Raw genomic sequence first — 57082 nt, forward strand, 5'->3', positions numbered from 1 at the left:
CGACCTGCAGCAGGTCATCACGCGCCACATCAACGCCGCCGCGCGCAAGCAGCGCGACGACATCGCGCGGGCCAACGTCGACCTCCAGAAGCAGCTGGAGGCGAAGGGCCTGGTCTTCAACGCGGTCGACAACTCGGCCTTCCAGAAGGCGCTGTCGACCGGCGGCTTCTACGCGCAGGCCAAGGAGAAGTTCGGCCCCGAGGCCTGGGCGCTGCTGCAGCAGTTCGCCGGCCAGATCGGCTGAGGCGCACGACATGAGCGCCGTCATCACCCCCGCTGCGGGACTGGACGTTCCGGCCCTGCCGGCCTCGGCGCTGCGCCGGGGCGCGGCCGGGCTGGACAGGATCCTCGGCTCGACCCTCGAGGCGGGCGCCGGCCTGCTGATCGTGGCCGAGATCGCCATCCTGTTCGCGGGCGTGGTGGCGCGCTACTTCCTGGACACGCCGCTGGTCTGGTCGGACGAGGCCGCCTCGCTGCTGTTCCTGTGGCTGGCCTGCCTGGGCGCGGTGGTGGCCTTCCGGCGCGGCGAGCACATGCGCATGACCGCGCTGGTGGCCAGTCTGCCACCGTCGTCGCGGGCCTTCCTCGACACGGTGGCGACGGTCGCCTCCATCACCTTCCTGGCGCTCAACGTCTGGCCGGCCTGGGAGCATGCGGTCGACGAGGCGATCGTGACGACGCCGGCACTCGACATCTCGGCGGCCTGGCGCGTGTCCGCCCTGCCGGTCGGCCTGGCGCTGATGGCGCTGATGGCGCTGCTGCGGCTGGTCACCACCGCCCGCACGGCCCACGTCGCCGGTGCGGTCGCGACGACCGTCCTGGCCTGCGGCCTGCTGGTCGCCGCGCGGCCGCTGTTCCAGGACCTGGGGCAGCTCAACCTGGTGATCTTCTTCGTCGGCATCACCGCGGTGACGGTGCTGATCGGCGTGCCGATCGCGGTCAGCTTCGGCCTGGCCACCTTCGGCTTCCTGTCGCTGACGACGAACCTGCCGGTCGGCGTCATCGTCGGCCGCATGGACGAGGGCATGTCGCACATCGTGCTGCTGTCGGTGCCGCTGTTCGTCTTCCTGGGCCTGCTCATCGAGATGACCGGCATGGCCCGCGCGATGGTCGCCTTCCTGGCCGCCCTGCTGGGCCATGTGCGTGGCGGCCTGCAGTACGTGATGCTGGGCGCGATGTACCTGGTCTCAGGCATCTCGGGCTCCAAGGTCGCCGACATGGCGGCGGTCGCGCCGGTGCTGTTCCCGGAGATGCGCCAGCGTGGCGCCCGCGACGGTGACCTGGTCGCGCTGCTGTCGGCCAGCGGCGCGCAGACCGAGACCATCCCGCCCAGCCTGGTGCTGATCACGATCGGCTCGGTCACCGGCGTGTCGATCGCCGCGCTGTTCACCGGTGGCATGCTGCCCGGCCTGGTGATGGGCGTGGCGCTGTGCGCGGTGATCGGCTGGCGCTACCGCGGCGAGGACCTGTCGCACGTGCGCCGGGCCAGCCTGCCAGTGATCGGCCAGGCGCTGCTGGTGGCGCTGCCGGCCATCGCGCTGCCCTTCATCATCCGCGCGGCGGTGGTCAACGGCGTGGCCACGGCCACCGAGGTGTCGACGCTGGGCATCGCCTACGCGCTGCTGGCCGGCCTGCTGATCTACCGCCAGAAGGACTGGTCGCGCATCGGCCCGATGCTGGTCGAGACGGCGGCGCTGTCGGGCGCCATCCTCTTCATCATCGGCACCGCCACCGGCATGGCCTGGTCGCTGACGCAGTCGGGCTTCTCGCGCGGGCTGGCGCAGGCGATGGCCTCGCTGCCGGGCGGCCCGGGCATGTTCCTGGCCGTGTCCATCGTCGCCTTCGTGATCCTGGGCAGCGTGCTGGAGGGCATCCCCGCCATCGTGCTGTTCGGCCCGCTGCTGTTCCCGATCGCCCGCCAGGTCGGCGTGCACGAGGTGCACTACGCGATGGTGGTGGTGCTGGCCATGGGCGTGGGCCTGTTCGCGCCGCCCTTCGGCGTGGGCTACTACGCCGCCTGCGCGATCGGCCGGGTCGACCCGAAGGACGGCATGCGGCCGATCGTCGGCTACGTGCTGGCGCTGCTGGCCGGCCTGGCGCTGGTCGCGGCCGTGCCGTGGATCTCGACCGGCTTCCTCTGACCGCAGCGATCTGCCTGAACCCCTGACCCACCCGATCCACCTGACCCGCCCCGGCGGCCCCCCGCGATGACCAACCCCCAGATCTCCGAACGCAGCGCCGCCGCGCTGGTGGCGCGCTTCCTGAAGGCGCGTGGCGTGGACCGCGTGTTCGCGCTCTGCGGCGGCCACATCATGCCGATGTGGATGCGCCTGGACGCCGAAGGCATCCGCATCGTCGACGTGCGCGACGAGCGTGCCGCCGTCTACATGGCCCATGCCCATGCCGAGCTGACCGGCGGGCTGGGCGTGGCGATGGTGACGGCCGGCCCCGGCGTGACCAACGCGATGACCGGCATCGCCAATGCCTACGTCGCCCGTGCGCCGGTGCTGGTGCTCAGCGGCACGCCGCCGCGCGCGCAGGAAAACCGCGGCGCGTTGCAGGACATGGTCCACACCGACTTCGTGCGGCCGCTGACCCGCTACGCCCGCACCGTGCGCGAGCCTGAACTGGTGCTGCAGGAGCTGGACGAGGCGGTCGCCCGCGCCCTCGGCGAGGCCGGCGGCGAGCCCGGCCCGGCCTACCTGGACTTCCCGGTCGACACGCTGCGCGCCGATGTGCCGGCCGCCGTGCAGCTGCCCGAGCTGCTGGCGCCCAAGCCGCGCCATCGCCTGCGCCCGGAGCCGGAAGCGATCGACGCGGCGGTCGAGCTGCTGTGGTCGGCGAAGCGGCCGCTGGTCATCTCCGGCCGGGGTGCCAAGGGTGCCGGCCCGCAGCTGACCCGCCTGCTGGACGCGCTGGGTGCGCTCTACCTCGACACCGGCGAGAGCCGCGGCCTGGTGGCCGAGGACCATCCCGGCGTCGTCGCGGCGATGCGCGGCTCGGTCATGGCCGAGGCCGACGTGATCCTGACCGTTGGCCGCCGGCTCGACTTCCAGCTCGCCTACGGCTCGCCGGCGGTGTTCGGTGCGGCCCGCTTCGTGCGCATTGCCGACTGCGCGGCCGAGCTGCGCGACAACCGACGGGGCGCGGCCGAGATCCTGGCCACGCCGGCCGAGGCGCTGGCCGCGCTGGTCGAACGGGCGGGCGATCGACCGCCGGCGGTCGACCGCGACTGGGCCCGCAGCGTGCGCGAGAAGCACCAGGCGCGGGCTGACAAGCTGGTCGCCTCGATGCGCCAGGCGCCGGACGGCCCGGACGGCCTGATGCACCCGAACCGCCTGATCGCCGCGCTGCGCGAGGCCCTGCCGGCCGATGCCATCGTGGTGGCCGACGGCGGCGACTTCCTGAGCTTCGCGCGGGTCGGCCTGCCGGCCTCGACCTACCTCGATCCGGGCTCGCTCGGCTGCATCGGCGTGGGCACGCCCTTCGGCGTGGCGGCCAGCCTGGCCTGCCCGGGCCGCACCGTGGTGGTCGCCACCGGCGACGGCGCCTTCGGCTTCAACGCGATGGAGATCGACACCGCCGCACGCCACCACGCGCCGCTGCTGATCGTGGTGGCCAACAACGGCAGCTGGGCCATCGAGGTGCGCGACCAGCAGGAGACCCACGGCAAGGTGGTCGGCACGCGGCTGCAGTTCGCCGACCATGCCGGCATGGCGCGCGCCTTCGGCCTGCATGCCGAGCGCGTCATGCAGGCGGCCGACCTGGGCCCGGCGATCGCCCGGGCGCTGGCGGCCGTGGCCGACGGGCAGGCTGCGCTGCTTGACGTCTTGGTGACACCCGATGCAGCCTCTTCCGATGCAAAGTCGGGGCTGGCCTGGGTGCCCGACCTGCAGGCGCTGGGCGCCTGGGACGAGGCCGAGCGGGCCTGGCGGCGCGGCTGACCCGCCCACGACCGACGACACACCGGAACACCACACCATGGACGCCATGCTGACCCCCGAACTGAGCGCGCTGCAGGCGCGCATCCGCACCTTCATCGCCGACCAGGTCATCCCGCTGGAGGGCGATCCGCGCGGCGGCGCCCACGGGCCGGACGAGTCGCTGCGCCGGGAGCTGATCGAGCGGGCCCGCCGCGCCGAGCTGCTGTCGCCGCATGCGGCGCGCCGCTACGGCGGCCTGGGCCTGAGCCACGTCGGCCGGGCGGTCGCCTTCGAGGAGGCCGGCTACTCGATGCTGGGCCCGGTCGCGCTGAATGTCTTCGCGCCCGACGAGGGCAACATGCACCTGCTGGAGGAGGTCGCCACGCCGGCCCAGAAGGAACAGTGGCTGCGGCCGATGGCCGAGGGCCACATCCGCTCCTGCTTCTGCATGACCGAGCCGGCGCCGGGCGCGGGCTCGGACCCGTCGATGCTGGCGACGACCGCCGTGCCGTACCAGGACGCCAGCGGCGAGGGCTACGTCATCAACGGCCTGAAGTGGTTCATCACCGGGGCCGACGGCGCCCGCCTGGCCATCATCATGGCCATGGTCCCGCAGGTCGGCGCGACCATGTTCCTGGCCGACATGGCCACGCCGGGCATCACGCTCGAACGCAACATGGACACGCTCGACCGCTGCTTCCCGGGCGGCCACGGCGTGGTCCGCTTCAGCGGCCTGCGGGTGCCGGCCTCGGCCATCCTCGGCGAGCTGGGCCAGGGCTTCCGCTATGCCCAGGTGCGACTGTCGCCGGCCCGCCTGACGCACTGCATGCGCTGGCTGGGCGCGGCCCGCCGGGCCCACGACATCGCGGTGGCCTATGCCCGCACCCGCATGGCCTTCGGCAAGCCGATCGGCCAGCACGAGGGCGTCGGCTTCCAGCTGGCCGACAACGAGATGGACCTGCACGTCGCGCGCCTGACCATCCACCACTGCGCCCAGGTGCTGGACGCCGGCCACCTCGGCCTGCACGAGTCCAGCCGCGCCAAGGTGATCGTCTCCGAGGCGGTCTGGCGGGTGGCCGACCGCTGCGTCCAGGTGCTGGGCGGGCAGGGCGTCACCGGCGAGACGGTGGTCGCCCGCATCTTTGCCGACATGCGCGCCTTCCGCATCTACGACGGCCCGAGCGAGGTGCACCGCTGGAGCCTGGCCAAGCACATCATCAAGGGCCATCGCCCGGCCGGGACGGCGGCATGACGGTGGATCGACTCTCGCTGGCCGGCCGCGTCGCGCTGGTGACCGGCGCGTCCAGCGGCCTGGGCCGGCACTTCGCCGGCGTGCTGTCGCAGGCCGGCGCGACGGTGGTGCTGGCCGCCCGCCGGCTCGACAGGCTCGACGAGGCGGTGGCGCAGATCCGCGACCGGGGCCAGGCGGCCCAGGCCGTCGCGCTGGACGTCACCGACGCGGCCAGCGTCAAGGCCGCCTTCGACACGCTGGCCGAGCGCGGCCTGTGCGCCGACGTGCTCGTCAACAACGCCGGCGTGGCGGTCTCGCGCCCGCTGCTGGCGCAGACCGAGGCCGACTGGGACGGCGTCGTCGACACCAACCTCAAGGGCGCCTGGCTGGTCGCGCAGGAAGCGGCGCGGCGGCTGGTGGCGGCCGGCAAGCCCGGCAGCATCGTCAACGTCGCCTCGATCACCGGCGAGCGGGTGGCCGGCGGCGTCGCGCCCTACTGCGCCTCCAAGGCCGGCCTGATCCAGCTGACCAAGGCGATGGCGCTGGAGCTGGCGCGCGTGGGCATCCGCGTCAACGCGCTGGCGCCGGGCTATGTCTCGACCGAGCTGAACCAGGACTTCCTCGCATCGGGTGCCGGCGAACGGCTGCGCGCGCGCATCCCGCAGCAGCGCTTCGGCCGCGTCGAGGACCTCGACGGCCCGCTGCTGCTGCTGGCCAGCGAGGCCGGCGCCTACGTCACCGGCAGCGTGCTGGCGGTCGACGGCGGGCATCTCGTCAGCAGCCTGTGAATCCACCGATCCGAGCGACATGAGCAGCCCCATCGCCCCTCCCGATCCCGTCCTGCTGGCCGACTGGCTGCGCGCCCACGTGCGGCCCTTCCACGGCTCGGTGCAGGTCCAGCCGCTGACCGGCGGCCAGTCCAACCCGACCTACCGCGTGCAGGCCGGCGAGCACCAGTGGGTGCTGCGCCGCAAGCCGCCCGGCGTGCTGCTGACCTCGGCCCATGCGATCGAGCGCGAGCACCGTGTCATGTCCGCGCTGGCCGGCAGTGCCGTGCCGGTGCCTGCCATGCATGTGCTGTGCGAGGACGCGGCGGTGATCGGCTCGCCCTTCTACGTCATGGACTACGTCGAGGGCCGCGTCTTCGCCAGCCCTGACCTGCCCGGCCTCGCGCCGGCCGAACGTGGGGCGATCTTCGACGAGATGAACCGCGTCGTCGCCGCGCTGCATGGCGTGGACGTGCAGGCCGTCGGCCTGGCCGACTACGGCCGGCCGCAGAACTACCTGGCCCGCCAGCTCGACCGCTGGACCCGCCAATACCGCGCCAGCGAGACCGAGCGCCACGAGCCGATGGAGCACCTGATCGATTGGCTGCAGGCCCATCGGCCGGACGACGAGGAGGTCTCGCTGGTGCATGGCGACTTCCGCATCGACAACCTCATCTTCCACCCCACCGAGCCGCGCGTGCTGGCCGTGCTGGACTGGGAGCTGTCGACGCTGGGCCATCCGCTGGTCGACTTCGCCTACCACCTGATGACCTGGCGGGTCACGCCCGAGGAGTTCCGCGGCCTCAAGGGCCATGACCTCGCGGCGCTGGGCATCCCGGACGAGGCGGCCTATGTGGCGGCCTATGCGCGCCGCAGCGGCCGGGCCAGCCTGCCCCACCTGGACTACCACCTGGCCTTCAACATGTTCCGCATGGCCGCGATCCTGCAGGGCATCCTGGCCCGGGCGCTGCAGGGCAGCGCGGCCAGCGCGGACGCCGAGCGCACCGGCCGGCAGGCGCGTCCGATGGCCGAGGCCGGCTGGCGACTGGTGCAGCAGCTGGCGGCGAGCTGAATGCGCGGTCTCGCCCGGCCACGCAGAATCCGCGCCGCATGCTGAAGATCCTCGACGTCACCTTTCCCTTCTTCGCCCTTGTGCTGGTCGGCTGGTTCGCCGCCCGGCGCCGCTGGATGCCGCTGGAGGCCATCCCGGGGCTGAACCTGTTCGTCCTCTACTTCGCGCTGCCCTGCATGCTGCTGCGCTTCGCGGCGGCCACGCCGATCGCCCGCATGGTCGATCCCGGCGTGCTCGGCACCTGGCTGGTCTGCGCGCTGGCGATGGTCGCGCTGGCGCTGCTGGCCGCACGCGGGCTGTCTGGACGGCCGCGCATGGGCTGGGACAACGCCGCCTTCGGCGCGCTGGTGGCGGCCTTCCCGAACTCGGGCTTCATGGGCGTGCCGCTGCTGGTCGACCTGCTGGGCCAGCGGGCGGCGGCGCCGGCGATCGTCGCGCTGTCGATGGACATGATCGTCACCTCGTCGCTGTGCATCGCGCTGTCGCGGCTGGACGCGGCGGGCAGCCACGGTGCCGGCCGGGCGGCGATGAACGCGCTCAAGGGCGTGCTGGTCAACCCGCTGCCCTGGGCCATCGGCGCGGGCTGCGCGGTCTCGGCCAGCGGCGGCAGCCTGCCGCACCTGGTCATGAAGCCGGTCACGATGCTGGCCGACGCCGCCTCGCCGGCCGCGCTGTTCACGCTCGGTGCGGTGCTGGCGCGATCACAGGCACATTCGCAGGCACGTTCACAGGCGCGGGCCGAGGCCGCCGAAGCCGTCGCTCGCCCCGCCGACGCCGCTGCGGCGCCAGCCCACCATCCGCTCGGCGACGTGCCCTGGGTGGTCGCGTTGAAGCTGGTCGTCCACCCGCTGCTGGTCTGGCTGGCCTGCCAGGCCGCGATCGCGCTGGGCGTGCCGCTGGACGCCGACGCGGTGCTGGTCCTGACCCTGCTGGCCGCGCTGCCGAGCGCGAGCAACGTGCCCATGCTGGCCGAACGCTTCCAGGCCGACGCCGGCCGCATCGCCCAGATCGTGCTGCTGACGACGGCGCTGGCCTTCGTGACCTTCACCGCCCTGGTGGCGCTGCTGGTGGGGTGAGCCGCACCGGACCGGTTTGCGCCTGCCCCGATCGGGCGCCCGCCGGCCACGTCTCGTGCGATCCTTCGTCCCGCTGGACCCAGGAGACCGACATGAGCACCGCTGAACACGCCCCCGTCAAGAACCCCGTGCTGGCCGGGTTCCGCCGCCAGGCCGATGCGCTGGTTGCGCAGATGAGCGTCGAGGAACAGGCCCTGCTGCTGTCGGGCGACGGCTGGTGGCAGACCCATGGCATCGAGCGCCTCGGCCTCGCGCCGATGGTCGTGTCCGACGGGCCGCACGGGCTGCGCAAGGTCAACGGACCCGGCCTGGACGGCAGCGTGCCGGCGACCTGCTTCCCGACCGCGCCCGGCCTGGCCGCGACCTGGAACACCGCGCTGGCCCGCGAGGTCGGCGCCGCGCTGGGCCTGGAGGCGCAGGCCAGCGGCGTCCACATCGTGCTCGGCCCGGGCATCAACATGAAGCGCTCGCCGCTGGGCGGGCGCAACTTCGAATACTTCTCCGAAGACCCGGTGCTGGCCGGCCGCATGGCCGCCGCCTACATCGACGGCGTGCAGGGCCAGGGCGTGGGCACCTCGCTGAAGCACTTCGCGGTCAACAACCAGGAATTCGAGCGCATGTCGACCAGCTCGGACGTCGACGAGCGCACGCTGCACGAGATCTACCTGCAGGCCTTCGAGATCGCCATCGCCCAGGTGCCGCCGGAAGCGCAGCCGTGGTCGGTGATGAGTTCCTACAACCTGATCAACGGCGTGCAGGCCAGCGAGCACCGCGAGCTGCTGACCGGCATCCTGCGCGAGCGCTGGGGCTACGAGGGCTTCGTCGTGTCGGACTGGGGCGGCATCCGTGACCGCGTGGCCGGTGTCATCGCCGGCAACCACCTGGAGATGCCCGGCAGCGGCGCGCACAACCGCCAGAAGATCATCGACGCGGTCCATGCCGGCGCGCTCGACCGCGCCGTGCTGGCGCGCGTCACGGCCGAGCTGGTCGCGGTCATCCTGATGGCCCATGCCCGCCACCGGCCCGGCAGCACCTTCGACGCCGAGGCCCACCACGCGCTCTCGCGCCGCGTCGGTGCCGAAGGCATCGTGCTGCTGAAGAACGAGGGCAACGTGTTGCCGCTGGCGGCGGGCACGCGCGTCGCGGTGATCGGCGACTTCGCCCAGGCGCCGCGCTACCAGGGCGCCGGCAGCTCGCAGGTCAACCCGACGCGGGTGGCCCGTCCGCACGACGAGCTGGTGGCGCTGCTGGGCGCGGAGCAGGTCCGCCATGCCCGCGGCTGCGACGAGGAGGGCGTGACCACCGACGCGCTGGTGGCCGAGGCGGTGGCGGTGGCGCAGGCCTGCGACGTCGTGCTGGTCTTCGCCGGTCTGCCCGACAGCTACGAGTCCGAGGGCTTCGACCGTCGCCACATCGACCTGCCACCGGGCCAGGACCGGCTGATCGAGGCGCTGGCCGCTGCGCACCCGAAGGTGGTCGTCGTGCTGATGAACGGCTCGGCCGTGGCCATGCCCTGGGTCGACAGCGTGCCGGCCATCGTCGAAGGGTGGCTGGGCGGACAGGCCGGTGGCGGTGCCATCGCCGACGTGCTGACCGGCCGCGTCAACCCGTCCGGCAAGCTCAGCGAGACCTTCCCGGTCAGCCTGCAGCAGACGGCCGCCTGGCCGAACTTCCCCGGCCGCGACGGCCAGGCCTGGTATGGCGAGGGCCTGTTCATCGGCTATCGCCACCACGACAAGCGCGGCCTGCAGCCGCTGTTTCCCTTCGGCCACGGCCTGAGCTACACGCGCTACGACTACACCGCGATCCGCACGGATGCGTCGACCTTCGACGTCGACGCGGACTTGGATGGGGGTGGCCGGCTGGTGGTCGAGGCGACGCTGGAGAACACCGGCGAGCGCGCCGGCCAGGAGGTCGTGCAGCTCTACGTGCGCGAGCGTGCGCCGCATGTCGTGCGGCCCGAGCGCGAGCTGCGCGCCTTCGCCAAGGTCAGCCTGGCACCCGGCGCGTCGACCACCGTGCGCTTCGAGCTGGGCCGGCGCGACTTCGCCCACTACGACATCGGCCTGCACGACTGGGCCGTGACGCCGGGCACCTACGACATCCAGGTCGGTGGCTCATCGCGTGAGCTTCCGCTCTGCGCGACGGTCGAGGTGCAGGCCAGCCGGGCCCGTCGTCAGCCGCTGACCCGGCAGTCGATGGTGCAGGACTTCCTCGGCCGCCCCGGCGGCCAGGCCGCCTACGACGAGCTGCTGCGCGCGCTCGGCATGGGCGGGCTGGTCGACCCGGTCGATGAGGCCGCGCTCGCGAAGCTGACCCCCGAGCAGCTCGCCGCCAAGCGCAAGGGCGACCGCGGCGCGCTGGCCTTCGCCAACGAGATGCCGCTCTACAAGCTCCCCGCCATGTCCGGCGGGCGCTGCAGCGATGCGCGCATTGACGCGCTGGTGAGGGTGTTCGGAGGGTGAGGCGGCCCCGGTTCCCGTCGCCATCGGGCGACGCCGGCCTACGGTAGGTCGGATACCCCGTGTCCGACCTACCGGGCCCGCTCGGCCGCCTCGATCGTGTTGACCAGCAGCATCGTGATGGTCATCGGCCCGACGCCGCCGGGCACCGGGGTGATCCAGCCGGCGACGTCCTTGACGCCGTCGAAGTCGACGTCGCCGCAGAGCTTGCCCTCGTCGTTGCGGTTCATGCCGACGTCGATGACGACGGCGCCGGGCTTGACCCTGTCGGCGGTCAGCACGTTGCGCTTGCCGACGGCGGCGACCACGATGTCGGCCTGGCGGGTGTGGTGGGCCAGGTCGGTCGTGCCGCTGTGGCAGACCGTCACGGTGGCGTTGGCCGCCAGCAGCATCATGGCCATGGGCTTGCCGACGATGTTGCTGCGGCCGATGACGACCGCGTGCTGGCCGCGCAGGTCCTTCAGGCCGATGGATTCGAGCATCTTCATGCAGCCGTAGGGCGTGCAGGCCTTGAAGCCCGGTTCACCGACCATCAGCGCGCCGGCGCTGGCGACGTGGAAGCCGTCGACGTCCTTGAGCGGCGAGATCGCCTCGATCACGGCGTGGTCGTCAATGTGCTTCGGCAGCGGCAGCTGGACCAGGATGCCGTGGATGGCCGGGTCGGCGTTGAGCGCCTCGATGCGCGCGAGCAGTTCGGCCTGGGTCATCGAGGCGTCGTGTTTCTCCAGCACCGAATGCAGGCCGCTGTCGGCGCAGGCCTTGACCTTGTTGCGCACGTAGACGGCGCTGGCCGGGTTGTCGCCCACGAGGATGACGGCCAGACCGGGCCGGATGCCGCGCGCGGTCAGGGCGGCGGCGCGTTGCGCGACGTCGGCGCGGAGCTGGCGGGAAAGGGCGTTGCCGTCGATCAGCTGGGCGGTCACGGCGGCCTCCTTCAATTGAAGACGATCGTGCTGTGGCCGTTGAGCAGCACGCGCCGCTCGGTGTGCCACTTGACGGCGCGGGCCAGCACCTGGCTCTCGGTGTCGCGGCCGATGGCGGTCAGGTCCTCCGGGCTCATCGCGTGATCCACCCGGGCGACGTCCTGCTCGATGATCGGACCCTCGTCGAGGTCGGCGGTCACGTAGTGCGCGGTCGCGCCGATCAGCTTCACGCCCCGGTCGTGGGCCTGGTAGTAGGGCCGCGCGCCCTTGAAGCTGGGCAGGAAGCTGTGGTGGATGTTGATGGCGCGGCCCGACAGGCGCCGGCACATCGGGTCGGACAGCACCTGCATGTAGCGCGCCAGCACGACCAGTTCGGCGCCCTCGCGCTCGATGATCTCGAGCTGCCTCGCCTCGGCCTCGGGCTTGGTCGCCGCCGTCACCGGGATGTGGTGGAAGGGCACGTCATGGCTGGCCGCCAGGCGGTAGAAGTCGCGGTGGTTGGAGACGATGGCCTTGGGCGCGATCGGCAGCAGGCCGGACTTCCAGCGGAACAGCAGGTCGTTGAGGCAATGGCCGTGCTGGCTGACCAGGATGACGGTCGGCACCGGCTCCTGGTGCGGGTGCAGGCCGATGGTCATGGACCATTCGCCGGCCAGCGTGCGCAGCTCGGTGGCCAGGGCCTCCTGGACCGCGCTGGCGCAGCTGAACTGCACGCGCATGAAGAACATCGCGGTGCGGGCGTCCTGGTGCTGGGCGGCTTCCTCGATGTTGGCCTCGTGGCGCAGCAGCGCGCCGGAGACGGCATGCACGATGCCGGGCTTGTCGGGACAGGACAGGGTCAGGATGAAGGCGGAGCGCATGGGCGGGTTCCTGTTCAGATCTCGATGTGGACGATGTCGTCCTCGATCTTGGTGGCGTAGGTCTTGAGGGCGACGCAGACCGGCGCGCCGAGCGGACGGCCGTCGCGGATGTCGAAGCGGCCGTTGTGCTTCGGGCATTCGATGACGTGGCCCGACACCAGGCCGTCGCACAGGTGCACCTTCTCGTGCGTGCACAGGCCGTCGCTGGCATAGGCACGGTCCTCGACGCGGTAGATCGCGAAGGTCCGGCCGGCGTGGTCATGGCGGGTGACGTCCTCGTCGTCGATGGCGTCGAAGGACACGGTGGGGATCCAGGTGGACATGGGCTTTCCTTGAAGGGGGAATCGGGGTTCGGGGGATCAGGTGAGCCGCCGGGGCTCGGGGTGCAGCGAGCGGGCCAGCGCCTCGCACAGGGCCAGCGCGTTCAGCAGCCGGCGCGAGTCGGTGCCCAGGCGCATCACGATGCCGCCGTGGGCCCGCAGCTCGTGGCGGTTCATGCGACCGCGCACGAGGCTCAGCACGCGCGGTCCGTAGGGCAGGGGATCACGCGGGCGGGTCTCGGGCGTCAGGTCCTGCCAGACGGCGACCTGGACCAGCCAGTCGCCCGGCTGGGCCGCCGCCTCGGGGTGGGGGCCGAGCACCTGCAGGCCACCGCGCAGGTGGGTGGCGAGGGTCTCGTCGGTCGGTCCGGCCGCGACGACGTGGATGCGCCGGGCGCCCCGCAGCGCCTGCACCGCGAGCCGGAACTCGGGTCGCACGACCAGGCCCTTGAGGCTGCCCAGGCCGAGCGCGCTGGCCTCGATGTCGGCCAGCGCGCGGGCGCTGTCCGGGTGCAGCCAGTCGTCGGGCGTGGCGACCGGATCGGGCGTCTCGCGCCCGGCCCGCTCGACCATCGCGTACTTCAGTTCCTGGAAGCCGCGCAGCCCGAAGCGCTGGGCCAGCCGCACGACCGAGGCGGGGATGGTTCCGCAGGCCCGCGCGACGTCCTGGATGCGGTGGTGGTGCAGCGTGGCCGCGTGGTCGATGCAGTAGCGCGCGACGTGGCCGAGCTTGGGGCTCAGGTTCGGCAGCTCGCTCTGCATCTCCAGCAGCAGCCGCGAGGCGGCCGTGTCGCGGCTGGCGACAGGCCCGGGGCCGGACCCGGTGCCGGCCGGGCTGGCGTGGACAGCGTGTAGCGCATGCATGCAGGTCTTCCTTTCAAGGACGTTCCGGATCACATGAACGACAGGCACGACAGGCCGGCGTCGGCCCTGCGGCTAAAGTGGCTGGCATAGCCCCGAACAGCGAATCGACCAGCGATGTCCCGAGACCCGTCGAGCACCCGAAAGATCACCGCCAGCGATGTCGCCGAGCGCGTCGGCGTGTCCAAGTGGACCGTCTCGCGCGCCTTCACCGACGGCGCTTCGATCGCGCCCGACGTGCGCGAACGCGTGCTGCAGGCCGCCGCCGAGATGGGCTACTCGCCCAACCTGCTGGCGCGCAGCCTGACGACCCGCAGCTCGCGTCTGGTCGCGCTGGTGGTCGACGAACTCGGCAACCCGAACCAGCTCTTCCTGATCAACGAGGCGACCCGGCAGCTGCAGGCCCGCGGCTTCAGCTCGCTGCTGCTCAACCTCAGCCCCGAATACGGTCCGGCGGCGGCCCTGCGGCTGGCCGACCAGTTCCAGGTCGACGGCATCATGTTCATGGGCACCTCGCTGAACCAGGAGCTGATCGAGCTGGCGCAGAAGATCCGCCGCGTGCCGCTGGTGGTCGTCAGCCGCAACTCGTCGCTGTCCAACATTCCCTTCGTCACCACCGATGGCTATGCCGCCGGTGCCGAGATCGCCGACCTGTTCCTGTCGCAAGGCCTGCGCCGCATCGGCCACATGACCGGCCCGGCCTCGGAGCGCACCGAGCTGCGCCGGCTCGACGGCTTCCGCGACCGGCTGGAGGCCTGTGGCGTGCCGCTGGCCTGCGTGCTGCATGCCGATCACTACCGCCGCGACCAGGCCATGCAGGCCCTGCTGAAGTACCTCGGCGCGACCCCGCGCGAACAGCGCATCGAGGCGCTGTTCTGCGAGAGCGACATCCTGGCGATCGGTGCGCTCGACGCGCTGCATTCGACCGGCAACCTGCACCGCCTCGCGGTCGTCGGCTTCGACGACATCGAGATGGCCTCGGCACCGCCCTACCAGCTGACCACCTTCCGCCAGCCGGTCGACCACCTCGTCGCCGAGGCGATCCGCCGCATCCTCGATCCGGACGCGCTGGACGCCGGCTCGCTGCTGGCGCCGGGCACGCTGGTGCTGCGCGGCTCGCATCGCCGGCTCGGCTGAGCCGGCGGGCGAACGGTCAGCCGACGACCGGCCGGCCGTCCTTCAGCCGCACCGTCTGGCCGGTCTTGCACGACAGCGTCGCGGCCTCGGCCACGGCCAGCGCGTTGACGCCATCCTGCAGCGTGACCGGGTAGCCGGTGCCGGCCTTGACCGCATCGATGAAGGCACGCCATTCGGCCTCGTAGGCACGCATGTAGCGCTCCAGGAAGAAGTACTCCGGCTTGGCACTGGTGGCACCGGCGGTGGTCACCTTGTTGACCGTGTTCTCCAGCACGTTGCCGGCCTGCAGCAAGCCAGTCGAGCCCAGCAGTTCGAGGCGCTGGTCGTAGCCGTAGACGGCGCGGCGGCTGTTCTTGATGACGGCGATGCGGCCGTCGGCCCAGCGCAGCGTGATGACGGCGGTGTCGACGTCACCGGCCTCACCGATGGCGGGATCGACGATGCTGGTGCCCACGGCCGAGACCTCCACCGGCGCGCCACCGAAGATCCAGCAGGCCATGTCGAAGTCGTGGATGGCCATGTCGCGGAACAGGCCGCCCGAGACCTGGATGTAGCTGACCGGCGGCGGGGCCGGGTCGAACGACGTGATGGACAGCAGCTCGCCCTTGCCGATCTCGCCGGCCTCGAGGGCGCGCTTGACGGCGGCGAAGTTCGGGTCGAAGCGGCGGTTGAAGCCGATCATCACGGGCTTGCCGGTCTTCGCCACGGCAGCTTGGCAGGCCAGCGCGCGTTCGAGGCTCAGGTCGACCGGCTTCTCGCACAGCACGGCCTTGCCGGCGGCGGCGGCGGCCTCGATCAGGCCAGCGTGGGTGTCGGTCGAGGTGGCGATCAGCACCGCATCGATGGACGGGTCGTGGATGATGTCCAGCGAGCTGCGGGCCTGCGCGCCGTAACCGGCGGCGAGCTTCTCGGCGGCCGCCTGGTTGACGTCCGACACCGCGACCAGCTGGCTGTCCGCGTTGGCGGCGATGCTCTTGGCGTGAACGTTGCCGATGCGGCCTGCGCCGAGCAATCCGACCTTGATCATGTTGGGAACTCCGAAAGTGGGGGCGGGCGACAAGGATGCGCCACGCGGGGTGGAACGGGAAGGGACTGGCTCAGTCCGTGAGCCTGGCAAGGAACTGGTCGAACTCGGCATCTGCGATCGGCACGACGTGCTCGGGCGCCGGGTAGGCGCCGGTGTTCACGTCGGCGACGAACTCCTGGAAGGCGGCGACACGCTCGCGCTGCAGGCGCTCGAACTCGGCGGCGAAGTTGCGGTAGGTCTTGGCATGGCGCGGCTTGTGGCCGCGGGTGTGGCCCAGCACGTCCTCGGTGAAGAGGTACTGCGCATCCGCGCCGGGGCCGGCACCCATGCCCAGCATCAGCACCGAGGTGCGGCGCGAGATCTCGGCCGCGACGCGGTCGGGCACGACCTCCAGCTCGGCGGCGAACACGCCGATGGCTTCGAGCCGCTGCACGTGCTGCCACACCGCCAGCGCGCTCGGGGCGGTCTTGCCGACCGCCTTGAAGCCGCCGGTCCAGGTCGCCTGCGACGGGATCAGCCCGACATGGCCGACCACCGGCACGGCCTCGTCGCACAGGCGTTTCTGGATGTCCAGCGAGGCGGCGCAGTAGACGCAGTCGCCGCCCAGGCCCATGAAGTGGAAGGCCTCGCGCAGGTAGTCCTCGGCGGTGATGAGCTTGCCGTAGGGGCCGTAGGGCAGGCCGACCTGCACGAAGCAGTGGCCGGCGGCGGCGCGCATCTCGGCCGTGAAGAAGCGGCCCTCGATGGACAGCATGTCCACGCCGGCCGCATCGGCCGCGGCGGCCTCCTCGGGCGTCGTGACGTAGAGCATCGAGATCTGGCGCTTGCCCTTGAGGGCGCGCATGTCGGCCACGGTCGGGCGACGGCTGCGGGCGGTGGACGTGGTGAGGCTCATGGGGATGTCCTGTTTCCGGCCGTTCAGACGGTGAAGGCGCTGCGGAAGGCTTCGAGTGCCGCATCCGCGTCGCCGGAGGCAAAGGCCTCCATGCAGACGGCGCCGGTGTAGCCCATGCCCTTGAGGGCGCGGGCGACGCCGGCGTAGTTGACCTCGCCGGTGCCGGGCTCCATGCGGCCGGGCACGTCGGCGACCTGCACCTCGCCGATCCACGGCAGGCAGGCGCGGCACAGCGCGATCAGGTTGCCCTCGCCGATCTGGGCGTGGTAGAGGTCGAGGTTGAGCTTCAGGCCGGGGCGGTTGATCGAGGAGACCAGCGCCAGCGTGTCGCGGGCCAGCGCGAAGGGCACGCCGGGATGGTCGACCGGCAGGTTGAGGTTCTCGATCATGAAGGTCACGCCGTGGGCCTCGGCCAGGTCGGCGATGCGGTTGAGCGTGTCGCGGGCCTTGAGCCACATCGCGCCGGTGACGGTCTCGCAAGGCGTGACCGGCAGGCCGCGATCGCCCAGTCCGGTGCCGTGCAGGTTCAGGCGCGCCACGTTCAGGCGCTGGCCCACGGCGATGGCTTCGGCGGCGGTGGCCAGCAGCTCGTCGGCACCGGCATCGTCGGCCAGGCGGCCGCGCAGGTAGCCGGTCATGGAGGAGAAGCGCGTGCCGGCGGCGGCCGCCGCCTCCAGCATCGCCAGCTCATGGTTCTGCCAGCCCCAGATGCCGACCTGGTAGCCCATCTCGGTCAGGCGGGCGAGGCGCCAGGCCATCGGGCGGTCGTTCCAGAGCATCTCGGCGCAGGCGGCCAGCACAAAGGGGGAGTTCACGTCAGGGGTCCTTCCGGTAGGTCTGGGTGCAGTGTAGAAAGCCGTGCATCCGGTTGCAAGATAATCAGAAAGATTTTTCTCTTATGTCGATCCGACCCACGGGAAAACGCTAGGGCAAACCCGGTGGGCTCGGCCACGAACGGGGTGACTTCCTCGGAGCATGCGACCAAAGAGGCCATCCCATGGACTCGCAATGCCAGTTCTTGCCGGGAAAATACTTAGAAGATTTTTTCCAAGTCGCCGATAAAGTCCATTGCACTCGGTTGCAAGAACCGCCCTTCAAGGACACGACAGACCATGGATGACTCGCACTTCGGCGTGCGCAACAAGCGCGGCGACTGGGCCCCGACCGGCCGGCGCGAGGTGGCGCCCTTCTGGGCCTGGCCGCCGCAGCTGGGCAAGGTGCTGGCCTGGCTGCCGGGCTATGTCTGGCCCTGGAACGCCTTCCACCTCGCCACCGCGCTGCTGTGGTGGTTCTTCGTCGTGCCCGATGCGGCGACGCTCAAGGTGCTGTCCTGGGGCTGGCCGGCCTGGCTGCTGGCGGTCAACTGGGTCGCCTGCCTGGCCTGGTACGGCGCCTTCGAATGGCGGCTCTACCGCCAGCGGGCCCAGGCCGGGCGCTTCAAGTACCACCACAAGTTCCCGTCCGAATCGCCCTCGGACGTGTTCTGGTTCAAGAGCCAGAACATCGACAACTTCCTGCGCAGCTTCCTGATCTCCATCCCGCTGTGGACGCTGGTGCAGGTGATCTTCCTGTGGTGCTGGGCGAACGGCATCGGCGCCTGGCTGACCTGGGACGAGCATCCCGTCTACCTGACGCTGCTGCTGCTGCTGTCGCCGGCCATCCACGAGGTCCACTTCTACGCGATCCACCGGCTGATCCACACGCCGCAGCTCTACAAGTGGATCCACTCGATCCACCACAACTCGGTCAACCCGAGCCCGTGGTCCTCGCTGAGCATGCACCCGGTCGAGGGCTTCCTGTACCACGCGGTCGCGCTGTGGCACCTGGTGATCCCGTCCAACCCGATCGTGGCGATGTTCCAGCTGCATGCGGCCGGCTTCGGCGCCATCAACGGCCACATCGGCTTCGACCGCATCGAGCTGGGCGATGAGCGCTGGATGCACAGCCATGCCTACACGCACTACCTGCACCACAAGTACTTCGAGGTGAACTTCGGCGGCGACGGCCTGGTCCCGCTGGACCTCTGGCTGGGCACCTGGCACGACGGCAGCAAGGACGGCGAACGCCAGATGCAGGCCCGCTACGAACGCAAGCTGGCGCGCATGAACGCCGGCAAGGCCGGTTGAGGCACTCGGGCTGGCTCATCGAACGAGCCACCTGACCTCGCACCGCCCGGATCCGATCCCCACGCGCAGTTTTTCCCCCACGACGGCCGCCAGGCGCGGGCGGCTCCCCACGATCTTTCCGACAGACCTGACAGACCAGGAGACAACCATGACCTTCCTCAGCAAGACCTTCAAGCTGCTGGCCGCGACGGCCGCCATCGCCGCCGCCACCAGCGCCCTGGCCGCCGGCCCCCGCATCTTCGTGATCGGCGGCAAGGCCGACGATCCGTTCTGGTCGCGTGTCAAGAAGGGTGCCGATGACGCCGGCCTGGTCGTCAAGGCCGCCGGTGGCAGCGTGACCTGGCTGGGTCCGCAGACCTACGACAACCTCGGCCCGGACGCCGCCAAGCTGATCCGCACCGCGCTGAGCCAGAAGCCCGATGCCATCGTCGGCCCGGACTGGGTGCCCGAGGCGATGGACGCGGCCTTCAAGGAAGTGGTCGCCGCCGGCGTGCCGCTGATCATCTACAACGCCGGCGGCATGGAGGCGGCCAAGCGCCTGGGCGCGATGAACTACGTCGGCAGCGAGGAATACGTCGCCGGCCAGGGCGGCGGCGAGTACTTCACCAAGAGCGGCGCGAAGAACGTGCTGTGCGTGAACACGCAGCCGGGCTCGACCAACCAGGAATCGCGCTGCAAGGGCGTCGCCGACGGCATGGCCAAGGCCGGCGGCAAGTCGACCCAGCTGCCGCTGCCGGCCTCGTCCTTCGGCAACCCGACGGCGGTCGCCCAGGCGGTCAAGGCGGCCCTGCAGAAGGACAAGACGGTCGACGGCATCATCACCATCAGTGCCGGCGACGCCACCAGCGCCGCCACCGGCATCGCCCAGGCCGGCCTCGTCAAGCAGGTCAAGCTCGGCACCTTCGACATCGACCCGACCAATCTGGCCCGCATCCAGGACGGCACGCAGCTGTTCTGCATCGACCAGCAGCCCTACCTGCAGGGCTACCTGGCCGTGTCCATGCTCAACAGCTTCGTGCAGTACGGCCTGAAGGTGCCCAGCGCGCCGCTGCTGACGGGCCCCGGCATCGTCGACGCGTCCAACGTGGCGGCCACGCTGGCCGGTGCCAAGGCCGGCGCGCGCTGATCCGGCGCCGATCCTGCCCTGATCCCCACGTCGTGCGCCGGTCTGGCCCGGGCCCCATCCCGGGCCGGACCGGCGGGGTCGGTCGTCCCCACGGCGGCTGGCGGCCCCTGCAGTCCTTCCGCCGTGCACCTCAAGCCCGCACCATGAACCCGTCCCTCACCACCGCCCCGCCCGCCGGGGCCGCCACCGACCCGAGCCCGCGCATGCCCACCCTTCAACTCGGCAACCTCCTGCGACGTCCGGAGACCGGCTCGTTCATCGGCCTCGTCTCGGTCTTCGTCTTCTTCGCCATCTTCGGTGGCGAGACCTTCCTGTCGACCAGCGGCGCGGCCAGCTGGCTCAACATCGCGGCCGAGCTGGGCATCATCGCCCTGCCGGTCGGCCTGCTGATGATTGCCGGCCACCTCGACTTGTCGGTCGGCAGCGTGATCCCGGCCAGCTCGATGACGGTGGCCATCGTCTCGGGCCACTACGGCCTGCCGATGCCCGTGGGCATCGCCGCCGCGCTCGGCCTGGGCCTGGCGATCGGCTTCATCAACGGCTACCTGATCGTGCGCACCGACCTGCCGTCCTTCGTCGTCACGCTGGCCACGCTGTTCGCGGTCGCCGGCCTGACGCTGGGCCTGTCGGTGATCGTCGCGGGCAGCACCAGCGTCGCGCTCAAGGCCGACCCGGTCACCAAGGCCATCTTCGGCGACTACATCGACGGCAAGTTCCAGATCGTGCTGCTGTGGTGGATCGCCGCCGCGCTGCTGGTCGGCTTCATCCTCAGCCGCACCAGGTACGGCAACTGGATCCTGGCCCTCGGCGGCGACAAGGTCAGCGCCCGCAATGCCGGCATCCCGACCGACAAGCTCAACATCGCGCTCTACATGGGCAGCGGCTTCTGCTCGGCCTTCGTGGGCATGTGCCAGGCCATCCTCTACAACAGCGCGCAGGTCTCGGCCGGCCAGTCCTTCATCTTCAACTCGATCATCGCGGTGGTCATCGGCGGCGTGATCCTGACCGGCGGCTACGGCTCGGTGCTGGGCATCGTGCTGGGCACCATGACCTTCGCGATCGTGAACCAGGGCATCTACTACACCGGCTTCGACGCCAACTGGGCCAGCCTGATCATCGGCGTCCTGCTGCTGGCCGCCGTGCTGCTCAACAACACCTTCCGGACCAAGGCGCTGTCGCACTCGAAGTCCACCGCCAAGAAGAAGGCCTGACCATGAACGCACCCCTGCTCCAGCTTTCGGGCATCTACAAGTCCTTCGGTCCGGTCGATGTCCTGCACGACATCTCGCTGGAGGTGAAGGCCGGCGAGGTCCTGTGCCTGCTCGGCGACAACGGCGCGGGCAAGTCCACGCTGATCCGCATCCTGTCGGGCGTGCACCAGCCGACCCGCGGCGAGATGCGCATGAACGGCCAGGCCGTCTCGTTCCAGAACCCGCGCGAGGCCAGCGAACACGGCATCTCGACGGTGCACCAGTTCGGCGGCACCTTCCCGCTGATGAGCATCGGCCGCTCCTTCTTCGTCGGTGCCGAGCCGACGAAACGCTGGGGGCCCTTCGAGGTCTTCGACCGCAGGAAGGCCAACGAGATCGCGGTGCGCGAGATGCGCCAGCTGGGCATCACCCGCATCGACGACGGCAACCGGCTGGTCGGCGGGCTGTCCGGCGGCGAGCGCCAGGCGCTGGCGATCGCCCGTGCGGTCCACTTCGGCGCGAGCGTGCTGATCCTCGACGAGCCGACCGCCGCGCTGGGCGTCAAGGAAGCGGCGCATGTGCTGCGCATCATCCTGCAGGCCCGCAAGAAGGGCGTCGCGGTCATCTTCATCACCCACAACGTGGTGCATGCGCTGACCGTGGGCGACCACTTCGCGGTGCTGATCCGCGGGGCCAAGGCGGCCGACTTCCGCAAGGGCGAGAAGAGCCGCGAGGAGATCACCGACCTGATGGCCGGCGGCGAGGCCATGGCCGAGCTGGAGGCCGAGATCGAGGGCTACATGGCCACGCACGACGGCCATCCGCCGCAGGTGGCCTGAGCCACGCCCGCCGCTGGCTCATCGACCGAGCCAGCGCCGGGCGCCTCAGGCGTCGAAGGTCTCCGAGCCGTCCGGCTCGACGTGCGGCGTGCCGTTCATGGCCTGGCGCAGCCGCGAGAGTTCCTCGTAGATGCGCCGGCGCGCCCGGTTCTGGTTGCCCAGCGGGCGGTGCGCTTCCAGTGCATGCCACGGGTGGATCGACAGCCGGTGCGCGAAGGCCAGCTGCGCCGGGCTGTCGAAGACCTGCTGCGGGATGTGCAGCGTGGCCACCGGGACCGGCGGGGACAACCGCTCGCTCCAGCGCACCGAGGCGTTCTCGATCGGCGTGTGGCGGGCATCGACCTGGCGCTGCACGCACAGCTCAAAGGCGGCGTCGCGCGTGCGCAGCGTCGCGGCCAGGGCCTCGCGCAGGTAGTTCGGCGAGGGCCGGCCGGGCAGGCCCGGCACCGCGCGGGGCGGGCCGTCGCCGAGCGGCCGGAACTGGTACTGCATGACCGCCTCCGGCCCGAGCCGGTAGGGCACGCAGCCCCAATAGCCGGTCTCCAGCGGGCTGGTCTGGGTGCGCGACCAGAGCGCCTGCATCAGGCTGTCGAGCAGGTGGCCACGCAGGAAGTACCACAGCGGCGTGCCGCGCCGGATCATGGCCTGCAGCTGCGCGTTGGCGATCACGTCCGGCGTGGTGAAGACCGGCGTGCTGATGCCGGTCAGGTCCTGCGTGTGGCGCTCGTCGTCCATCAGCTTGGGGCCGGGCACGTCCATCACCTTGACGCCCAGGCTGAGCACGCCGACGTCGTCGATGTCCGGCGGGCTGGCCGGCCCCGGGCCGCCGAAGCGCACCCAGGCCGGGTAGCGCCGGGGCGTCGCGAAAAGGCCGTGGCGCAGCGCCTCGGGCAGGCCGTCGTGCACGCGCAGCTCGGCCCGCACGACGCCATGGGTCTTGGTGTTGCCGGCGCGTTCGTACTCGCCGGGGCGGTAGAGGCGGTGCATGTGGTCGCGCATGTCGCGCACGATCGCGTCGACGCAGGCCTCCTCGCCGGGCAAGGGCGTTTCCTCGCCCGGCCGCTCGCGCACGCGCGCCGGCTGCAGGCGGATCAGGGCCTGCACGACGCGGGTCAGCGGCTCGCGCAGCAGGCTGTCCAGCGCCGGCCGCACCAAGGGGTCGACGCGCCGTTCCAGCTGCATCAGCCGGACGAGGCTGCCGTGCAGCGCGCGTTCCAGCGCGCCGGCCGGGGGCGGGCGGTTCATGGTGCCGCCCCGTCGCCGACCGTGGCCAGGTAGCGCAGCGCGCGCCGTCCGGGCAGGAAGAAGTAGCCGCCGCCGCGCACGGTGACGAAGCGCGGCAGGCCCTCCAGGCGCTGGCCCGGGCCACCGGCCTGCGGCAGCGTCATCGTGTCGCTCGGTCGCCCGGCCGCGTCGGGCAGGCGATGGCCCAGCAGCGGGTCGCTCTCGCCGCTCAGGCCGCCGAATTGCGTGCTGGCGATCCAGGCGCCCTGCACGAACTCGAACTGGCGGCTCAGGCTGGCGTTCAGCGCCACGAAGGCCAGGCCCTGCGGCGCGTCGGCCGGGCCGTAGGTCCGGCCACGCCGCAGCAGGCGATGGAAGCGGGTCGACGCGATCCGGTCGCGCTCGCGGGCGGCCGCGTCCAGCCCGAGCGTGCGCAGCAGCCAGGACAGGCCGGTGTTGTCGCCCGGCGGCAGGTCGGCGTTGCGCGGGTTGCTGCGTCGGATGTGCGCGCCGACGGGGCAGCGCAGGCCGTCCGTATCGGCGTCGAAGGTGAAGCCTTCGGGATCCCCTGCGTCCGCATCGACCAGCGGCGTGCCATCGCGGCGGCGGCCGACCAGGCGCTCGGCCAGGCGCTCGCGCGCGGCGGCGTCGCCACCGGCCAGCCGGTCCATGCAGGACCAGAAGCCGGCCACGTCCTGCGCCAGCTGGCGCAGCACCAGGTAGCTGCCGTTGCGGCCGAGGTCGCGCTGGCCGGGCTGGTCCTCGGCATCCGGTAGCAGGCCCTGCGGGTCGCGTGCAGGATCGAGCAGCGGCCGCTCGGTGTAGCCGCCGTATTCGTTCGGGTAGCCGAGCAGGAACTCGCCCAGGCAGGTCAGCGGCGCATAGGCCAGCCGGGTCTGGTCGCGCGGCGGCCGTTCGCGGGCCCAGTCCAGTTCGGGCTGCGACAGGCCGTCGGCGAAGCCGAAGGGCTCGCGGCCGTCGAGCGCCTCGCCGCCCAGCGTCGTGACCGTGTCGAAGGCCGTGCCCCAGCCGGTCGCGGCATCGGCGAGTTCGGCCTGCCAGCCGGCCAGCCGGCCGGGCTGCGCATAGAGCATCAGCAGCAGGTGCGGCAGGCGCTCGCCGCAGCCCCACAGCCAGCCGGCCGACGCGTTCGGGCCGATGTCGCCGAGCCGGCGGGCCTGGCTCTCGTCCTGGCCCAGGCCGAGCAGGAACTCGTCGGAGAAGCCGGCCAGCAGGTCCTCGGGCAGGCCGAGCGCGCGCAGGCCGGGCGCCGTCAGCGCGACCTGCAGGACGCGGGCGGGCAGCGGCTCGGCACGCCGTGCGCTGGCCACCGGCGCGTCCGCCAGCCAGCGCCGCGCGGCGGCCGCGTCGCGCACCCGCAGCAGCACGAAGGCCGATTCGGGATGGTCCTTGTAGGCCCGCCGCAGCAGGCCCTGCACGTCGTCGAGGTCGACCGACGCATGCGTCGTCGACCGGCCGGTGGGGCTGCGCCGGGACCCGGTCATAGCAGCTTCAGCCAGGCCAGGGCCTCGGCCTCGGTGAGGTCGGTGCGGGCCAGGCCGTCGCGGATGCGCTGGTGGCGCGCCAGGTCGACCAGGCTCAGGCCGGGATAGGCCTTGAACCAGACCTGCGTGGGCACCTGGTGGCGGCGCTGGTAGGGCTTGAAGCGGTGCTCCCGGCGCGCGCCGCCCAGCACCAGCCAGCGGGTGCGCGGCCAGCCCACACCATTGCTGAAGACGAGGTTGAGGCCCCAGGCGACCTTGTTGATGAAGTCGTCCATGTAGCCCTGGTGGCTGCCGTCGTAGTTGCTGATGAAGAGCACGCGCGAGCGAGCGTCCAGGCAGACCCAGCGGGCGAAGTGGATGGTCTGCACCCGCGCCAGGTAGCCGCGCGTGTAGAGGTGGCGGCAGCTGTAGTCGATGGCCAGCAGCAGCGCGGCGAGCAGCCAGCCCCGGAAGCGACCGGGCTTGACCGGGCCGATGGCGGTGTACTGGTTGGTGACGTCGCGGTCTTCCAGCGCCTGCAGCGTGCGCAGCAGGCCGGGGTCCGGGCGCGGGCAGATCTCCGGGTCGGCTTGCTCGCGCTGGCGCAGCAGCCAGAGCAGCACCGGCAAGGCCAGCAGCAGCAGCGGCCAGAGCAGCACCCCGAGCAGCAGCCCGATCGCCGGCACCGCCAGCAGGTGCAGCCACCGGCGCAGTTGCCAGGCCAGCGGCGTGGGGGCCTCGGGCGTGAGCCTCAGCTCGCCGGCCTGCACGGCGGCGCGGGCGCGCGCCTGCAAGGCGGCATGCAGGCGCCGTGCGCCGTCCGGGGCGGCGAGTGGCTCGGTCCGTGAGCCTGAGGGCAGACGGGCCGACAGCCAGGCCTGCAAGGCCTGTTCCTCGTGCACCTGCTGCACCGTGCGGCCGAGCGTGTTGACGTAGGCCGCCTGGGCCGGTCGCGCCCGCGCCAGCAGCCAGGCCAGCAGGTCGGCTGGAGCGTCGCCCTGCGGATCGAAGCCGGCGCAGTGGCCGAACAGTTGCCGCAGGCCGTCGCCGGCACGCGCGACCAGGTCGGCCAGGCAGTCGCGCGCCGGGCCGTCGCAGTCGATCATCAGGACCAGCGCGGTCGGCAGCCGGGGGCGCGGTGGCCGCGTGCGTGCATCGGGCAGGGCGTCGAGGTCGGCCTGCAGCGCATCGTCGATCAGCACCAGGCGGGCGAAGTGGATCTGCCCGAAGGCGCCGAAGGGCAGCACCGGATGGGCCGGATCGGCCAGGCCGGGCTCGCGGTTCATGCCGTCGAGCAAGGCCCGCAGCGCGGCCTCGCGGCCGGCGGCCAGCGGCGCGACGACGGTGCAGTGGTCCTGGGGCGTCATGACCGGGCCCGCAGGCTCAGAACTGCAGCGCGAAGTCGATCAGCCGGTCGCGGCCCCAGTAGACCTTGCCGAGGTAGAGGCCCGGCCCGATCAGGCGGATCTCGTCGCGGATGTAGTGCGCCACGATCGAGGTGTCCGAGTAGTCGAGCACGATGCATTCCTTGCCGTCCAGCCAGCTCGGGGCCTTGTAGACCTTGGCCAGGATGGCCTCGACGTGGAAGATCAGGATGCGGTTCTTCAGCACGCCCTTGGCGGAGTCGAACACCTTGCCCTGCCAGGCGAACAGGTTGACGACCTGGGCGATGGTCTCGGTGTAGCGCGTGCCCGGCGCGATGATGGCCGTGCCGGTGGCGACGCCATCGGGGATGTCTCCGGCCGGACTGGCCTCGAACAGCTCGTCCAGTTCCTTCTGGCTCATGTCCAGCAGCCGTGCGACGTCGATGCTCATGTCGTGCTCCTTGGGTGGGTTCCGGTTGCAGGGCCGCCGCCCGGCGGCCGGGGTGGATCGCCTTGTTGCAGCAGCGTCTCGGCGGCCTTCTCGCCGACGAGGTAGACCGCTGCGGCGACGAAGAAGCCGGGGATGCGCGGGAAGACCGAGGCATCGACCACGCGCAGCCGGCGCAGGCCGTGGACGCGGAAGTCGCTGGCCAGCACGCCGCCGTCGGCCACCGGCCCGATCGGGCAGGAGCACGAGGCGTGGTGGCCCCAGGCGGTGTCGCGCACATGGCGGGCCAGGGCCTCGTCGCTGTCGACCGCCAGGCCGGGCGAGGTTTCCTCGGCGATGACGCCGGATGCGCGCAGCGGCTCGGTCAGGCGGCGCACGAAGCGGATCGCCTCGACCATCGCGCGCAGGTCCTCGCCGGCCTGGTCGTCGCCTTCCTCGAAGTAGCGGAAGTCGATGTGCGGCGGCTCCAGCGGGTCGGCCGACCGCAGCGTGACGCGGCCGGCGCGGTTGCGCGTATGGGCCTTCAGCACGGCCCAGGTCAGGCGGTCGGCATGGGCCTCGATGGCACGCGAATAGCCCGGCGCATAGCCCTCGAACAGCGTGGGCAGGGCCATGCAGAAGAGGTCCGGCTCGGGCGCGCGGCGGCTCGATCGCCGCACCACCGCGAGCGCCGCGCCGCTGCCGTCGTAGAGGCTGGAGCGGCGCTCGCGCCAGCGCTGCCAGGGCCGGTCGCCACGCCGGAAGCGCGCGCCGTCGAGCAGTTCCCAGGGCTGGCCCATGCGGTGGGTCAGCGCGATCTCGTAGCGGTCCTGCAGGTTGCGGCCGACGCCGGCCAGGTCGTGCCGGACGGCGATGCCGTGGCGGCGCAGTTCCTCGGCCGGGCCGATGCCCGAGAGCATCAGCAGCTGCGGCGTGTTGAAGGCGCCGCCGCACAGCACGACCTCGCGGCCGGCCTGCACGGTGCGGCGTTCGCCCGGCGTGCGCGCTGGCAGCGCATGGGCGCGGTAGAGGTGGCGGCCCTTGAGGTACTCGACGCCGCAGGCCGCGCCCTCGGCATCGAACAGCACCCGGGTGGCGAGCGCATCGGTCTCGACATGCAGCCGGCCGGGATGCCGTTGCGCGACCTGCAGCAGCCGCTCGCGCGTGCCGGTGCGGCGATGGCCGGCGGTCGACAGCGGCGTGTAGCACAGGCCCTCGAAGCTGCCGCGCCAGAGCTTCGGGCCGCGCGCGTTCGGGTCGCCCGCGCCCCACAGCGCATGGCGCAGGCCGTCGATCGGGTGACGCCAGCCGGCCAGCAGCGTCGCGGCGGTGCGGGCCGCCAGCGCGACCATGCCGGGGTCGCCCAGGGCCTGCAGCGGCACCGAGCGTTCGGTGCGCAGCCAGCCGTTCCAGCCGTGGCCGGTCGGGTCCAGGCCGAGGTGGCGCAGCGCGCGCCAGACCGGCCGGTGGCGGCAGTCCTCCAGCCGCTTCAGGTGGCGCCGCATCGCGCTGGCGCGCCAGCTGCGGTCGCCGGTCAGGCCGGCGATGTGGTCCCAGTCCGAGTCGTGCGGCGGCATGAAGATCATCGCGTTGTGGGCCGTGCAGCCGCCCAGCGCGGCCGCGCGCGGGTAGAGCACGCCGTCGCGCTCGGCGACGAACTTCGGGTCACGCGCCTGGCGCTGCGTGTCGGCGTAGTGGCGGACGTGGAAGTTCCAGCTGATGGCCGGGTTCTCGCTCGCATGGGCATGGAAGCCGGGCACCTCGTAGTCGTCGGGCAGGCGCGCGTCGACGGCGGCAGCGTCGGCATCGGCCGGGTCCGGTCCGGCCTCGATCAGGAAGACCCGCTGGCCGCCCTCGACCAGCCGCGCGGCCAGCGTGCCGCCGCCGGCACCGGAGCCGACCACGACGTAGTCCCAGCTGCGTTGGTGGGCCGGCATCGTCGTGTCCATCGGGCTTTCCGGCCGGGGCGATGTCACAGGGTCTTGAGGAAGGCGATCAGCGCGCGCTTGTCCTCGTCGCCCAGGACTGGCTCGGTGCCCCAGGCGCGCTCGTCGGCGCTCAGGCCCTCGGTGCGGTTGAACTCGGCGGTGCCGAAGTAGTGGCCGCGGTTGACGACGAAGTCCGGGCACTTGCTCAGCGCCAGCAGCGGCTTCTTGAGGTTGGCGAGCCGGCGCGTCAGCTCGGCATCGTCGGCCTCGCGCGGCGCGCCGAGCAGGTCGAGCTTGAGCTTGATGATGGCCTCGGCCGCATCCTTCGCATGCGTGGCGATGACGGCCGGGTCGCTGCTTTCCGAGCGCAGCTTGATGTTGGCCAGCAGGTTGACCGGCACGCCCTTGGGGATCGGCCCGAGCGTCAGTCCGCCCGTCTCGTCGACCCATTGCGGCAGGTGCTCATGCAGCCAGTGGCGGGCCTTGTCCTGCAAGGGCTGCAGCGACTCGGGCAGGTAGCCGAAGGGGATGGTGATCTGGCTGCGCTGCGTGGTGCGGTCGATGGTGCCGGGCACCCGGTCGCCGAGCAGGCTGTCGCGCTCGCGCTTCTCGGGCCACAGCAGCTGCTCGATCGACGCATCGAAGACCTTGACCCGCGCGGCCACCGATGGATCGGTGTCGAAGGGGCCGAGGCTGTTGTTGAGCAGCAGCGGCCCGGTCGACCAGGCGCTGATCAGCGAGGGCACGCGGGTGTAGCCACGCCCGCCGGCCGGCATCGCGTAGGGCGAGGGCTCGGCGGTGTACGGGTCCTGCACGGTGATGGTGCCGACCGAGGGCAGGGCCTTGTAGTCGCTCGACGAGAAGTTGTCCCAGATGTTGCCGCCCAGCGCATTCGTCGCCAGCGGGCTGCAGGCGTTGGTGCGCAGCAGCGTCACGGGGATGCGGGCCTCGGTCGACAGGTAGTTGTCCTTGAGGAAGTCGGGCGCCTGCACCACGCGGCGCATCTGCGCCTTGTAGTCGTCCGACTGGGTCCACTTCCAGTAGCGCCTGAAGCAGTCCAGGTAGCCCGCGCCGGCGCAGGCACGCGGCTCTAGCGCCAGCTCGGCCGGCGGCGTCGGGCCCTTGCTGGAATGGCAGCGCGCGCAGGTCTCGGCGAAGACGGTCCTGCCGCGTTCGAGCCTGGCGGCGTCGGCCGTCAGCAGGGCCGCGCCGCCGGGCGCGTCCTTCAGGCGGTCGGGCTGGGCGGCCTTCAGGAAGAACAGCGCGGTGGCCGGCGTGCCGGCCTCGGTGGCCTGCCAGTAGGACGAGTTCTTCTGCGCGTCGGCGATGCGGATCGGCGTGATGGTCTTGCCGCCCAGCACCGGGTTGAAGTGCAGCAGCCATTCCTCGCTGAACAGGCCGATGTTGAGGTAGACCCGGTTGAGCGCGCCCAGCAGGCCGACCGAGTCGGCCCCGTCCTTGAGCACGTGCGGCGTGCGCGCGATGGCGCCGGCCTTGTCGTAGAACTCGCTCAGCGGGCCGGTCGGGAACAGGTCGTTGAGCTGGCGGTTGTCCAGCTCGCCGCCGGCCAGCTGCTCATGCCACAGCAGCTTGCCCACCGCCAGGCGCGAGGCGAAGTCGTAGACCGCGTTCATGGTGCGCGGGTTGTTGATGCTGTCGGTCGAGACCAGCGAGGTGTCCATCGCGCCCGGCCGGTAGGTGTGGGCCAGCTGGTACATGTAGTTGGCCTGGCCTTCGGGCCTGGCGGCGTTGTGGATGAACAGCCGGTCGACCCACATGTACTGCGCCCCGACCGAGGAGCTCAGGTTGACGTAGGCCGGGTTGTTCGGATCGGCCGGCGGATGGATGGGGCTCGGGCCGACATGGCAGAAGCCGCAGGACATGCCCACGCGGTAGGGCCGCACCAGGTCCTTGCGGTTGTAGTAGGACGGGTCGGTGTAATAGCGCTCGGCATCCCATGCCTGGGCGGCCTTGGCGTCGAAGGCCGGGTTGGGGAAGAGCCGCAGGCCCATGATCCCGGTCGGCTCGCCGTAGAACGAGCCGACCGGCTGGACGCTGCCGTCGCCCAGCGGCTGGCCGCGCGAGCCGATCGCCACGCCGGGGTACTTCTTCTCGTCGGCGAAGGGGTCGGGTGCGCAGTCCTGGCGGCGCCGGTCCAGCCAGAGGCCCCGATGGGCCTTGTCGGCGGCCTGGGCGGGCTCGAAGCAGGGTTCGTTGACGAGGCCCAGGTAGGACCAGCGGTTGCTGCGCGAATAGCCCAGGCTGGGGTGCGAGCTGATGACCTTGAGCAGGTCGAAGGCGCCGTAGGTGTACTGCGTCATCTGCTCCCAGAAGCGGTCGTTGCCGCCGCTCCAGACCAGCCACATGTTGCGGCCGGCCTCTTCCTGCGGCGTCAGCGCGACGCCGTTGTCCATGTCGCGGAAGTAGGGCTCGCTCGCATGCGTGAACGACGCGCCGCTGCGGCCGGCCAGGCGGGCCTCGTCCAGCACGGTACCGGGTTCGGGTGCCCTGGAACAGGCCACCAGCAGCAGCGATCCCGCGCCAGCTGCGACGCTTCGGGCCCACGTTCCTGCACGTCGTGCGGTGCTCGATGCCATGACCTCTCCTTGATCGGGAAGCCGGGCAAGCATGCGCCTGCCGATCGATGCTGGCAAACGTGGAAAAGGGCGAAATCCGCAGTTTTGTCACATCGGGCGCGGATGTCTGGATCGGCATCGTTTGCGCCGTCCAGGCGAGGCCTCGCCGGTGCCGTCCCCGGTGCAGTCTCCGGTCGCGCCGCTCACCAGCCTTCGACGGCCACCGCGTCCGGTGCGGCCGCATCGGCCTCGGGCCGCGGGCGTCGCCGGGCCGTGCCCAGCGCCGACAGCAGCGCGGGTTCTGCCACGCAGGACCGGTCGCGGCCGGCCGCCTTGGCCTGGTAGAGCGCCATGTCGGCCAGGTGGACCAGGTCCTCCGGCAGGTGGGACATGCTGGCGTCGGCGATGCCGAAGCTGGCCGTGTAGGCCGGGACCTGGCCGGCGCGCAGGGCCCGCGCGAGCTGCTCGCGCAGGGTCTCGACCACCTCGACGGCGGCGGCCGCGTTGGCGTAGGCCAGCAGCAGCGTGAACTCCTCGCCGCCCCAGCGGCCGGCCAGGTCGGCCTGGCCCAGCGTGCTGCGCAGCACGTCGGCGAAGACGCGCAGCGCGGCGTCGCCGGTGGCATGGCCGTGTCGGTCGTTGAGCAGCTTGAAGTGGTCCAGGTCGCACATGACGACCGCGTAGGCCTTGCCGCTGGAGGCCAGTTCGCGCAGCCGCTGTTCGGTGCTGCGGCGGTTCGGCAGGCCCGTCAGCGGGTCGGTGGCGGCCTGCAGCTGGGTCTTCTCGAAGGCCCGCACGGTGCCAATGCGCATGCCCAGCTGGCTGCCCAGCATCGTGACCTGCTGGACCTGGTCGGCGCTGAAGGGCAGTCCCGGGCCGGCGGCGGCGTGCAGCACGCCCATGGACCGGCCCATGAAGGACACCGGCACGCAGACGGCCGAGCGGGTCTCGCAGGCGCGACCGCGCAGGTGCTCGCAGGCGTGCAGGTCGGTGCTGCTGTCGAAGGTGACGGCGCTGCCGCGCCGCACCGCGACGCAGTCGTAGGGCGAATGCACCCCGCAGCCGGGTGCGCCGACGTCCGGATGCTCGGCGGCGCGCGCCATCTGGGTCCGGCTGGAGTCGGAGATCAGCAGCTCCATCGGGTGTGCGGCGGAGACCTCGGTCATCGCCCGGCTGGCGACGGCGCAGACCTGGTGCTCGCGGTCGGCCATGTCCAGCGCATCGCTCAGGCGCTGGCCGAAGGCGGCCAGGCGGGCCTCGCGGCGCATGTCGTCGATCATGGCGTTGAGGCTGCTGGCCATGCGGTCGACCGCCGCGCCGAGCGCGCCCAGCTCGTCGTGCCGGCCGGTGCTGGCGCGGCGCGTCAGGTCACCGTCGGCAATCGCCTGGGCGACGCTGCACAGCTCGCCCAGCCGGCGCCGGATCGCCAGCGTGATCAGCGCGACGATGGCGCTGGCCACCGCGATCGTGACCAGGCAGGTCCAGACCAGCGACTGGCGCGCCAGCGTCGCCTCCTGCGCCGCCAGGGCCTGGGCTTCCCGCAAGGCCACGCCGATCTGCTCGCCCTGCTGCTGCAGCTCGTCGACCAGGTGGCGGAACTGCTGGTCGAAGGCCGGCAGGCTGGCCAGGGCGACCTCGCGCTGCTCGACCGCGCGGTGCGTCAGGTCCAGCGCCGCCTGGCCGTAGCTGCGCGCGGCCAGCCGGTTGCGGTGCACGCGCTCGACCAGCGCGGCGGGCAGCTCGTCGAAGGTGGCCAGGCGTTCGAGCGCGTCCTCCAGCTCGCGGGCGTCCTCGGCGACGTGGCGCAGCACGTCGTCCTGGGCCAGCTGCGGCACCTGTCCGACCAGCAGCGAGGCCAGCACGTCCGCACGCAGCGCGTCATGGACCATGTCGGCCTGCTTGTTGAGGTGCAGCGCCTCGGCCAGCCGCACCTGGCGGGCCTGGGCCTCGTCCTGCTGCGAGGAACTGCGCCACGCCAGCATCGCCAGCAGCAGCAGGGCCGCGACCACGGCTGCGTTCAGCGTGACCAGCTTGGCCCGCAGCGACATCGCGCTGGCGTAGGACGTCATGTTCATCACGACATGTTCGTCGCGATGCGCCCGGCATTGATGCAGGTCATGGCTTGCAGATGGGCCGGGCGTGGCATATGGCCGTGGAAAGTTGACCAGGCTCAGATCACCGGCCGCAGCGTCTGCGCCGTCTCCAGCAGCGCCGGCACCAGCCGGGTGACGATCTGCTCGGGCGGCCAGGCGGCGCTCTGCAGCGTCATGCTCAAGGCGCCCTTGCAGGCGCCGTGGCGGTCACGCAGGACCGTGGCGACGCCGGTCAGGCCGACGTCGAGCTGGCCGACCGAGATCCAGTGGTCCTGTCGACGGGCCTGGCGGACCTGCTCGATGAAGGTCTCGGCCGTGACCACGGTGCTGGCCGTGAAGCCGGCGAACTCGTGTTGGGCGACCCACTTCTGCAAGGCCTTGTCCGACAGGGTGGCCAGCAGCACGCGGCTGGTGCTGACCACGTGCGCCGGCACGCGGGCGCCGGCATGGAAGCCGATCGACACCACCCGAGGCGTGTTGCTGCGGGCAACGTAGACGACCACGTGCCCGTCGAGCTCGCTGACGTTGACCGTCTCGCCGGTGGCGGCCGACAGGCGCTGGATGAAGGGCTGGACCAGCCGTGGCAGGCGCGCGCTCTCCAGGTAGCTCTGCCCCAGCCGCAGCACCCGGGGCGTCAGCCAGAAGTGCTTGCCGTCGGTCGCGGCATAGCCGAAGTGGCACAGGCTCAGCAGGTGCCGTCGCACGGCGGTGCGCGGAATGCCGGTGCGCTGGTGGACCTGCGCGGCGGTCATGCGGGCGTGCTCGTCGTCAAAGGACTCGATGACCTGCAAGCCACGGCCCAGTCCGGCGATCAGGTCGGCCGGATCGATCGGGAAGGCGGCCTCGCCGGCCTCGATGGTCTCGACGGCGGCGGCCGGAACGGTTCGACGGGACCCCGGGGTAACCATGATTTGATCCGATCACCGGACAACACTGTCCGATTATCGGACGTGGCGGTGGCCCAGCCGCTATCGGTGCAAGCCCTGGGTTCCTACAGTGCTTCCATGCGCCGCAGCGACCTGCCAGCGGACGCTGCTTGAAGCCGACGAGACCGTCGGCACCGCCCCATCCCCGCATCCGGAGACCTGCCATGAAGACCCTGCGCCGCCTGTTCACCCTCACGCTCCTGGGCACCGGCCTGCTGGCCGCCGGCATCGGCCATGCCGCCGACATCGAGAGCCGCACGATCAAGTTCCCGTCCGCCAGCAACAAGGGCCATCCGCAGGTGGTCGGTGTCGAGAAGTTCGCCGAGCTGGTGGCCCAGAAGAGCGGCAACAAGCTGGCCGTCAAGCCCTTCCCCGGTGGCGCGCTGGGTCCGGACCTGCAGACCGTCTCGGCCATGCAGGGCGGCACCGTCGAGATGACGGTGATGAATGCCAGCCTGCTGGCCGGCAACGTCAAGGAAATGGCGGTCTTCGACTTCCCCTTCCTGTTCAACAACACCCGCGAGGCCGATGCCGTCGCCGACGGCCCGGTCGGCCAGAAGCTGCTGGACAAGCTGCAGGAACGTGGCCTGGTCGGCCTGGCCTACTGGGACCTCGGCTTCCGCCAGGTCCACACGATGAAGCGCGTCATCGCCAAGGCCGACGACTTCAAGGGCGTGAAGATGCGCGTCATCCCGACGCCGATCTACGTCGACTTCATGAAGGCCCTGGGCGCCTCGCCGGTGCCGATGCCCTTCACCGAGACCTACGCGGCGCTGGAGCAGGGTGCCATCGACGGCATGACCAACCCGCTGCTGAACATCCTGGACGGCAAGTTCAACGACGTCTCCAAGCACCTCACGCTGACCAACCACATGTACACGCCGCAGGCGGTCGTGGTGAGCAAGAAGTTCTGGGACAAGCTCTCGCCGGTCGAGCAGAAGATCCTGCGCGACGCCGCCAACGAGACGGCCGTGTTCCAGCGCAAGTTCGCCCGAGACGAGGCGACCAAGGTCCTGGCCGAGCTGCGCAAGGCCGGCATGACCGTGCATGAGCTGCCCCCGGCCGAGATCGCGAAGCTGCGCGAGCGCGCCCAGCCCGTGATCGACAAGTACACCCGCGACCTCGGCCCGATCGTCCAGGAGACCTATGCGGCCGTGGAGAAGGTGCGCGCCGGCAAGTGATCCGGGCCGGCGGCGCCGCGTCGGTGCCGTCGCCTCACAGGTCGAAGTTGGTCGGCATCATCACCACGTCGCGGATGGTCATGCCGCGCGGGCGGGTGAGCATGAAGGTGACGACCTCGCCGACCTCGCGGGCGTCGAGCAGGCTGCCGGAGTCGCGGGCTTCCTGCAGCTTCTCGGCCGGCCAGTCGGCCAGCAGGGCCGTGATGACCGGTCCGGGCGAGATCGAGCCGACGCGGATGCCGTGCTTGAAGACCTGGCGGCGCACGGTCTGCACGAAGCAGTTGATGGCCCACTTCGACGAGGCGTAGACCGGCTCCCAGGGCGTCGGGAAATGCGCCGCCAGCGAGCTGGTGATGATGATGTCGCCGCTGCCGCGCTCGATCATGTGCGGCAGCACGTCGTGAACGTTCTTCATCACGACGTTGATGTTGAGGTTCAGCATCCGGTCGATCGCGGCGTTGTCGTTGTCGACCAGGTCGCCGCCGACGTAGCTGCCCGCGTTGGCATGCAGGATGTCGAGCCGGCCGGCCAGCTCCAGCACACGCGGCAGCAGCGTGGCGCAGTCCTTCGGGTCAAGCAGGTCGATCACCAGCGGGATCACCGCGTCGCCCAGGCGCGCGCGCATCGCCTCCAGTGCGGCGCGGTCGCGGTCGATGCAGACCACGCGGGCGCCCTCGGCCAGCATGGCCTCGGCGCTGGCCAGGCCGATGCCCGATGCCGATCCGGTGATGGCCGCGACCTTGCCGTTCAACTTGCCTGTCATGTGCTTGCTCCTTCTGGGTTGCTCGATGGGATGGGTCTCTCCGCCGGCCGCAGCTTGCGGTGCAGCCCGCGCGGGAACACGCGGGTGAGCGGCTGGCGGGTGCTGGCCATGTTGGATGTCGTCGTGTGCAGAGGGGCGACATCCGACGCGGTCGGGGGATGTCTCGGTGGGCACGAACGATAGTCGGCCACACGGCATCCGCCGATATCCGGCATGAGCCGACCGATACTTTCCTGCACGCCACCGTCGCGGACAAACACCGAGGCGGGAGCCTCGTTGAAGGAAGGGCGGGAGCCTCGTTGAAGGAAGGGCGGGAGCCTCGTTGAAGGAAGCGCGGGCGCCTCGTTGAAGGAAAGGCGGGCGCCGCGCGGCAGGCGGCCGCACCAAGCAAAACGCCGACCCTGGGGTCGGCGTTCTGTTGTCTTCTTCTGGACGCTGCGGCTGTGGAGCCACCGCGACGTCATGTCTGGCGCGCCCGGCTGGGATCGAACCAGCGACCCTTGGCTTCGGAGGCCAATACTCTATCCACTGAGCTACGGGCGCGAAAAACGAGAGTCTAGCAGGCTTGGGGGCGGTGTCTGCACGCAACACCGAGGGCCGGGACCGCCCCCCTATAATTCCGGGGTTTTGCGCACCGTGCAACGGCCGCGCGGCGGATTCAACACTTGAGGACACCATGAGCGACGCTCAACACGCCCACGACGCACACGAAGGACATGAGGCACATGAAGGCCCGATCAAGACGCCCAACCAGCTGATCGCTGCGGTCGTCGCCGCCTTCGTCGTTCCCATCTTCGTGATCGTGCTGCTGGTGAAGAACGTGGGCAGCGATGCCCGGGTCGGCGCAGGCGTCGACGCGATGGGTCCGGAGGCCACCGCGGCCCGCATCCAGCCGATCGGCCAGGTCGCGATCAAGCTCGAAGGCGGTCCCGCCAAGTCTGGCGAGGACGTGTTCAAGGCCCAGTGCACCGCCTGCCACACGGCGGGCCTGGCTGGCGCGCCCAAGTTCGGCGACAGCGCGGCCTGGGCCGCACGCCTCGGCACCGGTCTGGAAGCGCTGGTGACCTCGGCCCTGAAGGGCAAGGGCGCGATGGGCGCACAAGGCGGCGGCGATTTCAGCGACTACGAGATCGCCCGCGCCGTGGTCTACATGGCCAACGCCGCCGGCGGCAAGTTCGAGGAGCCCAAGGCTCCGGCGCCGGCCGCATCCGCGCCCTGAGGATCGCCTGACCGGCGCGGCCCGCGAGCAGCGGCGGAGCGAGAAGAAGCCGACCCGAGGGTCGGCTTTTTTGTGCCCTTGTGGATTGACGTCCCCGTGGATTGACGTCCCTGCGGATGGCGCGCCGATCAGGCGTAGCCGTGCGGGTTGGCGGACTGCCAGCGCCAGGTGTCCTCGCACATCGCGGCCAGGTCGCGGCGGGCCTGCCAGCCGAGCACCTCGCGGGCGCGGGCCGGATCGGCCCAGCAGGCCGCCACGTCGCCGGGGCGGCGGGCAACGATGCGGTGCGGCAGTTCGCGGCCACAGGCGCGGCCGAAGGCGGCCAGCATCTCCAGCACGCTGACGCCCGCGCCGGTGCCGAGGTTGAAGACGTGCAGGCCGGCGCGGCCGTGGCCATGGGCCAGCGCGGCGAGGTGGCCATCGGCCAGGTCCATCACGTGGATGTAGTCGCGCACGCCGGTGCCGTCCGGGGTCGGGTAGTCGTCGCCGTAGACGCTCAGGAACTCGCGCCGGCCGACGGCGACCTGGGCGATGTAGGGCATCAAGTTGTTCGGCACGCCCTGCGGGTCCTCGCCGAGCCGGCCGCTCGGATGGCCGCCGACCGGGTTGAAGTAGCGCAGCGCGGTCAGCGACCAGGACGGGTCCGAGCGCGCCAGGTCTGCGAGGACCTGCTCGACCATCAGCTTGCTGCGACCGTAGGGGTTGGTGGCCGAGGTCGGCGCGTCCTCGCGCAGCGGCAGCACCGGCGCGTCGCCGTAGACGGTGGCCGACGAGCTGAAGACCAGCGTGCGCACGCCGGCGGCCTGCATCGCCGCGAGCAGCACCAGCGTGCCGTGCACGTTGTGGTCGAAGTAGCTCAGCGGTTGAGCCACCGATTCGCCGACCGCCTTCAGGCCGGCGAAGTGGATGACCGCGTCGATGCGCTCGCGCACCAGCAGGTCGTCGAGCAGCGCGCGATCGCGGATGTCGCCGCGCACGAAGGCCGGTGGGCGGCCGGCGACCTCGGTGATGCGATCGATGACGCCGGCCTTGGCGTTGTGCAGGTTGTCCAGGATCACCGGCCGATGGCCGGCCGCGATCAGCTGGAGGCAGGTGATGCTGCCGATGTAGCCGGCGCCACCGGTGACGAGGATGTTCATGTCGTCCTTCTCAACCCTTGGATGCGCCGAGCGTCAGGCCGGCGATGAACTGCTTCTGCATCAGGAAGAAGATCGCCACCGGCGGCAGCGCCGCGACGATGGAGCCGGCCGACACGAGGTGCCATTGCGCCACCCACATGCCGTTGAGCGACTTCAGCCCGCCGGTGACCGGCATCGCGTGGTCGCCCTGGATCAGCACGGTCGACCAGAAGTAGTCGTTCCAGATGAAGGTGAAGACCAGCACCGCCAGCGCGGCCAGCGCCGGGCGGACCAGCGGCAGCACGACGCGCCAGAAGATCTGCACCTCGCTGGCGCCCTCGATGCGGGCGGCCTCGACCAGCTCCATCGGCAGGTCGCGGATGAAGTTGCGCATGAAGAAGGTGCAGAAGCCGGTCTGGAAGGCGATGTGGAACAGCACCAGGCCGGTGATCGAGTCGTACAGCCCCATGCGCAGGCTCAGGTCGCGCACCGGCACCATCAGGATCTGGAAGGGCACGAAGTTGCCGCCCACGAAGATGAAGAAGACCAGCAGGTTGAGCTTGAAGCGGTAGACGCCCAGCGCGAAGCCGGCCAGGCAGGCCAGCGAGACCGCGCCGATCACCGTCGGCAGCGTCACCATGAAGCTGTTGGCGATGTAGCGCAGGATCGGCGTGTTCGTGAAGACGGCGGTGTAGTTCTCGACCACCTGCCACTGCGTGGGCAGGCCCCAGTAGTTGCCACTGGCGATGTCGCCCTGGCCGCGCAGCGAGGTCAGTGCCACCGCGATGATGGGCAGCAGCCAGACGATCAGCGAGATCGGCAGCGCGACCTGGTAGAGCCAGCGCGTGCCGGCCGATGTCTTGGCGATGGGGGTCGGGAACATCAGGCGGTTTCCTTCTCTTGCTGGTGGATGCGCCACAGCACGAACAGGATGTAGACCAGCATGATCGCGAACAGCACCGTGGCGATGGCGGTGCCGTAGCCCATGCGGTAGCCGTATTCGGACAGCGCCTTCTCGTACATGTAGTAGGCGAGCACGCGCGAGCTGCCATAGGGGCCGCCCGAGGTCATGATGGAGATCATGTCGAAGCTGCGCAGCGAGCCGATGATGGTCACGACCACCGCGATGAAGGTCGCCGGCCGCAGCTGCGGCAGCACCACGTGGCGCAGCATCGACCAGCCCTTGGCGCCTTCGAGGCGCGCCGCCTCGATCAGGTCGGGGCGCAGGTTGTTCAGGCCGGTGAGGTACAGGATCATGCAGTAGGCCACCTGCGGGTAGAGGCCGGCCAGCACGATGCCGTAGGTGACCCAGTGCTCGTCGGCCAGCACCGAGACCGGGTCCATGCCGAACAGGCCGAAGATCTCGCCGACCAGGCCGTTGGCCGGGTTGTAGAACCACGTGAAGATCAGGCCGATGACGCCCTGCGAGATCACGAAGGGGAAGAAGAACATCGACTTGATCGCGCGGATGCCGAACACCGTCTGGTTCAGGAACAGCGCCAGGCCCAGGCCGATCGGCACCGCCAGCAGGAAGCCGACCAGCCAGATGACGTTGTTCTTCAGCGCGATGAAGAAGTCGGGGTCGGTGGCCAGCTCGCGGTAGTTGTCCAGGCCGATCCAGCGTGCCTCGCCCAGGCCGTCCCAGTCGTAGAAGCTCAGCGCGATCGACTCGACGATCGGCACGAGCACGTAGAGCGTGAACATCAGCGCGGCGGGCGCGAGGAACAGCCAGGGCGCGATGTCGCGCTGGTGGCGGGTCCACCAGGAGAACGTGGGGGGCGAGGGCGGTGGATTCATGGTTGGCTCTTGAAGTCCGATCTGGCGCGCAGGGACGAAGGGTTTGATCTGGCGAGCGGCGCACGGCCCGCATCGACCCGCGCCGCCGCCAGATCAGCCCTTCGTCATTTGTAGACGCGGCCGCGCACCTGCTCCAGGCGCTCCAGCACGTCCTTGCGCGACTCGGGCTTGATCATGTAGCGCTGGAAGCCCTCCATGCCGGCCTTGGCCATCTCGGCGGGCGCGTCGCGGTCGTAGAACTGGCCCAGCGCGTAGGCGCCCGACAGCATCGAGAAGCCGTCCTTGAGGTAGACGTCGGTCGGGCGCGTGGCGTCCTTGTTGACCGGCAGCTGGCCCAGGATCGCATTGACCTCGCTCTGCACCTTGGCGCTGGCGGCATAGGCCAGGAAGCGGCGTGCATCGGCCTTGTTCTTGGCCTTGGCGGGGATGTGGATGGTGTCGGTCGGGGCGTCCTCGGCCATCGGCACGTTGTTGATCTTCGGGAACTGCATGAAGCCGAGCTGCGCCTCGGTCAGGCCGGCCTTCTTCATCGGGTCGACCGCGAAGTTGCCCATCAGGTACATCGCGGCCTCGCCCTTGACGAAGGCGGGCACGGCGTCCTGCCAGTCGATGCCGGCGTGGTTGGCCAGGAAGTAGCCCGGCTTGGTCAGCTCGTCCCAGCGGTCGAAGACCTCGTTGACGCGCTTGTCGGTGTAGGGCACCTTGCCGGCGGTGAGGTCCATGTGGAACTCGTAGCCGTTGACGCGCATGTTGAGGTAGTCGAACCAGCCGCCGGTCGGCCAGAGCGCCTTGGTGCCGATCGCGAAGGGCGTGACGCCGGCGGCCTTGAGCTTGGCGCAGGCGGCCACCAGCTGCTTCCAGTCGGTCGGCACGGCGATGCCGTTCTTCGCGAAGATGTCCTTGCGGTAGTAGATGCCCCACTGGTAGTAGGTGTAGGGCACGCCCCACTGCTTGCCGCCGATGGTCATCGACGCGGCGGCCGACTTCAGCTTGTCCTTCAGGCCTTCCTTGGCCCAGACATCGGAGACGTCGTCGAACAGGTTGGCGTTGACGAAGGGGGCCATCCGGTTGCCGGCATACCAGGTGACGATGTCCGGGGGATCGGCGGTCAGGAAGTTGCGGATCGAGGTCTTGAAGCCTTCGTGGTCGAAGGTGTTGATCTTGACCGTCACGTCCGGATTGGCGGCCATGAAGCCTTTGGCCATCGCGTCCCACGCGGCCTTCGGCGCCGGGTCGGACGCATCGGTGTTGATCACCAGCGTGCCGGCCTGGGCGCTGACCCAGGCCAGGCCGGCCAGTGCCAGTGCGCTGAGTCGCGCCTTGTTTCGCATCGTCATCGTCAGTCTCCTGTTGTGGCAGGCCGCGAGGCCTGCGGTTCGGTAGCGGCGCCCGATGGGGACGGCGCCTGCTGCGTGTGCCACAGGGCGATGCCCCGAGGCGCCAGCGTCGCGCCGCCGATCAGCGGCCGGCTCGACGTGGTTGCGGAGTCCGCCGCGTCGGGCTGCCAGTGCAGCGTCGCGTCGGAGAAGTTGCAGGCCAGCACCAGCGCGCCGATGCGGCTGATGCGCAGGCCGTCGTGCAGCGGCTCGACCGCCAGCCCGGCGGCCTCGGCCGTGCGCTGCAGGGCGCTGCGCCAGCCGGATTCATCGAGCCAGCCGGCGACGTAGCGCAGCGCGCCGTCGCCGTGCGGTCGGCAGGTCAGCGCCGCACGGCCGTCGTCGCCGAAGACGGCCTCGACCACGACGCCCGCGTCGACCGCCAGGTCCTCGCGCCAGCGCGAGACCTCGCAGGAGGTCCAGCCACCGGCCAGGCCGGCCGTCGGCAGCAGCGTGACCGTCAGGCCCGGCGGCAAGGAGGCGACCCGCTGCACCGACACGCCGGTCGCATCGCGCAGTGGCCCGGGGGCCAGATTCACGGGGATGGACAGCCTGTCCGTCTTCGACCCGGCACGTGGCCCGAGCACGATCTGGGCACCGGCCAACGCGGCCCGCGCCAGGGCGGCCGCCAGGGCGTCGGCGACGTGCAGCTGGACCGGCAGCACGATCAGCCGGTAGCCGTCGAGCGAGGCCGTCGGCGCGACCACGTCGACGTCCAGCCCGAGCGTGCGCAAGGCGCTGTAGACGCGGAAGTGCAGCTCGATGGGCAGGTAGTCCGCGCCCTGCGGCTGGATCTGCGCCATCCACACGCTGGCGTAGTCGAACACCAGCGCGACGCGGTTGACGATGCCCGGCGCGGCCAGCGTCGCCAGCGCCTCGCCCAGCGTGCGCAGTTCCTCGCCGACCTGGCCGGCCTCGACGCCGCCCTGGTCGACGCTGCGGTCGGGCCGGTGCAGGCCGGTGTGCATCTGTTCCTGCGACCACGGCGCCTGGCGCCAGCGGAAGTAGCTGACCACCTCGGCGCCGTGCGCCAGCGCCTGCCAGGTCCACAGCCGCACCATGCCGTCGTGCGGGGCCGGGTTCCAGCTGGCCCAGTTGACCGGGCCAGGCTGCTGCTCCATCACCCACCAGCGGCCATGGGCCGGCGCGCCAGGCCGCACGCTGGCGCACATGCCGCGGTAGAGGTCATGGTGGAAGGCGGGGATGTCGGGGTGGCCGGTGCGGGCCAGCGCGGCCTTCTCGTCGGCCCGCAGGAAGAAGTTCTGCGTGAAGCCCAGCGGGTAGCTGTCCCAGGTGGCGATGTCGAGGTCGGCGGCCACCTCGTGGTGGTCGAACTCGGTGAAGAAGCCCATGTAGTTGTGCGACACCGGCCGGCCCGGCGACGCTTCGCGCAGGATCTCGCACTGCTCGCGGTTGAAGGCGCGGACCTCGGACGAGGCGTAGCGGCGCCAGTCCAGCCGGTGCGCCGGATGGGCCTCGGTGACCGTGCCGACCGGCGCGTCGACCTCGTCGAAGCTGCGGTATTCCATGCTCCAGAAGACCGTGCCCCAGGCCTCGTTGAGCGCCGCGACCGTGCCGTGGCGCTCGGCCAGCCAGCGCCGGAAACCGGCCTTGGCGGCCTCGGAGTAGCTCAGCACCGTGTCGTGGCAGCCGTACTCGTTGTCGGTCTGCCAGGCGGCGACGGCCGGATGGCGGCCGTAGCGTTCGGCCACCGCGCGGCTGATGCGGCGCGATTCGGCCCGGTAGCCGGCGTGCGAGAAACAGTAGTGGCGGCGCGAGCCGTGGCCGCGCGGCTGGCCGTTCGCGTCGACCGCGAGCATGTCGGGCATGGCGTCGACCAGCCACTTCGGCGGCGTCGCGGTCGGCGTGCACATCACGACCTTCAGGCCCTGCGCATGCAGGGTCTCGACCGCCTCGTCCAGCCAGGCCCAGTCGAAGTGGCCGGGCGAGGGCTCGATGCGGCTCCAGGCGAATTCGGCGATGCGCACCCAGGTGATACCCATCTCGCGCATGCGGCGGGCATCCTCGGCCCACCAGGCGCGGGGCCAGTGTTCGGGGTAGTAGCAGACGCCGAGTTGCATGGGGCGAAGGTTCCGTCAGGTGGAGGAAGCGTTCGTCGCGGGCCCGGCGCGTACACCGGGATGCGGTGCACGGATTGTGGTGCTAATAAAATTAGCGATAACTGGTGAAAACCCGCGTGGGCGATGAACGGATCATCAGCGTGGCGGCGCCCGCTGCGGGCGTTCCGGCGTGGCCCGGTCAGCGCCGCCGGACGGTCTCGCGCTCGACCAGCGGGCAGTCGATCTTGGTCAGCGCGCGGCGGCTGCCGCTGCTGCGCGTGCCGGCCTCGGCGCCGGCGGTCTCGGCCAGCAGGGCCTCGACCGCCGCCCGGCCCATCTCGTAGTTGGGCAGCACCATGGTGGTCAGCGGCGGGTGGGTGTGGCGCGAGATCTCCTGGTCGTCGTAGCCGATCACCGAGACGTCCTCCGGCACCTTCCTGCCGAGCTGGGCCAGGGCCTCCAGTGCGCCGATCGCCATCAGGTCGTTGGCGCAGAAGATCGCGCTGGGCGGACGCGGCAGCGCCATCAGCGCCATCGTGCCGTCGAAGCCGCCGCTGTTCATCCAGTCGCCGTCGCGCACCAGGGCCGGATCGAAGGGCAGGTCGGCGGTCGCCAGCGCGCGCCGGTAGCCCTTCAGGCGGTCCTTGGCGGCCTCCATCCAGGGCTCGCCGTTGATGAAGCCGATGCGGGTGTGGCCCGCACCGATCAGGTAGTCGGTCGCCGCATGGCCACCGCCAACCTCGCCCGGCACGATGGTCGGGAAACGCCCGCTGTCGTCGTGGCAGTTCAGCAGCACGGTGGGCACCTCGCGCAGGGCCTCGGGCACCTGGGCGGCCCGCGTGAAGATGGTCGAGTAGACGACGCCCAGCAGTTGCGGATGGGCCCGCAGCGCGGCGATCGCGGCGGCCTCCTGGTCGGCGTTGCTGCGGGTCACGCACACGCTCAGCACGCAGCCGTGTTCCCAGGCCGCGTCGCGCGCGCCGTCGACGCTGACGACCGGGTGCGGGCTGGTGGAGATCTCGTCGACCAGGTAGCCGATCAGGTTGCGGCGCGGCCCGGCGGCGTCGGCCGGCAGCACCTCGTTGACCGTGCCCTCGCGGCGCGGCAGGCGGTAGCCCAGCTCGACGGCGGCGCTCAGCACCTTGGCCCGGGTGGCGTCCGACAGCCGTGCGCTGCTGACGTTGTTGAGCGCCATCGAGACGGTCGACTGCGACACGCCGGCCGCCTTGGCGACGTCGGTCATGGTCGGGCGGCGGCTGGGCGGGGTGGTCGGCTTGCGGGGGGTCACGGTCGTCTCGGCGTCGTCGGGTGTGTGCGGGGCTGCAGGCTGCGAATTATTCGCGCTCCGCGGGCCGTGTTCCTGACGGCTGCCGAGCGCGGCGGTCGAGGTGTCGATCATGGTCCTGATGCTGATAGCTAATAAATTTGCTGATATTGGTGGAAACACCATGATCAGCGGTGACCGCCGTGCGTATCCTGCCGGCTAACACGCGTTAGGTGCTGACTGCAAATCCCCCGGACGAGCCGGATCCGCCCGACGCGCTGCCGTCGCCCCACCCGGCGTCCCCGTCCACCGTTCACCTGCCCCGCGCCACCGGCGCCGCCCCACCGAGGAGACATCCGCATGACCTTCCGCCGCCCCATCCGCCGCTCCCTCCGCCGCCACGCCCTGTCCGCCGCCGCGCTGCTCGCCAGCGCCGGCGCCGCCCATGCCGTCGACATCAAGTACGTGTTGTGGGACTCCGGCCAGCGCCCGGCCTACCAGCAGTGCGCCAGCGACTTCGAGAAGGCCAACCCCGGCATCTCGATCAAGATCAGCCAGCAGGGCTGGGACGAGTACTGGACCGGCATCTCGACCGGCTTCATCTCCGGCACCGCCCCGGACGTGTTCACCAACCACCTGGCCAAGTACCCCGAGTTCGCCAAGAACAACCAGCTGGTCGACCTCGCGCCGCTGGTGGCGCGCGACAAGGTCAGGACCGACGTCTACTCGAACGGCCTCTACGACATCTGGGGCCGTGACGGCAAGCAGTACGGCCTGCCCAAGGACTGGGACACCATCGCCTTCATCGTCAACATGGACGTGGCGAAGAAGGCTGGCGTGAGCCTGGCCGACCTGAACAACATGACCTGGAACCCGAAGGACGGCGGCAGCTTCGAGCAGATCGTCAAGAAGCTGACCCTGGACGCCAACGGCAACAACGCGCTGAGCCCGAAGTTCGACAAGACCAAGGTCGCGACCTACGGCTACCAGAACCCCGGCGCGGGCGGGATGATGGGCCAGACCGAGTGGAGCCACTTCGCGGTGTCCAACGGCTTCAAGTTCCAGGACAAGCCCTGGGCCGGCAAGTTCTACTACGACGACGCCAAGCTGGCCGAGACCATCCAGTACATCGCCGGCCTGCCGGGCAAGGGCGTGTCGGCGAGCGCCGAGGACGTCAGCAAGCTGGGCTCCGGCGGCATGTTCATGGCCGGCAAGGCCGCGATGATTCCGGAGGGCTCCTGGATGATCAACCACTTCGCCACCAACACGAAGTTCAACTACGCCTGGGTGCCGCTGCCCAAGGGCCCGTCCGGTGCGCGCGCCACCATGTTCAACGGCCTGGCCGATTCGATCTGGGTCGGCAGCAAGAACAAGGAAGAGGCCTGGAAGTGGGTCAAGTACCTGGGCTCGGAAGCCTGCCAGAGCGTGGTCGCCAAGGCCGGCGTGGTGTTCCCGGCGATCAAGGGCCTGCCCGACACCGTGACCGCCGTGCACAAGGCCAAGGGCATCGACGACTCGGCCTTCCTCGAGATGGCCAAGGGCAAGACCTTCCTGGCACCGATCGCCGACAACGGCTCGCAGGTCAACGAGCTGATGGCCAACGCGATCGACTCGGTGCTGCGTGGCAAGGCCCAGGCCGCGCCGGCCCTGAAGGACGCGAACGGCAAGGTCAACGCGCTGTTCAAGTGAGCGCCTGAGCCGCCCGGCTCACGCTCACCTTCACTTGTCTCCGAGGCGCTGACGGCAGGGACTCCGTCGGCGCGGGTTCACGTGCCGGAGCGGTCTGCTCCGGCACGTCTTTTGTCTTCAACGAGTCCCTGGAAGTACCCCACACCATGACCGTCGCCGCCTCGAACCGCCGCCTGAAGATCACGCTGATCGGTGCCGGCAGCACCGTGTTCACCCGCAACCTGCTGGGCGACATCCTGGCCTACCCGGAACTGGCCGGTGCCGAGATCTCGCTGCACGACATCGACGCGCACCGCCTCGCGTTGTCCGAGCAGGTCGCGCACCGCATCGCCGACGCGCTGGGTGCCCAGCCGGTCATCCGCGCCAGCACCGATCGCCGGGCCGCGCTGGACGGGGCGAACGTCGTCATCAACACCATCCAGGTCGGCGGCTACAAGCCGGCGACCGTGACCGACTTCGACATCCCGAAGAAGTACGGCCTCGAACAGACCATCGGCGATACGCTGGGCATCGGCGGGATCATGCGCGGGCTGCGCACCATCCCCGTGATGCTCGACATGCTGCGCGACATGGAGGCGGTCTGCGCCCCCGGCGCGATCCACCTCAACTACGTCAACCCGATGGCGATGATCACGTGGGCGCTGAACGCGTCGTCCACCCGCATCCCGACGGTCGGCCTGTGCCACAGCGTGCAGCACACCGCCGGTGAGCTGGCGCGTGACCTGGGCATCCCCGTCGAGGAGATCCAGTACCACTGCGCCGGCATCAACCACATGTCGTTCTACCTGCGCTTCGAGCACCAGGGCCGCGACCTCTACCCGCGCCTGCGCGAGATCCAACGCGACGGCGCGATGCCCGACTGGAACCGCGTGCGCTACGAGATGCTGCACCAGCTCGGCTACTTCCCGACCGAGTCCAGCGAGCACTTCAGCGAGTACGTGCCCTGGTTCATCAAGCAGGGCCGCGAGGACCTGCTCAAGAAGTTCAACATCCCGCTGGACGAGTACCCGGGCCGCTGCCAGGTCTTCGAGCACGCCTGGCCCTACATCGAGCGTGAACTCCAGAAGCCGGGCTCGCAGGACCCGGCCGCGCTGCTGGCGCAGCTGCGCACGGCCGGCATCCACGTGATGCCGCGCTCGATCGAGGACGCGCCACACATGCTCGAAGGGCTGCGCCAGGTCGTGCGCAGCGTCGAGTACGGCAGCTCCATCATCCATTCGGTCGTGACCGGCCAGCCCTGCGTGATCAACGGCAACGTGCTCAACCACCGGCTGATCGACAACCTGCCGCAGGGCTGCGCGGTCGAGGTGCCGTGCGTGGTCGACCACAACGGCGTGCAGCCGACGCGCGTCGGTGAACTGCCGGTGCAGCTGGCCGCGCTGATGCGCACCAACGTGAACGTCCAGGAACTGGTCGTGGCGGCCATCCTCAAGCAGGAGCGCGAGCACGTCTACCATGCCGCGATGCTGGACCCGCACACCGCCGCGACGCTCGACCTGGCGCAGATCCGCGCCATGGTCGACGAGCTGCTGGTGGCGCACCGGCCCTTCCTGCCGGACTACCTGCACGGCTGAAGCCGCGAGGGAGCCGGCCCCGACCCGAGAGCCCGTGACCGACACGCTGCGCACCCCCACCACCAGCGCCGAGGTCGCCCGCCAGGCGGGCGTCTCGCGCACCACCGTGAGCTTCGTGCTCAACGGCGTCGAGAACCGCGGCATCAGCGAGGCCACGCGCGACCGCGTGCTGGCCGTCGCGCGCGAGCTGGGCTATGCGCCCAACGCGGCGGCGCGCCAGCTGGCGGGCGGGGGCAGCGGCACCATCGGGCTGGTGATCCCGCAGGCCTCGCACCTCTACACCGACGTCTTCCTCTCGCAGATGGTGGCCAGCGTCAACGACGCCTGCCACCGCGAGGGCCTCAAGCTGCTGATCGAGTCGACCGAGGGCGAAGGCCGCGAGCCCGGCGGCTTCATCGGCCTGGTGCAGGCCCGCCGCATCGACGGCCTGCTGATCGTCAGCCCGCGCCGCGACGTCTACGACCACCTGCACCGCATCGCCGAGGCCGCCATCCCGCTGGTCGTGCTGGGCCGCGCACCGGCCGGGCTGGAGCACATCCAGGCCCTGCCGAGCAACAACACCGGCGCGGTCGGCGAGCTGATCGGCCACCTGCACCGGCTGGGTCACCGCCGCATCGGCCATGTGGCCTTTGCGCCGGCCGAGCTGCTGGCCTCGCATGAGCGCATCGGCAACTGGCGCGAGGCGATGGACAGCCTGGGCCTGCCGAGCGACGACGCCTGGCTGACCCATGCCGACATCAGCGCCGCCAGCGGCCTGGCGGCGACCCGCGTGCTGCTGGCGCGGCAGCGCGAGCTGCCGGCCGCGCGCCGCATCACCGCGCTGTTCGCCGGCAACGACACCATCGCCTTCGGGGCGCTGCGGGCGCTGGCCGAGGCCGGCCTGCGCGTGCCCGAGGACATCGCCGTGGTCGGCTACGACGACATCCCGCTGGCGGCCTATGCCAACCCGCCGCTGACGACGGTGCGCACCCACCCGATCGAGCAGGGCCAGGTCGCGGTGGCTCAGTTGATGAGCCAGCTGCGCAAGGCGCCGGCCGAGGCCGCGACCAGCGAGCAGACCGAGCCCGAGCTGGTCGTGCGCGCGTCCTGCGGAACCTTGCCGGGCGCCTGAACGGGACGCCGGCCTCAGGCGTTGCGGCGGGTCCGCACGGCGGCCAGGAAGGCGTTCATCAGCGGCTCGGCCGGCAGCAGGTCCGGGCGGCTTGGGTGGAATTCCGGATGCCACTGCACGCCGGTCACGAACAGGTCGCCACGGGCACGGATCGCCTCGACGATGCCGTCGTCTGCGCTGCGGGCCTCGATCACCAGGTCGCCGCCGAGCCGGTCGACCGCCTGGTGGTGGATGCTGTTGACACGCGCGTTCGACGGCATGCCGTAGATGCCGGCCAGCCGGCTGTGCGGTTCGATGCGCAGGCCGTGGGCGAGCTGGTCGTACTGTTCGGCGTCGACGTGGCGGATCGCCTCCGGGCGCTGCGTGGCGATGTCCTGGTAGAGCGAGCCGCCGAGCGCCACGTTGAGCAGCTGGCAGCCGCGGCAGATGCCCAGCAGCGGCTTGCCGGCGGCCAGGAAGCCGTCGATCAGCTCGATCTCGTAGCGGTCCCGCACGGCATCGCCGCGCCAGGCCTCGCGCATCGGCTGCTGGCCGTAGGTCAGCGGGCTGACGTCGGCGCCGCCCTGCAGCATCAGGCCGTCGAGCAGCTCGACGTAGTGGTGGACGCCGACCTTGCGGCGCGCCACCTCGGCATCGAAGCCCAGCGTGGGCACCATCACCGCCATCGCGCCGTGGCCCATGATCCAGTGGGCCAGCGACTGCTCCAGGTATTGCAGCGTCTTGCCGCGGAAGCCCAGTTCGGCCGGCGGCTGGTGCATCAGCCGCGCGGTCATGCCGATCAGCAGCGGGCGCTGCGCGTTGCGGCCTTCGGCCACGGCGGAGCGGCCGCCGGCACCGCGCTCGGCCTGGCCTGCCGCGCGCTGCGGCATCAGGCTGCGCGTCCGGCCCAGCGCGTGCATTGCTGTCGGACCACTTCGGCCAGCAGGCCCTCGCGCGCCTGGACCGCGCGGATCCAGCCGGCGTCGTTGCCCAGCCGCGCGATCTCGCCGCGCAGGTAGGCGATCGCGCCCTCGGCACGCAGCTCCATGGCGTGGACCTCCAGCGCCGAGAAGGTCAGCGCGATGTCGTCGCGCAGCGTGCGGTGCTCGCCGGTCTGTGGGTCGACGAACAGGCCGTCCAGCCCGAAGCGGCAGGCCTGGAAGCGGTTGTAGGTGTAGGGCAGGTAGTCGTCCTCGTGCAGCGTGTAGGGCCGCTCGATGCGCAGCCAGCGGGCCAGGCACTGGATCAAGCCGGCCATCGCGGCGGCCTTCTCGATCGTCAGCGGCGTGTCGAGCACGCGCACCTCGATGGTCCCGTACTCGGGCTTGGGGCGGATGTCCCAGTAGAAGTCCTTCATGCTGCGGACCACCCCCGTGCGGGTCATCTTCTCGAAGTAGACCTGGAAGTCGTCCCAGGTCTGCACGAAGGGTGCGCGGCCCGACATCGGGAAGGCGAAGACCGAGTTCAGCCGGGCCGAGTCGAAGCCGGTGTCGGTGCCCTGCACGTAGGGCGAGGACGCGCTCAGCGCGATCAGGTGCGGGATGAAGCGCGACAGCCCGTGCAGCAGCACCAGCGCCTGGTCCGGCCCCGGACAGCCGATGTGCACGTGCTGGCCGAAGATCGTGAACTGCTTGCTGAGGTAGCCGTAGAGCTGCGACAGCTCCTGGAAGCGCGGCTTGTCGAAGATGCGGCGCTGGCTCCAGTCCTGGAAGGGATGCGTGCCGCCGCCGCACAGGCCGAGGTTGAGCGAGTCGGCGCAGCTCACCAGCGCGTCGCGCAGCTGGCCCAGCTGCGACAGCGCATCCGCATGGTCGGCGCAGATGCCGGTGGACAGCTCGATCATGCTGTCGGTCATCTCCGGCACGATGCTGCCCGGCAGCTGGTCCTTCAGCCCGTCGACCAGGCGCAGCAGGTCCTTGGCCGACGGGGCCAGGTCGTAGTCGTGGGTGTTGACGATCTGCAGCTCCAGCTCGACGCCCAGCGTCAGCGAGCGCGAGCGCGCGAACGGTTCCAGGCGGATCACGACAGCGCCCCGCCGATGCCCGCCGCGACCGTCACCGACGCCGCGACCGGCGTGATCACCGACCCGATGGCCGCCGCCTCGCCGCCGCTGGCCGCCAGCATCGGGGCCTGCTGCGGCACCCGCTGCGGCCCACGCACGGCCTGCACGGCCTGCACGGCCCGCGCCGCCGGCACCCGGCTCGGTGTCGCGGGGGCTGGCGCGACCTCGCCGGCCAGCTTCAGCGCGGCACAGACCGCCAGCGGCCCGGCCAGCTCCAGCAGCGCGATCGCGCTCAGCACGATCGGACCCAGGCCGTGGCCGTAGTCGGGGTGGATGGCCTGCAGCTCCGCCAGCATCACCAGCGCGGTGGCCGACAGCGGTGCCAGCGACAGCCCCAGCGCAAGGCCCTGGCGTGGCGCGAGGCCGCTCAGCCGCGCCAGCCCGACGACGGCCAGCAGCTTGGCCAGCACCCGCGCACCGACCAGCACCGCGCCCAGCAGCAGGCCGGTGCGCAGCGCGTCGAGCGTCCAGGCCGATCCGACGATCACGAACAGCAGCAGCACCAGCACGCCGCCGGCGGTGCCGAAGTGGCGCGGCCAGACCCACGGCCGCTCGCTGCGGTTGCGCAGCACCAGGCCGGCCAGCAGCGGCACCAGCAGCGTGGACAGGGCCAGCGCGCGCGCCACCGTGATGGCCACCAGCACGAGGCCCAGCAGCAGCAGCACGGCATGGTCGTTGCGCAGGTCGAGCCGGCGCGCGATCCAGCCGACCAGCTGGGCCAGCATCAGCGCCAGCAGCAGCGAACCGAGGAAGTTGTAGCCCAGCCGGGCCAGCGCGGGCAGCCAGTCGCCCAGCGTCTCCAGGCTCAGCCAGCCGCGCAGCAGCGTCAGGCCCAGGGCGGCGTAGAGCGTGTTCAGGGCGGTCAGCAGGATCATGCGTTCGGTCACCTGGCCGGCCGCGCCCAGCTCCAGCGAGACCCGGCCCGCCACCGCCGCCGAAGCGGGGACCGCCAGCACCGCGCAGCCCAGTGCCAGCGTCGGGTCCAGGCCGGCCCAGCGCAAGGCGGCATGCACCGTCAGCAGCGTCAGCAGGGCCTCGCCCAGGCTGGTCGCCAACAGGGCCGGGTTGTCGCGCAGCCAGCGCAGCCGCACCCGCGCGCCGATCTCGAAGAGCAGCAGCGCCAGTGCCAGGTCGATCACCAGCTTGAGCGAGGCCGGCATGGCCGCACCGGTCAGGCCCTGGCCCGACAGCGCCATGCCGATGCCGGCGGCGGTGTAGCCCATCACGCGCGGCATGCGGGTCCAGCGTGCCACCAGCTCGCCGAGCAGGCCGCCGGCCAGCAGCATCAGGACGGCCCAGAAGAGCGCGCCCGGGTCTGGCGGCCAGGGTTCGATGTGCAGCACGCGTGCCACGTCTTCCAGCCATTCCATCGCTGCTCCTCGCGGGCCTCGCCGGCGTCCGGGCGGGCCTGGTCGTCATGGGCTCCCGGGCGTCGGACGCGGGGGCGGGAGGGTCAATGTAGAGGTCGGCCGGGACGCTTCGGTTCCTCGCTTCGCATCCAGACGTCAGAGGCGGGACCGGGTGTTTCAGACGCGGGGACGACCCGGATTGACAGCCGCTGCGGTCCCGTCGTGACGATTTATGAAAACTGAATGGAAAGCTTTCCCTTGTCCAGGCTGACCGAAACAGTCGGTCTGACGCAGTTGGGGCCTTCGGTCGGAAAAATTTCACGGTCTCGGCCACTTTGGGGTCAAGCTGTGGGTTTTTTCGCCCAATAACCCCACCCAAGAGGGCACAAAGACTTGTCTTTCGTCACGTCTCGTGTCGATACGATCGGACACCTTAAGTTCAGCTGAAGGAATCTGACCCGCATCTGATTCGTTGTGCCGACCGTATGTCCAGGACATCGAGCAAGGTCGGAAGCGTTTGCAGAGCGGCCTTGAAGTTCTTCTTCTGAAAAATTCTGTCGCCGATCACGAGGGTATCCAGCCATGTCCGAAGTTCTGAAGTCCGATCCCCCGCCATCGACCGAGGCCGTCGGCCAGCCTGGCCGTCGCCAGGCCTTCAAGCTCGCACTCGGTGCCGCACCGGCGGCGCTGCTGGCGACGACCGCCACGCCGGCCCGTGCCGGCGACCCGGAGCCCAGCCCGCGCATCACGCCCTTCCTGGAGCCGCTGCCGACCCCGCCCGAGCTGCCGCAGCGTGCGCTGAGCGACCCGGCCTTCGCGCAGGCGCCGACCGTCGCGCCGAACCGCCGCGTCAACCCGGCCACCGGCCTGCCCTACGAGGGCCGCGGCGACCCGCACCAGCTGCGTGACCGCAACCCGCCGCAGTTCTTCTACGCCCAGCGCTATGGCGCGGTGCCGCCGGTGTCGATCCATCCGCAGCTCAAGTTGCAGCTCAACTTCTGGGGCGCGAACCGGGGCGGTGCCGACCTGACGCAGGACCCGCCGACCACGCCGATGCCGACCATCGTCAGCCGCTACCAGGCCGGCGCGAACACCGCCATCCTCGTGCGGCGCTACAACGATCTGCCCAAGGGCGTGCCCTCGGGCGGCTTCGGCAAGTACTCGGTCTCGACCCACCTGCACAACTTCCACTCGGCGCCCGACAGCGACGGCGGTCCCTGCGATCCGCGCCTGGGCTCGCTGTCCGAGGACCCGGTCACGCAGGGCCGCTTCTTCTTCCCCGGCCAGTACTACGACTACTACTACAACATGAAGCGGGCCGGCTTCACCAACCCCGGTATGCCCGACGGCGACGTGCGCGAGACGCTGGGCACGCTCTGGTATCACGACCACCGCGAAGCCCACACCTCGGAGAACGTCTACAAGGGCATGTGCGGCTTCCACCTGATCTTCAACGAGCACGACACCGGCGACGAGAACACCGGTTTGCGCCTGCCCAGCTACCCGGCCTATGACGTGCCGATCATGTTCTGCGACCTGCGCCTGGACCCGCGCACCGAGCAGACCGTGTTCGACGTGTTCGACGACGACGGCCACATCGGTGACCGCTACCTCGTCAACGGCAAGCTCCAGCCCTACAAGGAAGTCGACCAGCGGCGCTACCGCTTCCGCCTGCTCAACGTCGGTCCGTCGCGCTTCCACCAGCTCTTCCTGGTCAACCCGGACAACCCCAGGCAGGTCATTCCGTTCTGGCAGATCGCCAACGACGGCAACCTGCTGCCCAAGCCGCTGAAGGTCACCTCGGTCAAGCTGTCCTGCGCCGAGCGGGCCGACGTGATCGTCGACTTCCGCGAGCTGACCGCCGCCGGTGGCCCGGCAGCCGGCGCGACCCGCCTGTGGCTGGAGAACCGCCTGCTGCAGGACAACGGCCGCGGTCCCGAGAACGAGCTGCTGCCGCCGGGCAACCCGGACCATGTGCTGGTCGAGTTCCGCATCGGCGCGGCGGTGCCCGACAACAGCCGGCATCCGTCGCAGATCCCGAACTTCGCGCCGATCACGCTGCCGCCGCTGGACACGCCGGTCATCACCCGCACCTTCGACTGGGGCCGTGGCAATGGCGGCTGGGTCTGCAACGGCAAGCCCATCAACTGCGACGAGGTCCGCTTCACGATGAAGCGCGGCCAGATGGAACGCTGGATCCACCGCACCGGCGGCGGCTGGGCCCACCCGATCCACAACCACTTCGTCGAGGGCCGGATCATCAAGCGCAACGGCAAGGCGATCCCCGTCAACTCGCCCGAGTACTCGCGCAAGGACGTGATCTGGCTGGGCGAGGGCGACGAGGTCGAGTACTGGGTCAAGGCGACCGACTACACCGGCGTCTACCCCATGCATTGCCACAACGTGGTCCACGAGGACAAGGGAATGATGTTGCTGTTCGCGGTCGACGACGTCGGCGACAAGAAGACCCAGCCTTGAACGGGCTGGCCGCCATTCCCCGATCTGATGCCGACTTCCGGAGCAACGACATGAGCGCCAACCTGGCCCTGAACCCTTCCCGTTCTTCCCACCTGAGCGACACGGGCGCCGGCGACCGGCGCGGCCTGTTCGGCCGTGCCCTGCTCGGCGCCGGCCTGCTGGCCGCTGGCGCGACGCTGATGGGCGCGTCGCAGCCGGCCCGCGCCGCGCTCGACGATCCGCGCGAGCGCGTCCGCCAGCGCCGTCTGCCCAACGTCCCGCTGCTGACCCATGAAGGCCGCGTGGTCCGCTTCTACGACGACATCGTGCGCGACCGCCAGGTCGTGATCAACGTGATGTACACCTCGTGCAGCAACATCTGCGGCCCGGCCACCCGCAAGCTGGTCGAGGCCCGCCACCACCTCGGCAGCCGCACCCGCGACCTGCACTTCGTGTCGCTGACGCTGACGCCGCTGACCGACACGCCCGCCGAGCTGGCCGCCTACCGCCGCGCCCACGGCATCGACGGCCGCGACGGCGACTGGACCTTCCTGACCGGCAGCGTCGCCAACGTCGAGCGCGTCGCCAAGGCCCTGGGCCTGATGAGCCAGGACCCGGCCGACGACCTGCTCAGCCACTCCGGCGCCGCCGTGGTCGGCGACGAGCGTCGCGTGCAATGGGGCCACGCCAACACGCTGACCAGCGGCCGCGGCATCGCGCGGATGATCCGGTTCGAGCTGGTGTGAGCATCCATGGCTCAACGTCGAACGGTGCGTCCGTTGGCGTTGTCCATCAGCGGCGATCGGTCACGCGTCGGCATGGGCTGGAGACCTGCATCCCGTTCGGAAGATGACGGTCGAGCCGCCGACGCTCGCTGTGCCAGCGTGCTTCCGCTGGCAGGACAGGCGCCCGTGCGCCGATGGACCAGGGCAGCGGCCAGCAGCGCCTCGTTCGGGTTGCCCAGTTCATGCCAGCGGTCGTCGGCGATCACGCAGTCGGGCGTCAGCCCGTCGGCATAGCCGCCCCGGCCCAGGTCGTTGGTGATCTCGAACTCGATCGGGAAGTAGGCGATGCCGCTGGCTTGGTGGCCCATGAAGCCATGGGGTTTGCCGCAGGTGGTCTCACCCATGAGCACCACCTGGACGCCGATGCCGCGCAGTCCGTTGACCAGCGCTTCACTGGCCGAGCAGGTGCGGGGGCCGACCAGCACGTAGACGCGCGGAAGGCCGAGCGTCGGTAGTGGCATGTCCACGGTGCACTCGAAGGTCTGGGGATCCGGTCGGCAGGCTCGCGTCACGAAAGGCGTGTTCCGGTCGGTCTCTGCCACGGGCGGATGGTTGGGGCCGAAGGCGAGGCGCGAGAACATCCGGTTGGCGGTATGGGCGGCATCGCTCATGCCGGACGCCAGGCCGTTGGCGATGTAGAGCAGGCCACCACCGTTGTAGCGCAGGTCCAGCACGACATCCTTGACCTGTGCCGCCCGAAATCTCGTCAGGGCATCGAACAAGGGTGCTTCGGCGGACAGGATGTGCTGATTGAATTGCAGGTAGCCGACCCAGCCGTTGGTGAATTGGGGCAGCAGCCGGACTTTCGGCACCGGGTTGGGGACATGGGCCGTGCTGTCGATCGACACCTCCTGGATCACGCCGCTGGATGCCTTGAGCAGTCGCAGCCTGGCGCGGCAGACGGTGTCCGGCTCGACACCACCCACGTAGCGATTGACCGCCTTCCGTGTCGGGTCGCGGCGAGCCTCGGCCAGCGTCACGCCGTCGACCGCCAGCAGGATGTCGCCGCGGGCGACCACGCCGCTGCGACCCGCCGCGGCATCGGGCTCGACCTGCTCCACCTGCAGGGTGTCTGTCGACGCGTCGAAGTGCCAGTGGATGCCCGAACCGATGGTCTGGTCGCCGGCGTAGAAGGCTTCGGTCGCCTGGACCGTGGTGACGTAGCTGAAGCGATCCCGGCCGGTGACGGGGCTCAGCAGGTCCTCGAACCACGCGGTCAGCGAGGTGTACGGCTGTGCGGCGTCGGAATAGGCAGCCGCCGACGGATCGCGCGCGGGGATGTCCTGCGGCCAGAGGTAGTTGGCCGTCATCATCGAGCGCACCCAGGCCTTCTCGACGCCGAGCGAGGCCACCGCCACGCCTCGCGTGTCGACACGGCCGGTCGAGCCCTGCCAGGGCGGGCAGGTCGGCGGCGCGGTGATGCCACCACTCCCGCCACCAC

General features: G+C 70.7%; 46 protein-coding genes and 1 tRNA gene (2 of these 47 only partly in view). 20 read left to right on the plus strand and 27 right to left on the minus strand.

Annotation, left to right across the window (positions count from 1 at the left end; translation table 11 throughout):
* The 8 genes from Q8X39_RS12260 to Q8X39_RS12295 all read left to right on the plus strand — a co-directional run.
* Nucleotides 1–244, plus strand: partial view of a TRAP transporter substrate-binding protein gene (locus Q8X39_RS12260; protein WP_305749969.1) — the 3' portion only. 776 nt of this gene lie to the left of the window's left edge; only the last 244 of its 1020 coding nucleotides appear in the window; the start codon falls outside the window, past its left edge; it ends in the stop codon at nucleotides 242–244.
* Between the two features lie 10 nt (nucleotides 245–254).
* Nucleotides 255–2141, plus strand: coding sequence for a TRAP transporter large permease (locus Q8X39_RS12265; RefSeq protein ID WP_305749970.1), 1887 nt, complete (start codon nucleotides 255–257; stop codon nucleotides 2139–2141).
* 66 nt (nucleotides 2142–2207) lie between these two features.
* Nucleotides 2208–3944 carry a thiamine pyrophosphate-binding protein gene (locus Q8X39_RS12270; RefSeq protein WP_305749971.1) on the plus strand — a complete coding sequence of 579 codons (1737 nt, stop codon included), beginning with the start codon at nucleotides 2208–2210 and terminating at the stop codon, nucleotides 3942–3944.
* Nucleotides 3945–3981: 37 nt separating this feature from the next.
* Nucleotides 3982–5175, plus strand: coding sequence for an acyl-CoA dehydrogenase family protein (locus Q8X39_RS12275; protein WP_305749972.1), 1194 nt, complete (start codon nucleotides 3982–3984; stop codon nucleotides 5173–5175).
* Nucleotides 5172–5942, plus strand: coding sequence for an SDR family NAD(P)-dependent oxidoreductase (locus tag Q8X39_RS12280; protein WP_305749973.1), 771 nt, complete (start codon nucleotides 5172–5174; stop codon nucleotides 5940–5942). The genes Q8X39_RS12275 and Q8X39_RS12280 overlap by 4 nt, the downstream gene beginning before the upstream one ends.
* A 19-nt stretch (nucleotides 5943–5961) precedes the next feature.
* Entirely contained in the window at nucleotides 5962–6993 is a 1032-nt protein-coding gene (locus Q8X39_RS12285) for a phosphotransferase family protein (protein ID WP_305749974.1), read from the plus strand.
* A 38-nt stretch (nucleotides 6994–7031) separates the two neighbouring features.
* Complete coding sequence (locus Q8X39_RS12290; protein ID WP_305749975.1) at nucleotides 7032–8069, plus strand: AEC family transporter; 1038 nt, start codon at nucleotides 7032–7034, stop codon at nucleotides 8067–8069.
* A 92-nt stretch (nucleotides 8070–8161) separates the two neighbouring features.
* On the plus strand, nucleotides 8162–10534 hold the full coding sequence (locus Q8X39_RS12295) for a beta-glucosidase family protein (protein WP_305749976.1): 2373 nt from the start codon (nucleotides 8162–8164) through the stop codon (nucleotides 10532–10534).
* Between the two features lie 68 nt (nucleotides 10535–10602).
* Here Q8X39_RS12295 and folD read toward each other — a convergent pair whose 3' ends face one another.
* From folD to Q8X39_RS12315, 4 genes are read right to left on the minus strand one after another with little or no spacing between them, the layout of a single operon-like run.
* Nucleotides 10603–11454, minus strand: coding sequence for a bifunctional methylenetetrahydrofolate dehydrogenase/methenyltetrahydrofolate cyclohydrolase FolD (gene folD, locus Q8X39_RS12300; protein WP_305749977.1), 852 nt, complete (start codon nucleotides 11452–11454; stop codon nucleotides 10603–10605).
* Between the two features lie 11 nt (nucleotides 11455–11465).
* Nucleotides 11466–12314, minus strand: coding sequence for a formyltetrahydrofolate deformylase (gene purU / locus Q8X39_RS12305; RefSeq protein ID WP_305749978.1), 849 nt, complete (start codon nucleotides 12312–12314; stop codon nucleotides 11466–11468).
* A 14-nt stretch (nucleotides 12315–12328) separates the two neighbouring features.
* The gene (locus Q8X39_RS12310; RefSeq protein ID WP_305749979.1) at nucleotides 12329–12637 is read right to left on the minus strand and encodes a non-heme iron oxygenase ferredoxin subunit; all 309 of its coding nucleotides are present in this window, start codon (nucleotides 12635–12637) and stop codon (nucleotides 12329–12331) included.
* A 36-nt stretch (nucleotides 12638–12673) separates the two neighbouring features.
* Nucleotides 12674–13498: a MurR/RpiR family transcriptional regulator gene (locus Q8X39_RS12315; RefSeq protein WP_305749980.1), complete on the minus strand. Its 825-nt coding sequence runs from the start codon at nucleotides 13496–13498 to the stop codon at nucleotides 12674–12676.
* A 114-nt stretch (nucleotides 13499–13612) separates the two neighbouring features.
* Here Q8X39_RS12315 and Q8X39_RS12320 point away from each other — a divergent pair, with 114 nt between their 5' ends.
* The gene (locus Q8X39_RS12320) at nucleotides 13613–14632 is read left to right on the plus strand and encodes a LacI family DNA-binding transcriptional regulator (RefSeq protein WP_305749981.1); all 1020 of its coding nucleotides are present in this window, start codon (nucleotides 13613–13615) and stop codon (nucleotides 14630–14632) included.
* 16 nt (nucleotides 14633–14648) lie between these two features.
* Here Q8X39_RS12320 and iolG read toward each other — a convergent pair whose 3' ends face one another.
* From iolG to Q8X39_RS12335, 3 genes are all read right to left on the minus strand, one after another.
* Nucleotides 14649–15659 (minus strand): inositol 2-dehydrogenase, encoded by a 1011-nt coding sequence (gene iolG, locus Q8X39_RS12325; protein WP_305749982.1) that lies wholly within the window; start codon nucleotides 15657–15659, stop codon nucleotides 14649–14651.
* 70 nt (nucleotides 15660–15729) lie between these two features.
* Entirely contained in the window at nucleotides 15730–16554 is an 825-nt protein-coding gene (locus Q8X39_RS12330) for a 3-methyl-2-oxobutanoate hydroxymethyltransferase (RefSeq protein ID WP_305749983.1), read from the minus strand.
* Between the two features lie 23 nt (nucleotides 16555–16577).
* Nucleotides 16578–17369, minus strand: a complete 792-nt coding sequence (locus tag Q8X39_RS12335) for a TIM barrel protein (protein WP_305749984.1) — start codon at nucleotides 17367–17369, stop codon at nucleotides 16578–16580.
* Between the two features lie 297 nt (nucleotides 17370–17666).
* Between Q8X39_RS12335 and Q8X39_RS12340 the strand changes: the two genes are divergently transcribed.
* The 4 genes from Q8X39_RS12340 to Q8X39_RS12355 all read left to right on the plus strand — a co-directional run bounded on the left by Q8X39_RS12340 (nucleotide 17667) and on the right by Q8X39_RS12355 (nucleotide 21835).
* Complete coding sequence (locus Q8X39_RS12340) at nucleotides 17667–18680, plus strand: sterol desaturase family protein (protein WP_305749985.1); 1014 nt, start codon at nucleotides 17667–17669, stop codon at nucleotides 18678–18680.
* A 148-nt stretch (nucleotides 18681–18828) separates the two neighbouring features.
* Nucleotides 18829–19806 carry a sugar ABC transporter substrate-binding protein gene (locus tag Q8X39_RS12345; RefSeq protein WP_305749986.1) on the plus strand — a complete coding sequence of 326 codons (978 nt, stop codon included), beginning with the start codon at nucleotides 18829–18831 and terminating at the stop codon, nucleotides 19804–19806.
* 143 nt (nucleotides 19807–19949) lie between these two features.
* The gene (locus Q8X39_RS12350) at nucleotides 19950–21017 is read left to right on the plus strand and encodes an ABC transporter permease (protein WP_305749987.1); all 1068 of its coding nucleotides are present in this window, start codon (nucleotides 19950–19952) and stop codon (nucleotides 21015–21017) included.
* A 2-nt stretch (nucleotides 21018–21019) separates the two neighbouring features.
* Nucleotides 21020–21835 carry an ATP-binding cassette domain-containing protein gene (locus Q8X39_RS12355; RefSeq protein ID WP_305749988.1) on the plus strand — a complete coding sequence of 272 codons (816 nt, stop codon included), beginning with the start codon at nucleotides 21020–21022 and terminating at the stop codon, nucleotides 21833–21835.
* A 45-nt stretch (nucleotides 21836–21880) separates the two neighbouring features.
* Here Q8X39_RS12355 and Q8X39_RS12360 read toward each other — a convergent pair whose 3' ends face one another.
* The 8 genes from Q8X39_RS12360 to Q8X39_RS12395 all read right to left on the minus strand — a co-directional run bounded on the left by Q8X39_RS12360 (nucleotide 21881) and on the right by Q8X39_RS12395 (nucleotide 33839).
* Entirely contained in the window at nucleotides 21881–23080 is a 1200-nt protein-coding gene (locus Q8X39_RS12360; RefSeq protein ID WP_305749989.1) for a catalase family protein, read from the minus strand.
* Entirely contained in the window at nucleotides 23077–24564 is a 1488-nt protein-coding gene (locus tag Q8X39_RS12365; protein ID WP_305749990.1) for a Dyp-type peroxidase, read from the minus strand. Before Q8X39_RS12365 ends, Q8X39_RS12360 begins: the two co-directional genes overlap by 4 nt.
* Complete coding sequence (locus Q8X39_RS12370) at nucleotides 24561–25910, minus strand: hypothetical protein (protein ID WP_305749991.1); 1350 nt, start codon at nucleotides 25908–25910, stop codon at nucleotides 24561–24563. The genes Q8X39_RS12365 and Q8X39_RS12370 overlap by 4 nt, the downstream gene beginning before the upstream one ends.
* Nucleotides 25911–25926: 16 nt before the next feature.
* Nucleotides 25927–26358 (minus strand): hypothetical protein, encoded by a 432-nt coding sequence (locus Q8X39_RS12375; RefSeq protein WP_305749992.1) that lies wholly within the window; start codon nucleotides 26356–26358, stop codon nucleotides 25927–25929.
* Complete coding sequence (locus Q8X39_RS12380) at nucleotides 26355–28283, minus strand: GMC family oxidoreductase (protein ID WP_305749993.1); 1929 nt, start codon at nucleotides 28281–28283, stop codon at nucleotides 26355–26357. Before Q8X39_RS12380 ends, Q8X39_RS12375 begins: the two co-directional genes overlap by 4 nt.
* Before the next feature lie 23 nt (nucleotides 28284–28306).
* A complete protein-coding gene (locus tag Q8X39_RS12385; protein ID WP_305749994.1) occupies nucleotides 28307–30859 on the minus strand; it encodes a hypothetical protein in 2553 nt (850 codons plus the stop codon).
* Between the two features lie 182 nt (nucleotides 30860–31041).
* A complete protein-coding gene (locus Q8X39_RS12390) occupies nucleotides 31042–32913 on the minus strand; it encodes a diguanylate cyclase domain-containing protein (protein ID WP_305749995.1) in 1872 nt (623 codons plus the stop codon).
* Between the two features lie 95 nt (nucleotides 32914–33008).
* On the minus strand, nucleotides 33009–33839 hold the full coding sequence (locus Q8X39_RS12395) for an IclR family transcriptional regulator domain-containing protein (RefSeq protein WP_305749996.1): 831 nt from the start codon (nucleotides 33837–33839) through the stop codon (nucleotides 33009–33011).
* A 182-nt stretch (nucleotides 33840–34021) separates the two neighbouring features.
* On the opposite strand from Q8X39_RS12395, the gene Q8X39_RS12400 reads away from it, so the two are divergent.
* A complete protein-coding gene (locus tag Q8X39_RS12400; RefSeq protein WP_305749997.1) occupies nucleotides 34022–35038 on the plus strand; it encodes a TRAP transporter substrate-binding protein in 1017 nt (338 codons plus the stop codon).
* A 34-nt stretch (nucleotides 35039–35072) separates the two neighbouring features.
* Here Q8X39_RS12400 and Q8X39_RS12405 read toward each other — a convergent pair whose 3' ends face one another.
* Nucleotides 35073–35801 carry an SDR family oxidoreductase gene (locus Q8X39_RS12405; protein ID WP_305749998.1) on the minus strand — a complete coding sequence of 243 codons (729 nt, stop codon included), beginning with the start codon at nucleotides 35799–35801 and terminating at the stop codon, nucleotides 35073–35075.
* A 467-nt stretch (nucleotides 35802–36268) separates the two neighbouring features.
* Nucleotides 36269–36344, minus strand: a tRNA-Arg gene (locus tag Q8X39_RS12410).
* Between the two features lie 133 nt (nucleotides 36345–36477).
* Between Q8X39_RS12410 and Q8X39_RS12415 the strand changes: the two genes are divergently transcribed.
* Nucleotides 36478–37020, plus strand: coding sequence for a c-type cytochrome (locus tag Q8X39_RS12415; protein ID WP_305749999.1), 543 nt, complete (start codon nucleotides 36478–36480; stop codon nucleotides 37018–37020).
* Nucleotides 37021–37148: 128 nt separating this feature from the next.
* Here Q8X39_RS12415 and galE read toward each other — a convergent pair whose 3' ends face one another.
* The 6 genes from galE to Q8X39_RS12445 form a co-directional block, all read right to left on the minus strand.
* Nucleotides 37149–38159 (minus strand): UDP-glucose 4-epimerase GalE, encoded by a 1011-nt coding sequence (gene galE / locus Q8X39_RS12420; protein ID WP_305750000.1) that lies wholly within the window; start codon nucleotides 38157–38159, stop codon nucleotides 37149–37151.
* A 10-nt stretch (nucleotides 38160–38169) separates the two neighbouring features.
* Nucleotides 38170–39021: a carbohydrate ABC transporter permease gene (locus Q8X39_RS12425; protein ID WP_305750001.1), complete on the minus strand. Its 852-nt coding sequence runs from the start codon at nucleotides 39019–39021 to the stop codon at nucleotides 38170–38172.
* Nucleotides 39021–39935: a carbohydrate ABC transporter permease gene (locus Q8X39_RS12430; RefSeq protein ID WP_305750002.1), complete on the minus strand. Its 915-nt coding sequence runs from the start codon at nucleotides 39933–39935 to the stop codon at nucleotides 39021–39023. The genes Q8X39_RS12425 and Q8X39_RS12430 overlap by 1 nt, the downstream gene beginning before the upstream one ends.
* A 104-nt stretch (nucleotides 39936–40039) precedes the next feature.
* Nucleotides 40040–41272 carry an ABC transporter substrate-binding protein gene (locus Q8X39_RS12435; RefSeq protein WP_305750003.1) on the minus strand — a complete coding sequence of 411 codons (1233 nt, stop codon included), beginning with the start codon at nucleotides 41270–41272 and terminating at the stop codon, nucleotides 40040–40042.
* A gap of 2 nt (nucleotides 41273–41274) precedes the next feature.
* A complete protein-coding gene (locus Q8X39_RS12440; RefSeq protein WP_305750004.1) occupies nucleotides 41275–43392 on the minus strand; it encodes a beta-galactosidase in 2118 nt (705 codons plus the stop codon).
* A gap of 178 nt (nucleotides 43393–43570) precedes the next feature.
* Entirely contained in the window at nucleotides 43571–44614 is a 1044-nt protein-coding gene (locus Q8X39_RS12445) for a LacI family DNA-binding transcriptional regulator (protein WP_305750185.1), read from the minus strand.
* 381 nt (nucleotides 44615–44995) lie between these two features.
* Here Q8X39_RS12445 and Q8X39_RS12450 point away from each other — a divergent pair, with 381 nt between their 5' ends.
* The 3 genes from Q8X39_RS12450 (at nucleotide 44996) to Q8X39_RS12460 (ending at nucleotide 49009) form a co-directional block, all read left to right on the plus strand.
* Nucleotides 44996–46324, plus strand: a complete 1329-nt coding sequence (locus Q8X39_RS12450; protein ID WP_305750005.1) for an ABC transporter substrate-binding protein — start codon at nucleotides 44996–44998, stop codon at nucleotides 46322–46324.
* Between the two features lie 146 nt (nucleotides 46325–46470).
* On the plus strand, nucleotides 46471–47898 hold the full coding sequence (gene melA, locus Q8X39_RS12455; RefSeq protein ID WP_305750006.1) for an alpha-glucosidase/alpha-galactosidase: 1428 nt from the start codon (nucleotides 46471–46473) through the stop codon (nucleotides 47896–47898).
* A 34-nt stretch (nucleotides 47899–47932) separates the two neighbouring features.
* Nucleotides 47933–49009 carry a LacI family DNA-binding transcriptional regulator gene (locus Q8X39_RS12460; protein WP_305750007.1) on the plus strand — a complete coding sequence of 359 codons (1077 nt, stop codon included), beginning with the start codon at nucleotides 47933–47935 and terminating at the stop codon, nucleotides 49007–49009.
* Between the two features lie 14 nt (nucleotides 49010–49023).
* Here Q8X39_RS12460 and Q8X39_RS12465 read toward each other — a convergent pair whose 3' ends face one another.
* The 3 genes from Q8X39_RS12465 to Q8X39_RS12475 are packed head-to-tail and all read right to left on the minus strand — an operon-like array spanning nucleotide 49024 to nucleotide 52420.
* A complete protein-coding gene (locus Q8X39_RS12465) occupies nucleotides 49024–49908 on the minus strand; it encodes a gamma-glutamyl-gamma-aminobutyrate hydrolase family protein (RefSeq protein WP_305750008.1) in 885 nt (294 codons plus the stop codon).
* Complete coding sequence (locus Q8X39_RS12470; RefSeq protein WP_305750186.1) at nucleotides 49878–51008, minus strand: YbdK family carboxylate-amine ligase; 1131 nt, start codon at nucleotides 51006–51008, stop codon at nucleotides 49878–49880. Before Q8X39_RS12470 ends, Q8X39_RS12465 begins: the two co-directional genes overlap by 31 nt.
* The gene (locus Q8X39_RS12475) at nucleotides 51008–52420 is read right to left on the minus strand and encodes a cation:proton antiporter (protein WP_305750009.1); all 1413 of its coding nucleotides are present in this window, start codon (nucleotides 52418–52420) and stop codon (nucleotides 51008–51010) included. Before Q8X39_RS12475 ends, Q8X39_RS12470 begins: the two co-directional genes overlap by 1 nt.
* A 561-nt stretch (nucleotides 52421–52981) precedes the next feature.
* On the opposite strand from Q8X39_RS12475, the gene Q8X39_RS12480 reads away from it, so the two are divergent.
* Nucleotides 52982–54877 (plus strand): multicopper oxidase family protein, encoded by a 1896-nt coding sequence (locus tag Q8X39_RS12480; RefSeq protein ID WP_305750010.1) that lies wholly within the window; start codon nucleotides 52982–52984, stop codon nucleotides 54875–54877.
* A gap of 50 nt (nucleotides 54878–54927) precedes the next feature.
* Nucleotides 54928–55602 (plus strand): SCO family protein, encoded by a 675-nt coding sequence (locus Q8X39_RS12485; RefSeq protein ID WP_305750011.1) that lies wholly within the window; start codon nucleotides 54928–54930, stop codon nucleotides 55600–55602.
* 11 nt (nucleotides 55603–55613) lie between these two features.
* Here Q8X39_RS12485 and Q8X39_RS12490 read toward each other — a convergent pair whose 3' ends face one another.
* On the minus strand, nucleotides 55614–57082 hold the 3' portion of the coding sequence (locus Q8X39_RS12490) for a S41 family peptidase (RefSeq protein ID WP_305750012.1). Its footprint extends 70 nt past the window's final position; 1469 of the gene's 1539 nt are visible here — the last part of the coding sequence; the start codon falls outside the window, past its right edge — the gene reads right to left on this strand; its stop codon occupies nucleotides 55614–55616.

It is taken from the genome of Leptothrix discophora (assembly GCF_030705305.1).
Taxonomy (GTDB): domain Bacteria; phylum Pseudomonadota; class Gammaproteobacteria; order Burkholderiales; family Burkholderiaceae_C; genus Sphaerotilus; species Sphaerotilus discophorus.

Coding starts and splice junctions, on each gene's coding strand:
- Q8X39_RS12265 (WP_305749970.1), top strand. CDS start 255: ATGAGCGCCGTCATCACCCCCGCTGCGGGACTGGACGTTCCGGCCCTG.
- Q8X39_RS12270 (WP_305749971.1), top strand. CDS start 2,208: ATGACCAACCCCCAGATCTCCGAACGCAGCGCCGCCGCGCTGGTGGCG.
- Q8X39_RS12275 (WP_305749972.1), top strand. CDS start 3,982: ATGGACGCCATGCTGACCCCCGAACTGAGCGCGCTGCAGGCGCGCATC.
- Q8X39_RS12280 (WP_305749973.1), top strand. CDS start 5,172: ATGACGGTGGATCGACTCTCGCTGGCCGGCCGCGTCGCGCTGGTGACC.
- Q8X39_RS12285 (WP_305749974.1), top strand. CDS start 5,962: ATGAGCAGCCCCATCGCCCCTCCCGATCCCGTCCTGCTGGCCGACTGG.
- Q8X39_RS12290 (WP_305749975.1), top strand. CDS start 7,032: ATGCTGAAGATCCTCGACGTCACCTTTCCCTTCTTCGCCCTTGTGCTG.
- Q8X39_RS12295 (WP_305749976.1), top strand. CDS start 8,162: ATGAGCACCGCTGAACACGCCCCCGTCAAGAACCCCGTGCTGGCCGGG.
- purU (WP_305749978.1), bottom strand. CDS start 12,314: ATGCGCTCCGCCTTCATCCTGACCCTGTCCTGTCCCGACAAGCCCGGC.
- Q8X39_RS12310 (WP_305749979.1), bottom strand. CDS start 12,637: ATGTCCACCTGGATCCCCACCGTGTCCTTCGACGCCATCGACGACGAG.
- Q8X39_RS12315 (WP_305749980.1), bottom strand. CDS start 13,498: ATGCATGCGCTACACGCTGTCCACGCCAGCCCGGCCGGCACCGGGTCC.
- Q8X39_RS12320 (WP_305749981.1), top strand. CDS start 13,613: ATGTCCCGAGACCCGTCGAGCACCCGAAAGATCACCGCCAGCGATGTC.
- iolG (WP_305749982.1), bottom strand. CDS start 15,659: ATGATCAAGGTCGGATTGCTCGGCGCAGGCCGCATCGGCAACGTTCAC.
- Q8X39_RS12330 (WP_305749983.1), bottom strand. CDS start 16,554: ATGAGCCTCACCACGTCCACCGCCCGCAGCCGTCGCCCGACCGTGGCC.
- Q8X39_RS12340 (WP_305749985.1), top strand. CDS start 17,667: ATGGATGACTCGCACTTCGGCGTGCGCAACAAGCGCGGCGACTGGGCC.
- Q8X39_RS12345 (WP_305749986.1), top strand. CDS start 18,829: ATGACCTTCCTCAGCAAGACCTTCAAGCTGCTGGCCGCGACGGCCGCC.
- Q8X39_RS12350 (WP_305749987.1), top strand. CDS start 19,950: ATGAACCCGTCCCTCACCACCGCCCCGCCCGCCGGGGCCGCCACCGAC.
- Q8X39_RS12355 (WP_305749988.1), top strand. CDS start 21,020: ATGAACGCACCCCTGCTCCAGCTTTCGGGCATCTACAAGTCCTTCGGT.
- Q8X39_RS12360 (WP_305749989.1), bottom strand. CDS start 23,080: ATGAACCGCCCGCCCCCGGCCGGCGCGCTGGAACGCGCGCTGCACGGC.
- Q8X39_RS12365 (WP_305749990.1), bottom strand. CDS start 24,564: ATGACCGGGTCCCGGCGCAGCCCCACCGGCCGGTCGACGACGCATGCG.
- Q8X39_RS12370 (WP_305749991.1), bottom strand. CDS start 25,910: ATGACGCCCCAGGACCACTGCACCGTCGTCGCGCCGCTGGCCGCCGGC.
- Q8X39_RS12375 (WP_305749992.1), bottom strand. CDS start 26,358: ATGAGCATCGACGTCGCACGGCTGCTGGACATGAGCCAGAAGGAACTG.
- Q8X39_RS12380 (WP_305749993.1), bottom strand. CDS start 28,283: ATGGACACGACGATGCCGGCCCACCAACGCAGCTGGGACTACGTCGTG.
- Q8X39_RS12385 (WP_305749994.1), bottom strand. CDS start 30,859: ATGGCATCGAGCACCGCACGACGTGCAGGAACGTGGGCCCGAAGCGTC.
- Q8X39_RS12390 (WP_305749995.1), bottom strand. CDS start 32,913: ATGAACATGACGTCCTACGCCAGCGCGATGTCGCTGCGGGCCAAGCTG.
- Q8X39_RS12395 (WP_305749996.1), bottom strand. CDS start 33,839: ATGGTTACCCCGGGGTCCCGTCGAACCGTTCCGGCCGCCGCCGTCGAG.
- Q8X39_RS12400 (WP_305749997.1), top strand. CDS start 34,022: ATGAAGACCCTGCGCCGCCTGTTCACCCTCACGCTCCTGGGCACCGGC.
- Q8X39_RS12405 (WP_305749998.1), bottom strand. CDS start 35,801: ATGACAGGCAAGTTGAACGGCAAGGTCGCGGCCATCACCGGATCGGCA.
- Q8X39_RS12415 (WP_305749999.1), top strand. CDS start 36,478: ATGAGCGACGCTCAACACGCCCACGACGCACACGAAGGACATGAGGCA.
- galE (WP_305750000.1), bottom strand. CDS start 38,159: ATGAACATCCTCGTCACCGGTGGCGCCGGCTACATCGGCAGCATCACC.
- Q8X39_RS12425 (WP_305750001.1), bottom strand. CDS start 39,021: ATGTTCCCGACCCCCATCGCCAAGACATCGGCCGGCACGCGCTGGCTC.
- Q8X39_RS12430 (WP_305750002.1), bottom strand. CDS start 39,935: ATGAATCCACCGCCCTCGCCCCCCACGTTCTCCTGGTGGACCCGCCAC.
- Q8X39_RS12435 (WP_305750003.1), bottom strand. CDS start 41,272: ATGACGATGCGAAACAAGGCGCGACTCAGCGCACTGGCACTGGCCGGC.
- Q8X39_RS12440 (WP_305750004.1), bottom strand. CDS start 43,392: ATGCAACTCGGCGTCTGCTACTACCCCGAACACTGGCCCCGCGCCTGG.
- Q8X39_RS12445 (WP_305750185.1), bottom strand. CDS start 44,614: ATGACCGACGTCGCCAAGGCGGCCGGCGTGTCGCAGTCGACCGTCTCG.
- Q8X39_RS12450 (WP_305750005.1), top strand. CDS start 44,996: ATGACCTTCCGCCGCCCCATCCGCCGCTCCCTCCGCCGCCACGCCCTG.
- melA (WP_305750006.1), top strand. CDS start 46,471: ATGACCGTCGCCGCCTCGAACCGCCGCCTGAAGATCACGCTGATCGGT.
- Q8X39_RS12465 (WP_305750008.1), bottom strand. CDS start 49,908: ATGCACGCGCTGGGCCGGACGCGCAGCCTGATGCCGCAGCGCGCGGCA.
- Q8X39_RS12475 (WP_305750009.1), bottom strand. CDS start 52,420: ATGGAATGGCTGGAAGACGTGGCACGCGTGCTGCACATCGAACCCTGG.
- Q8X39_RS12480 (WP_305750010.1), top strand. CDS start 52,982: ATGTCCGAAGTTCTGAAGTCCGATCCCCCGCCATCGACCGAGGCCGTC.
- Q8X39_RS12485 (WP_305750011.1), top strand. CDS start 54,928: ATGAGCGCCAACCTGGCCCTGAACCCTTCCCGTTCTTCCCACCTGAGC.